Below are 54,939 nucleotides of genomic sequence, written 5' to 3'. Positions count from 1 at the left end.
TGACGCCGGGGAAGGCGATGAGCTCGCCAGCCCGCCGGCCCCGCCGATGAGCGCACGTCAGATCACCCATGAAGACGGCGACATCCTCTACGACGGTGAGCCGTCGAAGCTGCCGTTCATCGTGCTCGGTGTCGCCGGCATCGCAGCGCTCGCGCTCATCGTCTTCGCCCTCATACTCATCTTCTGAGGAAGCTCCGCAACGAAAGGACCTGCGTGACGGCTACCGACCACGCGATCACTCTGGCCCGCACCGCCGGCCAGGCTGCCGCCGACAAGCTGGGCACCGACATCGTCGCCCTCGACGTCAGCGAGCAGCTGTACCTCACCGACATCTTCCTCATCGCCTCCGTGTCCAATGAGCGGCAGGCCGGTGCTGTCATCGACGCTGTCGAAGAGGCGCTGCGCCGCACCCACAGCGTCAAGCCGACCCGGCGTGAGGGCAAAGGCTCCTCGGGCTGGTCGCTCATCGACTTCGGCGACCTCGTCGTCCACGTCTTCACCGCCGAGGACCGGCAGTTCTATGCACTCGAACGCCTGTGGAAGGACTGTCCGGTCGTCGAACTCCACATCGACGAGGCAGGGGAGCAGCACTGATGGTGGACGCACTGTACTTCGTCCGACACGGCGAAACCGACTTCAACCGTGAGGGCCGCTTCCAGGGGCACGCCGATATTCCGCTCAACGCCCTCGGCCGCGAGCAGGCCGCCGCGGTGGCGGCTGAACTCGCCGGCCACGACATCCGCATGGTCGTCTCCTCCGATCTGTCCCGGGCGCGTGAGACCGCAGACGCCATCGCCGGCAGGCTCGGCGTCGAAGTGCAGGAGAATCCGCTGCTGCGCGAGCTCAGCGTCGGCGAATGGGAGTCGAAGACCCGTGACGAGATCAGAGAGATCTGGCCCGAGCTGCTGGCAGCCTGGCTCGGCGGGCAGGACATGCGTCCACCCGGCGGCGAGAGCCGCAGCGAGTCAGCCAACCGGGTTGTGCAGGCGATCCGCGCCCTCGTCGCCGAGATCGGCGACTTCGACGGTGCCATCGCGATCGTCGCCCACGGCGCCGTGCTGCGCGGTGCGGCAGAGGAGCTGCTCGGGATGGGTGAGTCCAGCGGCAGCCTCGGCGTGCTCGGCAACTGCGCCTACGGTGTGCTCACCCCGCGCCGGGACTCCTGGGTGCTGCGCAACTGGGGGATGAGCGCAACCGATACGCCCGCCTGAGGCATCGGCACGCCAGCCTGCGGTCACCTCGGGAGCGGCAACCTCACCTCGGGGCCGGCAGTCCCATCTCGGGACCGGCCGCCCCTTCTCAGCGCCGCCGCAGCGGCCCCTGCGCGTGCAGCTCGCGCGCAAGATCGACCAGCTTTTGCGCGGAATGTTCCCAGCTGAACGTCAGTGCCTGCGCACGGCCAGCCGCGGCGGCCTGCTGCCATCGCTCGGCATGCGAGAGTTGCAGGATCGCTGCAGCCATCGCCTCGGGATCGTGCGGGTCGAAGAATTCCGCGACGCCTGCGGCGAGCTCGTGGAACACCGGGATGTCTGAGAGCGCCACCGGCACTCCGCGGCTCATCGCCTCGACGACCGGCAGCCCGAAGCCCTCCTCGAAGGAGGGCATGACGAGCGCAGTCGCGGAATCGAGCAGCTGCTCATAGTCCGCATCGCTGATCCCGCGGTGGAACACGACGCGGGCGCAGTCGGGAGTGATGCTGCGCAGCCGCGCCTCGAGCTGCGGGGTGATCCGGCTCGCCAGGTGCAGCGTCCACCCCGGCAGCCAGTGCAGCGACTGCACGAGAGTCTCGACGTTCTTGTACGGCAGGAACGAACCCATGTACACGAGCGTGCGCGCATCATGACCTGAGCTGCGCTCGGGCAGCGTCTCCGGGGCAGTGGCCGCATTGCGGATGACGGTCACCGGCCGGCGGGTGAAGCCGTGCTCGGCGAGCAGCCCCGCGGTCGTTTCGGAGACCGCCGCCACCGCATCGGCGCGGTCGAGCAGCAGCCGCTGCGGCCAGTGCGCCTGGTGATAGAGCCGCCAGATGCCGCGCACCGGCGCCGGCAGATCCTTGGGCGGCTGCGGATGCGAGTAGTAGATGAGGTCGTGGATCGTGAGGATGAGACGGTAGCGGCGCGGCCACGAACCCATCACCTGCATGGGGGAGAAGACGACATCGGCGCCGAGGCGGTTGAGCTTCGTGCCGATCCACGCCTCCGCCGGTGAGAGCGGGGAATTGAGCGTGACGGTGGGGACCTCGGGCAGCAGCGCAAGCTGCCGGTCGTCGTGATTGATCGCAGTGACCTCGACCTCGGTCCCGGCGGTGAGTTCAAGGAGCGCGCGCAGCAGTTCGGCACCGTAGCGGGAGATCCCATCATGGCGGGTCATCCGGGTGAAGCGGGCATCGAAGAAGAGTCTCATCGCCGTCCAGCCTAGAGGACGCCGCTGCCGGCAGTGGGGCCCACCTGGGGCGCTGGGCTGTCTCTCAGCGTTTTGGCCAGGTTCGTTCAGTGTCTATAGTATGTTGACCATGTTCCACGCGACCCCCGCCCTCGTGCCCGCCGGCGCTTGTGCCGCCCTCAAGTCCGAGGTCGCTGTCACGAGCGGGCGGACGGAACATCCATGACCGGACTTGCCACCCTCGTGCTGCTGGCAGCACTTGTCGCACTGACGCCACTCATCACCACGGTCTGCGGACGGGCCTCCGGCTGGCCGATCGGCGCCGGATACATCGCAGCCGCAGCCGCGTTCATGCCGGCCACCACCCAGGTGCTGGCAGGACAGACACCGCAGTGGGCGTTGCCGTGGCTGCCGGCATTCAACGTCGACCTGGCCTTCCGCATCGACGGCATCGGCGTCGTCTTCACCCACATCGCGCTGCTCATCGGCGCAGCCGTGCTGTTCTACTCCACGCGCTACCTCGACCCCGGGCGCAACCTCAGCTTCTACTGGCTGATGGTCTCCTTCACCTTCGCGATGGTCGTGCTCGTGCTGACGAACGATCTGCTCGTGCTGTTCATCGCCTGGGAGCTGACCTCGCTGGCATCCTTCATGCTCATCGCCCGCTCCGGGGAGACAGGCCACGCACCGGCCTTCCGCACGATGCTCATGACCTTCATCGGCGGTCTGCTGCTGCTCGTGGCCGTCGGACTCATCATCGCCGTCACCGGCACCACGAACATCGCCGAGGCGCTCACCGCCGGCTTCTGGGCCGAGAACCCGGCCGCCACCACCGCCGTGGCGCTGCTCGTGGCCGTCGCAGCGATGACGAAGTCCGCGCAGTTCCCATTCCACTCCTGGCTGCCCGATGCGATGGCCGCCGCCACCCCGGTGAGCGCGTATCTGCACGCGGCTGCGGTCGTCAAGGCCGGCATCTTCCTCGTCATCCGCTTCAGCCCCGCCTTCCACGCGACACCGGCCTGGAACGGCCTGCTCATCACCGCCGGCCTCATCACCACCGCGCTCGGCGGCTGGTTCGCACTCAACCAGGCGGACCTGAAGAAGCTCATGGCCTATTCGACGGTCAGCCAGCTCGGCCTCATCATCGCCGCGATCGGCGTCGGCAGCGAGCTCGCGCTGGCTGCAGCGATCCTCCACGTCATCGCCCATGCGCTGTTCAAGTCCGGACTCTTCATGATGGTCGGCGTCGTCGACCACATCGGCCACACCCGCATCTTCGGCCAGATCCCGCAGCTGCGCCGCATCGCGCCGCTGTCGTTCATCGTCACGATCATCGGCACCGCCTCGATGGCCGGCATCCCGCCGCTGCTGGGCTTCGCGTCGAAGGAGACGATCTTCATGGCCCTGCGCGAGACCCCCGGCGCGGCAGCGCTGGGCTGGCTCGCGCTCATAGCCGGAGCCGCCGCCTCGGTGCTCACCTTCGCCTACTGCGCCAAGATCGTCTTCGGCAGCTTCGTCGACGGGCCCGAGGCGAAGCCGGCTGATCTCGGACACGAAGATCCGATCATGCTCACCTTCGCCGCCGTGCCGATCCTCGCATCGGTGCCGCTGGCGTTCATGCTGCCGGTGCTGGAGAAGCTCGTCGTCCCCGCCGCCTCGGCCGCGCTGCCAGGCACCGCACCGGAACCGCACCTGGCGCTGTGGCACGGCATCACCCCAGAACTCATCGCCTCGGCGCTCATCATCACCGCCGGTGTCATCATCATCCTCAGCCGGCACCGCGCCTGGCGGTTCTTCACCGCCGCGACCCTGCCCTTCGACGGCGCAGCCGTCATCAGCGGCATCACCGCCGGACTCGAACGCCTCGGCGGCCGCGCCACCCGCATCATCGGCGAAGAGCGCGCCGCTCCGCACGTCGCCGCGATCATCGGCATGCTCTCGGTCGTCTCGCTCGGCGGCCTCGCCGTCGTCATGCGCGGCGACGGGCTGCCGGCAGCGCAGCCGAATCTCTCGCGGCCGATCGACTTCGTGCTGCTCGGGCTCATCAGCTTCTCCGTCATCGCCGTGTGCTTCTCCCGCTCCCGGATGACCGCCACCGTCGCGCTGTCGGCCGTCGGCATCCTGGCGACCGTGCAGATCATGGCGATCGGCGCACCGGATGTCACCCTCACCCAGCTGCTCGTCGAAGCGATGACGATCATCGTCATCATGCTCGTGCTGCAGAAGCTCCCGCGCACCTTCTGGAAGTACCCCAAGCGCATACAGATGCGCCGCGGCGCCCTGGCCGTCCTCGCCGGCCTGGCGATGGGCGGGATGACGTGGGCGATGAGCGGGCGGCGCGAACGCTCCGAGATCGCCATGTGGTACCTCAACGAAGCTCCCGAGGTGTCCGGCGGCAACAACATCGTCAACGTCATCCTCGTCGAGTTCCGTGCGCTCGATACGCTCGGCGAGCTCACCGTGCTCGGCATGGCCGGCATCGCGATCGTCGCAGTCATGTCGACGGTGCGCGACAAGTTCATCGACCCGCCCGCCTCCGAGGTCCCGGAGATGCCGCGCCGGCCGTGGATCGTGCTGCGCCCCCGCGGCTCGATGGCCCACCGTGCCGTCACCCTGTCATGGCCGAACGTCGTGGCCATGCAGCTGATGATCCGCTTCGTCGGCCCGATCCTGGCGATCACCTCGGCGCTCATCTTCTGGCGCGGGCACAATGAGCCCGGCGGCGGCTTCATCGCAGCCCTCGTCGGCTCGGCCATCGTCGGCCTGCTGTACATGTCGACCTCGTCCGACCGGGCGATCGGCCCGCCGCGAGCACCGCTGTTCCTCATCGGCGGCGGCATCGGCGTGGCCGTCCTCACCGGCATCTACGGCCTCGTCTTCGCCGGTTCCTTCCTCGAACCCATCCAGTTCGAGCTGCTCGGCGTGCACATGACGACTTCCCTCGTCTTCGACGTCGGCGTCTACCTCGCCGTCGTCGGACTCATCCTCGTGTCCTTCAACCTGCTCGGCACCTCGGACTCGGCCTTCACCCCAGCCGGTGACGACGTCCTCTACCTCGGCGAGATGCACCGCGATGTCGTCGACCACGAGCGCACCCGTGAGCGCACCGATGAGATGGTCTACGGCGAGCTGGCCGGACCGATGGAGAACATGCGAGGCGAGCCGCCCACAGCCGAGGACTACTTCCGAGAAGACAGCGACCATACCCGGTTGTCGAGATCATCGAGGCACATCGGCTCAGGCACCCAGATGAAGGAGCGTGGAGAATGATCCTGGCAGTCACAGTCGGCGTTCTCACCGCAGGCGGGGTGTACCTGCTGCTGCAGCGCTCCATGGTGCGCGCCGTCTTCGGCCTCACCCTCATCTCACATGCAGCGAACTTCGCACTGCTGGCCTCCGGGGTGTCCGCCTGGCGCGGTGAGCCGCTGGCTGACCGCACCGATGCGGCGCTGGCTGCCGATCCGCTGCCGCAGGCCTTCGTGCTCACGGCCATCGTCATCACCCTGGCGGTGACGATCTTCATGCTCGCGATGGCGGTCCTCGGCCACGATGACGACCAGTTCCGCACCCCGGAGACAGGGGAGGCTCACCAGTCGTGACCCCCGCCCTGCTGCTGCTCATCATCGCGATCCCGCTGTTCGGAGCGGCCATCACCACGATCATCCGCTCGCGCGCCTTCGAAGGCGCCGTGCTGCTGGCTGTGCCGGTCATCATCGGCAGCTTCGGCATCGGCCTGCTCATCTACCACCAGAGCGTGCCGGTCATCGCCCACTCCGTCGGCGGCTACGAAGACGGCCTGGCGATCCCGTTCGTCTCCGACACCTTCACCGCTCTCATGCTCACGGTGACCTCGCTGGCGGCGTTCGTCTGCTGCCTGTTCCTCATCACCACCGGTGAGGACCAGTACCGGTTCGTGCCCTCGCTCGTGCTCATGATGCTCACCGGCGTCTACGGTGCCTTCCTCACCGGCGATATGTTCAACCTCTTCGTCTTCATCGAGGTCATGGTGCTGCCGTCCTACGCCCTCATCGCCGTCACCGGCACCTGGCGACGGCTCGGCGTCGGACGCATGTTCGTCATCGTCAACCTGCTCATCTCCACGATCCTCGTCATCGGCGTCGGCTTCGTCTACGGTGCCGCCGGCACCGTCAACATCGCCGGGATCGCCGCGCTCGGGCACGTCTCCCCGCAGCTGTCGCTGGCGATCGGCTTCGTCCTCGTCGCCTTCCTCGCCAAGGCCGGCGCCGCCCCGATGCACGGCTGGCTCATCCGCTCCTACCCGAACACCTCGGCGGGCATGATGGCGCTGTTCTCCGCCCTGCACACCAAGGTCGGCCTCTACGCCGTCTACCGCGTCTACACCGCCGTCTACGGTCAGCCGGCCCCCTGGGCATGGGTGCTCGTCGCCCTCGTCGTCGTCACCATCCTGCTCTCGGCCGTGTCCGCCTTCGGCGAGCACCGCGCACGCAATGTGCTGGCATTCACGATGTCCAACGGCGTCGGCCACATCCTCATCGGTGTTGCGCTCATGACCGCCGCGGCGCTCTCGGCCGGCATGTACTACCTCGTCCACCACATCATCACGATGGCCGGGCTGCTGCTCGTCCTCGGTGCGGTCGAACAGACCTACGGCACCGGCGCCTTCAAGAAGCTCTCCGGCCTGGCCCGGCGCGAGAAGCTCGCGACCGTGCTCATGGTGCTCGGGCTCTTCAGCATCATCGGCCTGCCGCCCACCTCGGGACTGTGGGGCAAGGTCGGCCTCGTGCTCGCCACCGCGAACTCCGGCAGGCCCGGCGCATGGATCATCCTCACGACGATCGTCATCGGCTCGATCATCGCGCTGCTGGCGCTGCAGCGCATGTGGTCGAACACCTTCTGGGGCGCGGACATGACCACCTACCATCCGGACTCACAGCAGACCGGCAGGGCACCGGCGACGGAGCTCACCGCCGAGGTGCGGGTCCCGCTCGGACTGCTCATGCCCGGGGCGATCATGATCGCCGTATCGGTGTTCCTGTTCTTCGGCGCGCAGCTCGTCATCCCGCTCACCGACCGGGCAGCCGAGGGCCTGCTCAACATCACCCCCTATCTGGAGGCGGTGCTCGGACATGTTTAATCCGATCAACGCGCTCGGCTACACCGCTTGGATCCTCAAAGAGGTCGTCAGCGGCAGCATCGACGTCATCACCCACATCTTCAAACCCGGCACCTACGGTCATCCGATGATCGTCGAACTGCCGTTGCGCTGCGTGACCGATGTCGAGATCACGCTCATGGCCTCCTCGATCACCATCACCCCCGGCACGCTCGTCGTCGCCGTGGGCGCCGGTGACGACCACCGTCCGCCCACCCTGTTCGTCCACTCGCTGTTCTCCGACTCCGAGGACGAAGCACTCGAAGGGCTCCGAGATATGGAATCGCGGCTGCTGAAGGTTACCCGCGGCCGCGCGCCGGGCCAGATCCGCGAAGGCAGGAAGTCAGGTGATGTGCGGTGATCGCTGTGCTCTGGATCTGCATCCTCATCCTGTCTGCGAGCATCGTCATCGGTCTGGTGCGCGCACTCACCGCGATCGACATGGGCTCGCGGGCCATCATCGGCGACCTCGTGTACTTTTCGGCCATCGGCATCCTCACCTGCATCGCGATGCTCGTGGACCTGTCGATCATCCTCGATGTCATCTTCCTGTCCTCGCTGCTCGGCATCCTCGCGACCGTCGCACTGGCCCGCATTCAGACGAGGGGGCACCGATGATGTCCGATACTCTCGCCACTGTGCTCGTCGGTGTCCTCGGCATCACCGGCAGCCTGATCGTCCTCTTCACTGGCATCGCGATGTTCCGCGCCAAGGACGCGCTGTCGCGCATCAACGTCTTCTCACCGGCCACCGGCCTCGGCATGCCGATGATCCTGGCGGCCGCTTACATCTACACCCTGTGGGAGGACGGATTCAGCCTCATGCGCCTGTTCATGGCGTTCGTCGCCTTCGTCGCGCTGCTGCTCGTGTCCTCGGTCGCCTCGAACACGCTCTCGCGCGCGACGTTCATGGGCGGTTCGCCGGTGTGGCGCAAAACCCACCCCAACCGCCTGGCCGAACCGCGCAATCCCGAAGACGACGCCGACCTCGACTGAGCGGTCAGACCGCCCGCGGCTCAGTCTTCGGCGGCGTCGATGAGCGCAGCGATCTGCTCCGGGCGCTCATAGTGCGTCAGGTGCCCGACCCCATCGAACACGACGAGGCGCGCATCCGACAGTGCGCCGCCGAAGGCCTCGGTTGCGGGAAGCGGGGCGATCTCATCGTCCCGCCCGGCGACGATGGTGACAGGCATCGTCAGGGCGGCTGCCGCCTCGGCGACGGTGTGCCGGATCGACACGTCGAAGGCCTCAGCGAGCGAACGGCGGTCGGAGAACGTCGAGAAGTGCCGGCGATGCTGATCGTGGATGAACGCCCGCAGCCCCGGATCGCGGCTTGCGGCCATGACCTCGCTCATGAGCCGGACGATGATGCGGCTGCTCAGCAGCCCGGTGCCGGCGCGCTCGGGCAGCCGCTGCCCGGCCCAGTAGTAGGCCTGCGCGGCGCGCGTCAAGATCCTGTTCGTGCCCTCCAAAGCGGGGGAGACGATCGGGTTGAGCAGGATGAGCGGTGCCGCCGCCGAGGCGGTGGGCGTCTGGGCGCGATCGGTGCGGCTCATCGTGCGGGCGGCCCAGTTGGCTGTCAGGATCGAACCGAAGGAATGGCCGATGACCAGCGGGGGAGCACCCGCAGCAGAGGTCACCGCGGTGACGAGTCCGTCGAGGAGATCGAGATAGCCAGCCAAGGTCAGTCCGCCTGGCAGCGGCGGGGTCTGGCCGAAGCCGGGCAGATCCGGGATGTAGGCGTCGCGGGTGCGCAGGTGATGGGCGATGAACGACAGACCGTGGTGGTCGCCGCGGAAGCCGTGGATGAGCAACACCGGCCGGCGGTCTGCGCGGGCGGACCCGCTGCGCGCCGGGTAGTGCCATAGCGCCGTCGGATGTGCGCCGTCCCGGAAGGGCACGGAGAGATCGCTGCGGGAGCCGGTCACGAAGTCCATTGAGTGAGAGTCTAGCGGCCGGTGATCGGCGCACGTCCTGGGCTCAGGTGGGGCGGTGCGGCGCTGAGGCGCAGCGTTGCGCAGCTCACACCGGGCTGATTTTGCAATTCCGGCGCGGATGAGTAACATCGATACAGGCGTTCGGGAGAACACCTACCCACACGGGGGTATGGCGCAGTTGGTAGCGCGTCTCCATGGCATGGAGAAGGTCAGGGGTTCGAATCCCCTTACCTCCACTTTCTGAAATCTCGGACACTGCGTGCAGTGCCCGAGATTTTCGTTTCCACGGCCGCCCGTGCCGCGGCCGCGCTGCAGCCCACGGTCACCGACGACATCGCGTTGCTCCGCCTGTCTGCTGCAGTAGTCTGAGTCCGACAGACGGCGGTCGAATGAGGAAGAGGCAATGGCGCGAACCGGTCAGCGCGGACACGATCCCGCGGCAGCATTCACGATCGTGCGTCTTGACTCCGCTGACTGGTCAGCCCACCGCGCGCTCCGGCTCGAAATGCTCCTGGACTCCCCCGAGGCCTTCTGGGGGACCTATGCGGACGCCCTGCAGCTGACCCCGGACGACTGGCGGGCCCAGCTGAGTGACGACCGGATCGTGCTGCACGCGTCCTCTGCCGAAACCGACGAGCCGCTCGGATGCCTCGTGCTGCTGCTGACGGGCTACACCGAGGATATGCCGCTGGCCGCTGACGAGGCGATCCTCACCAAGATCTGGGTGCGCCCCGCCGCCCGGGGCAGGGGAGTGTCAGCTGCGCTCGTGCGCGAGGCCGCGCACCTCGCCGAAGGGATGGGCAGGCCGCGGCTGCTGCTCGACGTCGATGACAGCAACACCGCCGCTATCCGCTCCTATGAGCGGATGGGCTTCCGTCCCACCGGCAGCAGCTATCCCCGTGAGGGGACCGGCACCTGCTGGACCGAGTACAGCGCTCACGCTGCACAGCTGCGCTGAGCACATCGCCGCTGGACGATGCTCGCGCAGCCGCCGTCGAAGCCGCGGTCCGAGCATCGTCGTCCATGCATGGATGAGCGGCCCGGCACGGCGTCTGACAGGGGAGGATGAAACTTTTTTGACGACCGCCTGCTGCCTTACGCACATAAGGGAAAGAGCGGAATCGAAAACCGCTTCTCAGCCTGTGCTGATTCGAATCTCAGCGTTTGTTGTGCTTGTATCGAACATGTGCCGAAGCCAGGATCTGACTTCGGCACTGTTCTGCGCCGACACTGTCTGATGTGCTCGGAAGGCACCGGCGCGGACGCTCCTCTCGCCCCTATCGAAACGGAGAATCTGTGCCGTCGTCTTCTGACACTTCACACCTTGTCCAGCTCGGCATCCCCGGTATCGTGCTTCTGCTCCTGCTGTTCTACGGCGGAACCATGTGGATGTCGATGGCCATCTCGAAGAAGAAGGAGAACGCCGACGACTACATGACCGCCGGCAACCGGATCGGCTTCGGAATCTCCGCTGCCTCGATGACGGCAACCTGGATCTGGGCCTCGTCGATGTACGCCTCGGTCACCGCAGGCTACACCTACGGTGTCTCCGGCCCGATCCACTACGGTCTGTGGGGCGCGCTCATGATCCTGTTCATCTACCCCTTCGGGCGCCGCATCCGCGCTGTCGCTCCCCGCGCACACACCCTGGCTGAGGTGATGTACGCCCGCCACGGCCGGTCCTCGCAGCTCATGCTCGCAGGTTCGAATGTGCTCGGTTCGGTCATCTCCCTGACATCGAACTTCATCGCCGGCGGTGCGATCATCTCGCTGCTTTCCCCCATCAGCTTCGGCGGCGGCATCCTCATCGTGGCTTCCGGTGTGCTCCTCTACACCCTGTGGTCGGGCTTCCGCGCTTCGGTGCTGACTGACTTCGCTCAGGTGTGCGCGATGCTCGGCGCGACCGTCATCGTCATCCCCATCGTGTTCTTCGCCGCAGTCGGACCGGACATGTTCGAAGCCGGTCGGGCTGCCGGCACCGTCACCGCCGCCCAGGAGAGCTTCTTCTCCTCGGATGCCTTCATGAACCAGGGCGCTCCCTACATCGCGGCCGTCCTCGCCTACGCCATCGGCAACCAGACGATCGCCCAGCGGCTCTTCGCGGTACGGCAGGACCTCATCAAACCGACCTTCGTCACCGCCACCATCGGCTACGGCGCCTCGGTCATCGGCATCGGCATGATCGGTGTCATGGCCCTCTACCTCGGCGTGCAGCCGCTGGACGGCGACGTCAACAACCTGCTGCCGCAGATGGCTGCCACCTACCTGCCGGCCATCCTCGTCGCCGTCGCCTTCATCATGATCATCGGCTCGCTGTCCTCCACCGCCGACTCGGATCTGTCTGCGCTCAGCTCCATCGTCATGACCGATATCTACGGTCAGTCCGTCGGCCGCCGCAATGCCGATCCGCGCACTATGCTGCTCATCGGCCGCGTCACGATGATCGTCGCCACCGGCGCCGCCCTCTATTTCGCCACCGCCCGGTTCAACATCCTCGACCTGCTCGTCTTCGTCGGTGCGCTCTGGGGCTGCCTCGTCTTCCCGGTCATCGCGTCGTTCTACTGGAAGAAGGTCACCAACAGCGCCTTCACGGTCTCCGTGCTTGCCGCGCTGGCAGTCTTCATCCCGGTGCGCTTCGAACTCATCCCCGTCACCGGAGCCTGGGCGCTCATCGTCGAGGCGCTGGCCATCATCGGTGTCGGCGTCGTGCTCGGCATCATGGCCTTCGGATTCTTTGGTCTCCGCTCAGCGCTTATCGTCGGTGCCGTCACCACGGTCGCCACCGGCTTCGTCGGCTTCGGGTTCCTCCGCGACTACACGGTGCTCTCCGCATCGCTTGTCGCCTACGCAGTGTCGTTCCTCGTCTGCTGGGGCATGTCCGTGCGCTCGGATCAGGACTTCGACTTCGACGTCATCCAGCAGATCACCGGCGACTTCGACCCCACCGATGACGACGCTGCGGACACCGACTTCGATGCCGAACTCCGCACACTCGATGCAGCCGACGGCCCTGCGCGGCACGCTGATGAACCCGACCGCGCCGACAGTGCCGAGTCGGCTGACCACGCCGGCTCTCGGGCGACTCCGAACACCCCTGATGAGAGGAAGTGACATCTGATGTCCATCACCATCCTGACCCTGTACACCCTCATGTGGCCGGTGCTCGTCGCCGGCGTGCTGCTCTTCATCGTCACAGGCTTCATCGCCGACATCCGCGCCGCACGGCGCAACGACGACATGGTCATCTGAGATCTGATCGACGTCGTCATCTGAGACCCGATCCCGGCACCGCTGACAGGGCGGACGGCAGACAGCACAGACTGCTGCCGTCCGCCCTGCGTGCTTAGTCCTTGCGGACCAATCACAGTTCCGTCCTCAGCCAGACGCGGCGGTGTGCATGCCTGAACAAGCATGGAGTCATGAACACAGCACAGAAGAACTCAGCCACCGACGACAAGACTCCAGCCATCGACGTCCGCGACCTCGTCTACCGCCGCGCCGGGCGCACGATCCTCGACCACGTCAGCCTCCGCGCCGATCCCGGCGACGTACTCGCCCTCATCGGCCCCAACGGCTCCGGGAAGTCCTCCACCCTGCGCTGCCTGCTCGGACTCGCCCGCCCCGCCTCCGGCACCGTCGACATCAACGGCGCCCCCTACCGGCAGCACGGCAACGCATCCGGAATCGGCGTCGCCCTCGACAACTCCGGCTTCAACCCGCACCACCGCGGCCGCGACGCCCTGCGCATACGCGCCGCAGCCATGGGCCTGCGCGGTGAGCCTGCCCACAGCGCCATCAGCCAGACCCTGTCGATCGTCGGGATGACCGAGGCGGCAGGAAGGCGCATCGGCCGCTACTCCTATGGCATGCGCCAGCGCCTCGGTCTCGCCGGTGCACTGCTGGGCAGTCCGCGCACCCTCGTCCTCGACGAGCCGAGCAACGGACTCGACCCGGCAGGAATCCGCTGGCTGCGGGAATTCATCACCGACTTCGCGGCACTCGGCGGCACGGTGCTCGTCACCAGTCACAACCTCAGCGAGATGACCCGCAGCGCCACCCGGTTCGCCGTCATCGACAACGGCCGCATCACCTCGGCCCCGGCTGCCGGCGAGATCGACGACCTCGAAGCGCACTTCTTCGCCCATACGAGCCAGACCGCAGCGCACTGAAAGGCAGATCATGCTCAGCGAATTCCTCAAACTCCGATACAACCGATCAACCACGGTGCTGGCAGCCGCCGCGGCGGCCGCAGTGCTGCTCGCCGGCATCGTCATGCTGCTCATCGACCCTCTGCTCGACGCGCTCATCGGGCTGAATGACACCATCCCGAATGCGACCAACGCCGATTCCCTCGATCCCGCCGCACGCGCAGCGCTGCAGCCCGACAGCCCCGGCATCATCTGGCTGCTGGCCAACATCACCGCCAGCAGCGGAGGCGACCTGGGTGTGCCGATCTGGTGCGCACTCATCATCGGCGCCGTGGCAGCCACCTGGGAGTACCGGACCGGTGCGATCATCCCGACGATGCTCGCTGAGTCCCGCCCCTGGCGAGTCGTGGCCCACAAGACGGCAGCCGTCGGCGCGGCCGTCACCGCAGGCTCGCTCGTTCTCGTGACGATCTCGGCCGGCCTGCTGCTGACCGCCAGCCAGCTCCACGACGCCATCCTGCCGGGCTGGACGGAGCTCCTCGCCAACTGGCTGATCGGCGCCGTAGGACTCGGTCTGGTCGCCATGCTCGGCACGCTCATCGGCTTCCTCATCCGGTCGCAGCTGTGGACGATCATCGCCATCGTCGCCGCCGGGCTGCTCGAGACCGGTCTGCGCCAGCTGAGCACGCTGTTCTCCGGTGACATCACCGTCGCACAGCTGCTGCCCTTCGGCCTGCCGGCAGACGCGCTGCACAGCGAGGCGATCCTCGGGATCGAGGCCCAGGGGCTGGGCGCTGGTGCGGCTCTCATCGTGCTGGCCGGCTGGGTGCTCGTCGCCGCAGCAGCAGCGGTCCTGACTGTCAGCCGGCGCGAACCGGCGATTGGCTAGGATCGGGCCATGCGCGCAATGGACCGGAATCTCCTCGTCGATGCCGCCATAGCCGTGCTCTCTGCAGCGACGGTGCTCATCACCGTCGCTGTCGAACCGCTCGTGTTCAGCGCGGCCGGCCCGCGCCCTGCCGCGATCGCCGTGCTGCTCACGGCGACAGTCGCAGCGCTCAGCGGTTATCTGCTGCGCTTCCGGATCGGCATCGGCTGGTCCTTCGCCGCCGTTGCCGGCATCTACCTGCTCTACCTCGCACTCGCCGGGGAGGCGCCGGCAGGTGTGGTGCCTGTCCTCTTCGCCATCACGGTCAGTCTGTGCCGGCGCGTGACGCCGCGCGCTTCAGCACTGACAGTCGCTGTCTTCGTACTGGTCAACATCGTCCTGCAGCTCGCCCGCGGGGTGTGGCCGGCCGACGCTGAGCGCCTCGGAGTGGAGACTTCGGCGGCGGTTGTGCTGCCGCTGCTCGTCTTCAACCTCGTCGCCAACTCCGCTGTGCCGGCAGCCGCCGGCTGGTGGCTGCGGACGAACGATGCGCGCGTGCAGGCACAGGCTGAGCTCGTCGAGATGACGCGGCAGAGCCGCGATCTGGCCGTCGCTGAGGCGGTCCTCACCGAGCGCGGGCGCATGGCCCGAGAGCTGCACGATGTGGCCGCGCACCATCTCACCGCTGTTGCCGTCAGCGCTCGCGCGCTCGAGCGCGTCGATGATGCGACCATGGCAGCTCGGCTGCGCGCTCAGCTGCTGTCCGACGCTGATCAGGCGATGGAGAGCATCAACGACGTCATCACCGTGCTGCGGGAACCGGCACCGCCCGGTGGTGATGGCGAGAGAGCCCCGGTCGCATCAGTGCAGCACCTGACACAGCTGTTCGATCAGGTCAGGCAGCGCGGCGCCGTGACCGTGGGAGACGTGCACCTGGATGCTGTCGACGAGTCGCTGCCGCGCAGCACGTCCCATGCCGTCTTCCGCATCGTGCAGGAGGCGTTGACGAACGCCGAGCGCCACGCGCCCGGCTCCACGGTGACGGCGGCGGTCACCGCCGACGCCGCCGGCCAGCTTGAGATCCTCGTGCGCAGCACTGCCGGCACAGCGCAGACGGCAGGCATCGACGGCACCGGCACCGGCCTGCGCGGCATGCGCGAGCGCGCCGAACTGCTCGGTGGGGCGCTGAGCGCCCAGCCGAGCGGCAACGGCTTCACCGTGCGCGCCCGTCTGCCGCTGACCCGGAAGGAGCAGGCATGATCCGCGTCGTCATCGCCGATGATCAGCCTGTCATCCGCACCGGATTCTCCGTCATCGCAGAGTCCGCCGGGGACATCGAGGTCGTCGGGCAGGCCGGTTCCGGTCCCGAGGCGGTGGAGCTGGTGCGGACGCTGGCCCCTGACGTGGTGCTCATGGACGTGCGGATGCCTGACGGTGACGGGCTGACAGCCACCGCGCAACTGCAGGACACCGACACCGCGGTCGTCATCGTCACGACCTTCGATCTGGACGACTACGTCTTCGGAGCCCTCGACGCCGGTGCGGTCGGCTTCCTGCTTAAGAACGCCGACGCAGATGACCTCATCGAAGCGATCCGCGCCGCCGCCCGCGGCGAGGGGCTCGTCGGCCCTGAGGTGACGCGGCGCATCGCCGCCGAATTCGCCCGGCGCCGACCGCATCCGGCAAGCGGCGGCAGCGGCGACGGCCGGACACAGCTCCCCGGGCCCGAGGTGCTCTCAGAGCGGGAGCGCGAGATCGTCACCGCGCTGGCCGAAGGGCTGTCGAACGCGGAGATCGCCGCCCAGCTGCACATCGAGGTCTCAACGGTGAAGTCCCATCTCGCCCGGATATCCCCGCGGCTCGGGGTGCGCGATCGGGTGCAGCTGGTCGTGTGGGCCTACCGCAGCGGCCTAGTGCGCTGAGAGGTGCCCGAGGTCGGCGCGCCGGGGTCGATGTGCAGATTGTCGATCAGCCGAACACTGCCGACGTAGGCGGCGATGAGCGCGAGTGCCGGCAGCTCGGTCGTCGGCTCCAGCGTCGCCGGGTCGACGACCTCCAGGTAGTCGAGCGTGACATCCGGGGTGCTGTGCACCTGCCGTCTCAGCCCTTCGAGATCCCAGTCGCGGCCGGCGCGGGCGCGTTCCCGCAGCGCGAAGAGCGCATTCGACAGCGCCAGCGCCGCTTCCTCCTGCTCGTCGCTCAGCAGCAGGTTTCTGCTCGACATCGCCAGCCCGGCAGGCGTGCGCTGCGTGGGCACCGGCTCGATGGTGACCGGGAAATTCATGTCGGCGACCATCCGCTTGACGATCATCACCTGCTGGGCGTCCTTCTCACCGAAGTACGCGTGCAGACGGGCCGGTCCCGGCGGATCGAAGATGTTGAACAGCTTCGCCACCACGGTGGCCACCCCGTCGAAGTGGCTCGGCCGCGAGGCACCCTCCAAGGTGGTGCCCATCCGGCCGGAGGACACCCGGATGATCGGCGCGTCGGGATAGCCGGGGTACATCTCCTCGACCTCCGGGGCGAAGACGATATCGACACCGGCGTCCTGCATCGTCTGGCAGTCTCCGGCCAGGTCGCGCGGATACCGTTCGAGGTCGAGCGGCGACTCGAATTGCAGCGGGTTGATGAACAGCGAGGCGACCACCACCTCGTGCGCGGCCCGGGCGGCCTGCATGAGGGCGGAATGCCCGCCGTGCAGCGCGCCCATCGTGGGGATGAGCCCGACGGAGGTGGCGTCGCGGTCGCGGATGAGTTCGGCCATCTCCGAGCGCAGCTCGGCGACAGTGCGGGTGATGATGAGCTCGGCCATGTCAGGTCCCTGGGTTGAGCGAGGAGGTTCCGGCCAGCCTATCGTCTGCGAGCATCCCGAAGATGAGGGTGTCGGTCCATTCGCCTTTCGACCACCAGTCCTGGCGCAGGTGCGCCTCAGCGGCCATGCCGACCCGCCGCGCCAGCCTGGCCGAGGCGGTGTTGCGGGCGTCCATCTGCGCGCTCACCCGGTGCAGGCGGTAGTGATTGAACGCCACCGTGAGCACTGCGGCGACCGCCTCGCTGGCGTAGCCCCGGCCGCCGTGCGCGGGATCGAGAACCCAGCCGATCTCCGCCGTCGCCCCGGTCTCGCCGGTCCGCCACAGAATGACGTCGCCGATCACCGCAGTGTCGCGTTCGATGATGAGCGCCAGGCTCGCCGCCGAGGTCTCCAGGCCGGTGCAGGCCAGCCGTTCGGTCGTCTTCGCATCGGCCATCTCCGGGGTCCAGGCCTCGTCGAGCAGGTAGCGGGCGACAGTGGGCTGGGAGTAGATGCCCAGCAGCGCCTCGGCATCATCGCGGCGGTGGGCGCGCAGCCGCAGCCGAGGTGTGAGCACCGGCAGCTGCAGGGGTGGGCGCTCCGGAGGCGGGGGAGTCTCGGTCATCGCGGCGCTCCTTCGGGCGGTGAGGACATCAGCCCTAAACTAACACGCATCGGTTAAGCTGATTGCGTGAGCTACTGGGATGAGCCGCGGCCCGTGCAGCGCCGTCGCGCGATCGACGTGGAGGCGCTGGCGCGCACAGCTGCTGAGCTGCTGGATGAGGGCGGCTTCCCTGCCCTGACGATGCGTGCGGCTGCCGAGCGGCTCGGTGTCGCCGCGGCGAGCCTGTACTCACGTGTGCGCGGTGTCGATGATCTGCACGACCTCGCCCTTGATGCCGCTCTCGCTGACGACGACAGCATGCAGCAGGCGGTGGCCGAGGCTGCGATCGATGAGCTGATGCTGGCGTACTTCCGCCATCTGCGCCGCCATCGGTGGGCCGGTCAAGTGATCGCGCTGCGCACACCGCGCGGGCCGCACTATCTGGCGCTGTCGGAGCGGATGTGTGTGCTACTGCGCGATGCGGGTATGGCCGATCCTCTCGGCTGTGCCTATGCGCTGTCGAACCTCGTCATCGGCTCAGCACTGACGTCGGCGATGGCGGCAGGGGAGCAGGCAGCGCCGGTCGATCCCACCATCGCCCCGGTCTATGCACAGCTGCACGCCGGCCACACCGTCGACCCCGAACAGATCCTCACCGCCGCAGTCCGGGCGCTGCTCGCTGCCGTACCCACGCGCTGAGACGTCCACTGCGACGGTTCTCACCAGCATCGGCAGTCGAGGTGCGCCGCCGAGGAGTGAGACCTGCAGCCGGGAGACAGAAGACGCCGGGGTGGACGCGATCTGCATCCACCCCGGCGTTGTGTTCACAGCTCAGTGCTCGTGATCATCATGGTCATGGTTATGGTCATGGTTGTGCTCATGCTCGTGATCGTGGTCGTGCTCATGTTCATGGTCACCGTGATCGTGACCGTGGTCGTCGCCGTGTTCCTCGGCGCCTTCGGGTACCTCACCGGAGGCGGCAGCGATCTCATTCGGCACCTCGGGCAGGTCGACGCTGTCGGTCACGTCGCCGTCGGCAAGATCGACGATGTGGAGCTTCTTGGCCTCGGGCTCGGTGATGTAGACATGCTCACCGGAGACATGCACGGTCGGGCTCGGCTGCTGCCAGTCCTCCGGTTCCTCCCATTCATCGGTCACCGGGATCTCCTTGTCGATCTTCCCGGACTCCGGGTCGATGACGCGCAGCGTTCCATCGGTGCCGTGGACGAGAGCCTCACCATCAGCACCCCGCGCAATCGAGGTGTACGCATAGGACGCCGGCAGATCCACGAGCTGGAGCTCGCCATTCGTCGTATCGGTCAGCGTCACCCGCTGCGGACGCTCCATCTCCGCATCGGGATCGCTCTTGTAGTCCCCGAGCACCACAGGGGAGTCCTCATGGCCCTTCTGGTTGCCGATCCGGCCGAACTCGTCAGGGGAATCGACCTTGGTGATCTCATTGCCCTTGATGATGAGCAGACCGTTCTCACAGCCGACAGTGATGACGCCGTCCTTGGCAGCGGCCTCGCCGTGCACGCCCGGGCAGTCGCTGTTCTCAGCGATCTCCTCACCCTCGGCGTCGCGGATGACGACACCGGACCGCGTCTCCTCATTGCCGACGGTGTGAACCATCGAGCCGTCAGCGCGCATCACCGCGACACCGTGATGTGCCTCCTCAGCCTGGGTTTGCTCCGTCTTGATCGGCGCATCAGCAGAGAGCTCGGCAGGATCGAAGGAGTGGATCTCGCCGGTGCCGTCGAAGAATGCGACGGACATGCCGTCATGGTTGACGAGGTGGCCCGGGTGGCTGCCGTCGATGCGCTGCTCAGTCAGCATCGGATCGGTGGTGTACGAATGTGAGTGATCCCCGTGCGGCTCCGACCACGTGCCCATATCGAGCAGACGGAACGCATCGCCTTCGGTGAGGAACAGGTGCCGGTTGTCACCTGCACCGTTGAGGCGGGTGAAGCCCTCCGCCTCGAAAGTGTCGAGGACCTCATGGGATTCGCTGTCGAGGACCATGACGCCGCCGTCATAGGTGAGCGCGACGCGCTCGGCCGGGCCGGCGGCTTCGGTGGTCTCCCGGTCGGTGGGCTCCGGCGACTGGCCCGCAGCATCCGAGTCGGTGCTGCCGCAGCCGGCGAGCACAGCCAGCGACAGTGCCGCAGTCGACGCGGTGAGGATGGACGGGATTCGTGATGCGTGGAAAGTCATGCCGGTCATCGTGACAGCGGCCGACGGACATTGTCATAGCTTCATGCGCGCATGCGCCTCGGGGGCCTGAGCTTATGATGACAAGGGGACCTGTCCACCGCCGGCCCATGACCTGCCAGGCGCGGCCGGCACCGACGCGAACGGATGCAGACGCATGTGGGGTACCTATCCCGAATGGATCTCAGCAATCACGGCCATCGGTGCGCTCATCTTCGCGGCCACGGCATGGCTCGCGGCGAAGAGGATGCTGCAGCTAGAGCAGGAACGCGACGCCAAGGCCTTCGGCCGCGAGCGCGAACGTCAGGCACGATGCATCGCCGCCTGGGTGGTGGGGGTGCGCTGGATCCCCAAGGAGAAGGAGCGGGTCATGGAGAGGGATCGGAAGCATCGTGATGACAAGGACAGCGAACCATCCAGCATCGGCGTGATGATCGCGAACTCCTCCGACGCTCCTGTCTACGACGTCCGCGTAGAGTTCGGCAATCCGGAGAACTCCACGGTCAGGGCCGTGCGTGCGGACGTGCGGACATTGCCGCCGGGGCAGTGGATCAAGGTGCTGCGAGAGAACGCACGCTGGCGGATAGCCTCGAGCGCAGCCGATGAGCTCGAGGAGCTCGACCAGCAGCGCTCATGGGTGTTCCTGCAGGGGGAGCGGTCATTCGAGAGCACGATTCCGCTGGCCGACGCGCGCAAGTACGCTGTCGTCGGGATCGAGTTCACCGATTCGCGCGAAAACCGCTGGCGACGCGATGTGCGCGGCCGGCTCACGCTCACCGAACCGCGGCAGTGACGGGCAGACGGGGGAGGCCGCTGTGAGCGCCAAGGTCGACTTCAAGAAGACGATGGAGCGCTACCGTGCACGCTCCGGCCGATTCGACCGGCTCGACGTGCCGGCGACGACCTATCTCATGGTCGACGGTGCCGGAGACCCGAGCACGGCACCGGCGTTCACCGCCGCGATCGAGACCCTCTACCCGGTGGCCTACACACTGAAGTTCCATTCGAAGGACACGTATGGCCGCGACTATGTCGTCCCACCGCTGGAGAGTCTCTGGTGGGCTGAGGACATGACAGCCTTCACCACCGCCCGGGACAAGACGCAGTGGCAGTGGACGCTCATGCTCATGGTCCCCGGCTGGCTCACCGCAGACGATATCGATGTTGCAATCACTGCGGCACGCCGGAAAGCAGAGAAGAAGGGCCGGGCACTCCCGCTCATCGGCAGCTTGCGCGAAGGCGAGCTTGCGGAGGGCACATGCTTTCAGACCCTGCACATCGGCAGCTTCGATGACAATGCCGGCGTGCTGGCCGAACTGCATGAGTCGGTGATACCGGCCGCCGGGATGAAAACCCGGCGGCCGGCACCACGAGATCTACCTATCGGACTTCCGGCGCACGGCACCGCAGCACCGCCGGACCATCCTGCGCCAGCCGGTCAGCTGATCCTCGTCTCCACCGCCTCGGGCGCGGTGTCGGCAGCAGGCGGTCCGAAGGTCGGTTCGGGCAGGTAGACCTGCCCGCCGCGGGCAAGGAACTCCTGAGCCTTGGCCTGCATGCCGGCGATTGCTGCCTGCGCCTCGGCGCTTCCATAGGTGTCGCGGATGTCCTGGGAGATGCGCATCGAGCAGAACTTCGGCCCGCACATCGAACAGAAATGGGCAGTCTTGGCCGGTTCAGCCGGCAGCGTCTCGTCGTGGAACGCCTCAGCGGTCTCCGGATCGAGACCGAGGGCGAACTGGTCACGCCACCGGAACTCGAAGCGGGCCTTCGACAGGGCGTCATCGCGCTCATGCGCACCAGGGTGGCCCTTGGCCAGGTCGGCGGCGTGGGCGGCGATCTTGTAGGTGATGACACCGGTTTTGACGTCATCGCGGTTCGGCAGGCCCAGATGTTCCTTCGGGGTGACATAGCACAGCATCGCGGTGCCGTAGCGGGCGATCTCCGTCGCCCCGATCGCCGAGGTGATGTGATCATAACCAGGCGCGATGTCGGTCACGAGCGGGCCGAGGGTGTAGAAGGGCGCACCGTGGCACAGCTCCTGCTGACGCTCGACGTTCTCACGGATCCTGTGCAGCGGAATGTGGCCAGGTCCTTCGACCATGACCTGCACGTCGTGCTCCCACGCCCGCTGGGTCAGCTCAGCCAGCGTGTCGAGCTCAGCGAACTGCGCGGCATCGTTGGCATCGGCGATCGAACCCGGGCGCAGGCCATCGCCTAAGGAGAAGGCGACGTCGTACTGGGCGAAGATCTCGCACAGCTCATCGAAGTGGGTGTAGAGGAAGTTCTCCTCGTGATGCGCCAGGCACCATCCGGCCATGATCGATCCGCCGCGCGAGACGATCCCGGTGACCCGTTCGGCGGTCAGCGGCACGTAGCGCAGCAGCACACCGGCATGGACGGTCATGTAGTCGACGCCCTGTTCGCACTGTTCGATGACGGTGTCGCGGTAGATCTCCCACGTCAGCTTCTCCGCCTCACCATCGACCTTCTCCAGAGCTTGGTAGATCGGCACGGTGCCGATCGGGATGGGGGAGTTGCGCAGGATCCATTCGCGGGTGGTGTGGATGTCGTTGCCCGTCGAAAGATCCATGAGCGTATCGGCGCCCCACTTGGCCGCCCAGTTGAGCTTGGCGACCTCCTCGCTGATCGAGCTGGTGACAGCGGAGTTGCCGATGTTGGCGTTGATCTTGACGAGGAACTTCCGCCCGATGATCATGGGCTCGGACTCCGGGTGGTTGATGTTGGCCGGGATGATCGCCCGGCCGGCGGCGACTTCGCTTCTGACGAGTTCGACGTCGCATTGTTCGCGCAGTGCGACGAAGCGCATCTCGGGGGTGATGACACCGGTGCGTGCGTAGTGCATCTGCGTCACCCGCTTGCCGGGCTTGGCCCGCCGAGGTGTGGGCACCCGGCCCTGCCACTGCTGGGAGGGCCGGCCGCGGCGGACTGCCGCCCGGCCGTCATCGGCGAGCTTCCTGCCGCGGCCCGTGTGCTCTTCGGAGTCCCCACGGGCGGCGATCCACTCCGCACGCCACGGTGCCAGTCCCTCCTCGGGCACGCTGCCGGGTCCCATCGTCCGGTAGACCTGGACCGGGGGATTGGCCCGTTGGCCGGGCGAGTCGTCGAGGTGGATCTCAGTGACGGGCACGCGGATGCCGTGCGCAGCATCCTCAACCCACCCGAGGCGGTGCTTGTGGTGCTGCTCGGAGCGCGGCTGGTCAGCAGCGGTCTCGGAGGCGTGCGTGTTCTCAGGGGGGAATGCAGACAACGATGTCCCTCACTTCCTACGTCGGTATTAACCGAATCAGGTTCAGCGGTCCCGGACGCCGTGTCCGGTCTCAGCCTCACTGTGAGGCTCCCGCGTGGTCAGCTCAATCTATATCACATCTGATCAGAGAGGTGGAGCCGTCGTTCGCCTCCTGTTCACCTGTCTGTCGTTGAATGGCAGGCATGCTGCCTTCCGCCTCCTCGCCTGAGCGCCCGCCTGCCGCTGCACCCGCCAGCCGCGGCTCCGTTGCCGAGGTGTTCTGGATCTTCCTGCGGCTGGGGCTCACCTCCTTCGGCGGTCCGGTCGCCCACCTCGGGTACTTCCGTGAGGCCTTCGTCGAGCGCCGCAGCTGGCTCAGCGACCGCGCTTATGCCGATCTCGTCGCGCTGTGCCAGTTCCTGCCGGGCCCGGCCTCCAGCCAGGTCGGTATGGCGCTGGGCCTCAAGCGCGCCCGCTTCGCCGGCATGCTCGCCGCCTGGGTCGCGTTCACCCTGCCCTCGGCGCTTGCGCTGGCGGCCTTCGGCTTCGGCATCCATGCCCTCGGCGACCTCGGCGACGCCGGCTGGCTCACCGGACTCAAGGTCGCAGCCGTTGCCGTCGTCGCGCATGCGGTGCTCGGCATGGCGCGCTCGCTGACTCCCGACGCACCGCGGGCGAGCATCGCGGTCGCCGCCCTGGCCATCGCCCTGCTGGTGCCCACCGCATGGGCGCAGGTCGCTGCGATCGTGCTCGCCGGCATCATCGGGTTGGTGTGGCTGCGTCCGGCCGTGCCCGAGGCGGCAGACGCCTCAGACGGGCAGGGGCACCTGTTCCGGGTGCGTGTGCCGATGCCGGCGGCCGCCGGCAGCCTCATCCTCTTCGCCGTCCTGCTCATCGGGCTGCCAGTCATCGCGCGGCTCACCGGCAGCGATGCGCTGCAGCTGGCCGATGTGTTCTACCGTGCCGGCGCGCTCGTGTTCGGCGGCGGGCACGTCGTGCTGCCGCTGCTGCAGGCCGAGCTCGTGCCCACCGGGATCGTCTCGAACGACGCCTTCCTCGCCGGGTACGGTGCCGCCCAGGCAGTGCCCGGCCCGCTGTTCACCTTCGCCGCCTACCTCGGCACGGTGAGCACCACCTCGGCTACGGGAGCGGTGGGCGCGGCGATCGCGCTGGGCGCGGTATTCCTGCCGGCAGCGCTGCTCGTCATCGGCACCCTGCCGCTGTGGCAGAGGCTTGCCGCGCACCGGCTGGCTCGCCGGGCGCTGAGCGGCGTCAACGCCGGCGTGGTCGGGATCCTCGCTGCCGCGCTGTACCAGCCGGTCTTCACCACCGGCATCACCTCTGCGCTGACACTCGTCATCGGAGCTGCCGCCTTCGTCGCGCTGAGCGCGTGGAAGGCTCCGGCCTGGGCCGTTGTCATCGCCGCCGGACTGCTCGGCGTCTTCGTCCTCTGAACCGCCGGGCGCAGTGGGGGCTGAACCGCCGGGCTCCTCGGGGCTGCAGCGCCGGGCTCAGCGGCGGGGACGCACGAACGGGAAAGTCAGCACCTCTCGGATCGTGGTGTTCGTCATGAGCATGACGAGCCGATCCATGCCGATTCCGAGCCCGCCTGCCGGCGGCATCCCCGCCTCGAGCGCGGCGAGGAAGTCCTCATCGACCTCCATCGCCTCGGCGTCGCCGTGGGCGGCCTTCCACGACTGCTCGGTCAGCCGGCGCCGCTGCTCGATCGGATCGGCCAGCTCGGAGTAGGCGGTGCCGACCTCCATGCCGTTGATGACGAGATCCCAGCGCTCGACCAGTCCCGGTTTCGACCGGTGCGGGCCGGTCAGCGGCGAGGTCTCGGCGGGGAAATCGCAGTAGAAGGTCGGCGTGACGGTCTCCGCCTCGACGAGCTCGCCATAGAGCTCCTCGATGATCGCACCGGGCCCCATCGTCTGCGTCAGGGCGATGCCGTGATCGCGGGCGAGCTCCATGAGGATCTCCATGTCCGTGTCCAGTGAGATCGGTGCGGCCAGCCGCTGGGAGAGCGCTTCGCACACCGGCACCAGCGGCCAGTCCCCGGAGATGTCGGTCAGCTCCCGGGCCGGTGCTCCGGAGTCGTCGAGGTCGCCGGTGAGCAGCGGCAGCTGAGGGCTGCCGTGGATCGTCGTGGCCACAGTCTGGATGAGTTGCTGCGTCAGCCGCGCCATATCGACATAGTCGGAGAACGGCAGATACGCCTCCAGGGAGGTGAACTCCGGGTTGTGCGTGGCATCGGCGCCTTCGTTGCGGAAGTTGCGCGACAGTTCGAAGATCGGGCCCGAACCGGCCACGAGCAGCCGCTTGAGGTAGAGCTCCGGGGCGATGCGCAGCGTCAGCGGCGTCGAATAGGCGTTGATGTAGGTGTGGAACGGCCGGGCGGTCGCCCCGCCGTGGACCGTGTTGAGTACCGGGGTCTCGACCTCGGCGAAGCCGCGCTCGGTCAGCACCCGGCGGGTGGTCGCCATCACCTGCGACCGCGTTTCGAGCAGGCGCAGCGCTGCCGGGTTGACGAGCAGATCGAGAGATCGGTGCCGGGCCCGGAACTCCGCATTGCCGATGCCCCCGAACGGGATCGGCACAAGCGCCTTGGCCGCCGGCGTCAGCCCGGTGGCGAGGACCGACGGGGTGCCGGTGCGTGAGCGCCCCCGCCGGCCGGTGACCACGACGATGTCACCGGTGTCGAGAGCATCGGTGAGTGCCGCGAAGTCACCGTCGAGGCTGTCGCGCTCGAGCACCACCTGCACGTTCGCGTCACGGTCGATGAGGTCGGCGAAGACGACACCGCCGTGCCGGCGCAGATGCCGGATCCGGCCGCTGACCGGCACCTCGTCGGGCCACGCATCGATCCCGCCGATCTCGGCCAGCGACCGCTGTGCCCGCAGCCCGATCGGATACGGCGGCAGGCCGGCCGCCTGCAGCTGTTCGGCGTGGTCGATGCGGTGCTGCGTCACCGGTGCACGGCGGGCCTGCTGCGGCATCCGCTCAGCCCGCACCGCACTCAGCGCTGCGCTGAGCTCCTGCAGCTCGGAGTCGTTGAGCTCACCACCGGCTGCCGGCCGGCCGAACACCTCCGGCAGGAAGCCCTCCGCCATCGAGAAGGCCAGCGCGGCCGGGGCGAGGGCACCGGAGACCGGTACGCACAGATAGCGCGGACGCCAGTCGGGCAGGTACTTCTTGTTCGAGCGGTACAGCGATTCGAGCTGGAAGTAGCGGTCGAAGAAGCCGAGCAGCCGGGACTGGAAGCCAACGCTCGGCCTGCGTCCGACGCGTTCGGCTTCGGAGAACAAGCGGCGGAACATCACGAAGTTGAGCGACACCTCGTCGATGCCGTGCTCTTCGGCCCAGCCGACGAGTGCTGCGACCATCGCCTCGGTGATGCCGTTGGGGGCCAGCCGGCGGTCATGGCGCATGACATCGAGACTCAGCCCAGAGCCGACGGGAACGAAGCTCAGCAGCCCGACCGGCCCCTCGGCGCCGGCGGCGGTGACGATGACGGTGTCAGCGTCAGCGGGATCGCCCCAGCGATTCAGTGCCATCGTGAACCCGCGGTCGGCCTCCCCGCCACGCCACCTCTCAGCGCACCGGCCCCACTCCTGCAGCTCCGCGGTGGGCAGCTCGGAGAGCCGCCTCACCTGGATCGACACACCGGCCCGGGCGACGCGCTTGGCGGCGCGGGCGACCTCAGCCAGGCCGGAGAGGCGCAGATCGAACTGCTGCGGGCGGATGATCGCCTCATCGCCCATCGGGATGATCGAGAAGCCGCGGGCGGCGAAGGCCCGCGCGCCGGCTTCGGAGACCGAACAGGCCACCGGGACCTGCCCGAATGAGCGGGCGTGGGCGATCCAGCCATCAATCGCCTGCCCCCAATGCGCCGGATTGCCCAGCGGGTCACCGCCGGCGAGGCTGTGGGAGCCCTGCTGGCGGAAGGTCACCGCGGAGTCGTCACCGGGGGAGAAGATCGCATCCCGGTCGCGGCGGGTGGCGAAGTACGCCAGCGAGTCCTCACCCGGGAAGCGCTCGAGGAGGGTGCGCAGCCGGATCTCCTGCGCTGCATGCCAGGAGCCCGGAGTGCGGGTCGGCCGCAGCAGCACGTAGACGGTGAGGAAGATCGTCACCGCCGTCAGCGTCGAGATCGTCACCGGAACCCAGAACGGCAGATGCCTGACATCGAACTGGTCGGGATCACCCGCCGAGAAGGCCCGCAGCAGTGCAGCGGTCACCGCGTCGAAGCCGAACTCGGCGTCGTGGATCGTCAGCGCCGAGGCGATGACGGCGTAGGCAAGGGTGACGAGGCCGCCGATGATGAAGACGATGCTCGCGCGCAGCCCGGCGGTGAAGCCGACGCGGGCGGGGAACATCGGCAGCAGCCAGATGCCCAGGGCGATGATCGCCAGTGAGGCGATGAGGCTGAGGATGTGCAGACTGACGATCGCGACGAGCATCGCCGTGGTCTCGATGCCGAGGTGGTCGTTGGCGGCGGCGACGAGGACACCGCTGGCGGCGAGCAGGCCGAGGAGCTCGAAGGCGATGATGATGCCCAGTGCCAGCCGCATCCGCCGCATGAGCATCCACGCCAGGATGAACAGGGTGACGATCGATGCCGGGTTCGGTGCCAGCGGCGTGATGAAGGTGCCGAACACGATGCCCGGCCAGAAGCCCAGTCCCGGCGCCAGCCGATCGAGCAGCCAGATCGCCAGCGCGCAGAAAGCGGCAGCGAGAAAGACGCTTGTGAGGATGCGGGAGGCGCGCTCGCGGCGCGGGGAGGACGGTGCAGAGTGCATATGGAGGATTCGCTATCGGGTCAGCAGCGGGAGTGGACAGGGCGAGGCGGCGCGTCGGAGCGCGCTGCTTCACTGTAGCGAATCCCGCTGGGAGACCCGGTGGGCAGCAGCAGAGCCCGCCGGTGATCCGACGGGCTCTGCCCAGTGCTGCGATTCAGTGCCGCCAGGTGTCGACGGGTGGATCGGCTTCGGTCTTGCTGATGATGAGGTGGGTGCCGTCTTCCTGCAGAATTGCCTCGTCTCCGTGTGCTGCCGCAGCCGCGGCAGTGCGCGCCTCGGAATCGTCTTCGACATAGCCGACGCGTTCGCCCTTGCCGACCTGCGAGTCGCCAAGCACCTTCTCGGCGGCCTCTTCGATCTTGTCAAGACCCTTCGAGCCTGAGCTGCTCGATTCCTGTCCGCTCTTCGTCATGGTCATCGCCTCCTTTGTCCATCCAGCTTATGCCGACACTCGCGTGCTTGGAAACCTCAACGGGCGTGTCGGTGACCGTTCAGCTCAGGGTGTCGAAGAATCCCCGCGCTGCGTCGTCGAACGGTTCGGAGCGGCGGGTGCTTGTTCGGATCTGCACCATCACCGATTCGGCTCGCGCGCACACGGTCTCGTCGACGACGATCACCTGTTCGACCGTCAGCGAGGAGGTGCCGACCCGGCTGATCCGGCTGCCGATCGTCACGGTGCCCGGCCAGTGGACTTCCTGCAGATAGTCGATCGTGATCCGCGCGAGTACGAATTCGCGGTCGCTGACCTCGGCGTGCCGCTCGATCTGGGAGATGATCTCGACGCGACCGGTTTCGAAGAGCGTCGCGAAGACCGCGTTGTTGATGTGGCCTTGTCTGTCGGTGTCGGAATAGCGCAGTTTGTCCGTCGTGGTGAGCGGAAAATCCGCTGGAGAGAGATCGTCGTGCATACCCCCATGGTGGCACAGTGGAGAGTAGAATCGAGGCCATCCTCGTGCCGGGAGCGGTCCGCACGTCGGCTCATGTGTGCAGCGTTTGCAATCCGCTATATATTCAGGTCTGAATGTGACGTGCTGGCGTGGCAGAATGATTGAAGCCTGAACCAGTCATCCCGATCAATGGAAAGGTGGAGCCATGGCTGATCTGCGGATCTCCGATGCTGCTTTGTTCATGGGGGTCAGTGATGACACCCTTCGCCGGTGGATCCACGCCGGAAAGCTCTCCCATCGCCTCGACAGCAGCGGGCGCGCCGTCGTCGATGGAGCTGAGCTCGCCGAGCTGGCCCGCGCGACCGCGGCCCTGCCGAAGGATCCGGCCGCTGTGCAGTCCTCGGCCCGCAACCGGTTCGTTGGTCTCGTCACCGCCGTGAAGAAGGACGGCGTCATGGCCCAGGTCGATGTTCAGTGCGGTCCCTACCGGGTCGTCTCTCTCATGTCGGCTGAGGCTGCCGAGGAGCTTGAGCTCACCGTCGGCGACGTCACAACCGTCGTCGTCAAGGCCACCCAGGTGCTGTTGGAGATGCCGAAGCGCTGACTCGGGTGCGGCGCGTGTGTGCAGGCGCGCCCGCCCAGACCTCTATAGATCCGCATCTGCGGGTCGAGGTGGAAAGAGCCTCGTAATCATCGTGTGGAATCCCGCGCATCGAACGCACATGCAGTGCTACGGTGTGCTCAAGCTGGCGGGGACTGCTGCCAGCATGGACACGCAGCAAGGGAGCCACACTCATGAAATCGAAGCTCATCACCACCGGTGCGCTCACGGCGGCCGCCGCCCTCACGCTCACCGCCTGCTCCGGCGGGTCCGGCAACAGCGCCGGGTCAGACAACGGCGCCGAGTCCGGCGGCGGCTCCATCACCGTCTTCGCTGCCGCCTCTCTCAACCAGGTCTTCGCCGATCTCGGCGAGTCCTTCGAGGAGGAGACCGGCACCTCCGTCGACTTCTCCTTCGGCGGCTCCTCCGACCTCGTCGCCCAGATGCAGGCCGGGGCTCCTGCCGACGTGTTCGCCTCAGCCAATGAAAAGAACATGGACAAGATGACCGACGAGGACCTGATGGAGGGCCAGCCGCAGATGTTCGCCACCAACACCCTCACCATCGTCACCGCCCCAGACAACCCCAAGGGCGTCAAAGACCTGCACAGCCTGAGCGCCGATGACATCTCACTGGTCATCTGCGCACCCGAGGTGCCCTGCGGTGCCGCCACCCAGGAGGTCGCCGAGCTCGCCGGTGTCGAACTCTCACCTGTGAGCGAGGAGAACGCAGTGACCGATGTGCTCGGCAAGGTCACCTCCGGCCAGGCTGACGCCGGACTCGTGTACGTCACCGACGCCACCGGTGCCGGAGATGACGTCACCGCCGTGGACTTCCCCGAAGCCGCCGATGTCATCAACAACTACCCGATCGGCGTGCTGAAGTCCTCGGAGAACGTCGAGGCCGCCCAGCAGTGGGTCGACTACGTGCTCTCCGACACCGGCCGGGAAGCGCTGGCTGACGCCGGCTTCGGCTCACCGTGAGTCACGCTGGTCTGCCGCGCTGGCTCTGGCTGCCCGCAGCCTGCGGGGCGGCCATCGTCATCGTGCCCATCATCGGGCTGCTGACCCAGGTGCCCTACGCCTCCCTATGGGACCTCATCAGCTCGGACTCGGCGCTGACCGCTCTGCGACTGTCGCTGCAGACCTCGCTGGCAGCTACCGGACTGTGCCTGCTCGGCGGAGTGCCGCTGGCCTTCGTTCTCGCCCGCGCCCGGTTCCCCGGCCGGCGAGTGCTGCGCTCGCTGGGCCTGCTGCCCTTGGTGCTGCCGCCGGTCGTCGGCGGCATCGCACTGCTGTACACCTTTGGGCGCATGGGCCTCATCGGCAGCTACCTCGAAGCAGGCGGCATCTCGATCGCCTTCACCGCCATCGCGGTCGTCCTGGCGCAGACCTTCGTGTCGCTGCCCTTCATGGTCATGACGCTCGAAGGCGCGCTGCGCAGCACCGACCCGCGCTATGAGCGCATCGCCGCAGGTCTGGGCGCCAGCCCCACCCGCACCCTGCTGACGGTGACGATTCCGGTGCTCGCCCCAGCCCTCGCCTCGGGCACGGTGCTGTGCTTCGCCCGGGCACTGGGCGAGTTCGGCGCCACCCTCACCTTCGCCGGCTCCCTGCGGGGCCGCACCCGCACGATGCCGCTGGAGATCTACCTGGCCCGCGAAACCGACCCGGCCCAGGCGATCGCGCTGTCGGTCGTGCTCATGGTCATCGCCTTCACCATCGTCGTAGCCACCTACCGCACCCCGAAGCAGGCCCGCGGATGAGCGAACTGCATGCCGCGATCACCCTGCCGGCCCGCGGACTCGACATCGACATCGCAGTCCCGGCCGGTTCGACGACCGCCCTCATCGGGCCCAATGGGGCCGGGAAGTCAACGACCTTCGATGTGCTCTCCGGGCTGCTGACCCCGCCTGAGGCGGAGATCACCCTGGGGGATCGCCCGATCGTGCGCACCACCGGCCGGAAGGTGCGGGTGCCCTCCCATAAGCGCGGGATCGTGCAGCTGGCACAGGCGCCGCTGCTGTTTCCCACCATGACGGTTGCCGACAACGTCGCCTTCGCGCTGCGCTGCCGCGGAGTGGCCCGGCGGGACGCCCACGCCCGGGCGGTCGAGATGCTCGAGCGCGTCGATCTGGCCGGGATGGACGACAGGCGGCCCCACCAGCTCTCCGGCGGTCAGGCGCAGCGGGCGGCGATCGCCCGGGCTGCGATCGCTGACCCGGATCTGCTGCTGCTCGATGAGCCGATGTCAGCCCTCGACCGCGACAGCGTCCCGCACATCCGCGCGCTGCTGGCCGAGCTGCTCGGTGATGCCACCGCGCTGCTCATCAGTCATGATCGTGCCGATGTCGAGGCACTGGCCGACCGGGTCATCGTCCTCGATAACGGAGCTGTCGTCCAGACCGGCACCGCAGCAGACGTGGCCGCTGACTCGGTGCCCGGGTTCGCCACCCGCTTCTTCAGCTGATGAGGTGAGTGCCGTTCGCCGAACGGCGGTGCACGGATGCAGCGCTTCGATACGATATGCAGCACGTTCCGTGCACAGGAAGGCAGTCGTGGTCTCAGATGGTTCGGGATCTCGGAGATGAATGGCAGATGGGTGGAGACTTCAGTCTCCCAGGCCGGCGCAGCACGTCCGCGCGGCCGCTTCCGGAACTGGGCACCGATGAATTGCGCAGTGAGTGGCGATTTCGGAGGGATCGTCGTGCCGACGAGCGTCGACGCCGCGTCTTCGGTCTTCTCATAGCGACTCTGCTTGCTGCGCTGATGCTGGGCCTGGCATTCGTCTCATACAGGTCGTTGGGCGCCAACCCGCTCGCCGTCATCTGCGGACTCTTTGCCGTTGTGGGTCTTGCTGTCTCCGCGATTCTCTTCGGCAAACCTAACGAGCGCGAGCCTAGACACATGACTGCACTGCAGGAGATCGAGTGGCTGCTCCGGCAGCGAGGGGAGTCGCTGCGTCCGAAAGAGTGAGAGCTCAGCGACAGCGTCCTGCACATGCGAAGCGGGCGGCGAACCCGGTGCCCGGATTTGCTGCCCGCTTCTTCAGCTGAGCCTCAGTAGGCCTTGATGCGCTGTTCGACGATGAGGTGGATGAGCGCGAACTGCCCGTCGGCGACGGCCGCGAAGGCGGTGTCGAGAGCGGCCGGGATGTCCTTGTCTTGCTCGACGCGGATTCCGACACCCCCGAAGGCCTGCGCGTACATCGCGAAGTCCGGGTTCTCCAGTTGCGTGCCGGAGATCCGCTTCGGGTATGCCCGCTCCTGGTGGGTCCGGATCGTGCCGTACTCCTGGTTGTCCATCACGATGACGAGCGGCGTCGCACCGTACTGCTTGGCGGTGGCCAGCTCCTGCGCATTCATGAGGAACTCACCATCACCGGCGATCGAGATGATCTGGCGCTCGGGATGCATGAGGCTGGCCGCCACCGCCGAGGGCACCGAATAGCCCATCGAGCCGTTGCGTGCAGAGATCATCGAGGCGTAGCCATTGGTGGGGAAGTAGCGGTGCGCCCAGTTCGTGTGCTCACCGGCACCGAAGGTCACCATCGCATCCTCGTCGAGCCGAGGGACGAGATTGGCCATCAGCGTCGCCATCTTCGCCTGCCCGTCACCAGGCTCGGCCGGCGGCAGCGTGGAGAACTCCACCTGCGTGGCGCGCAGCTCATTCGTCCACGTCCGCCACTCATCGCGCACCGGCAGATCCATGCGGACAAGGTCGCGGACGAACACATCGGGCTTGGCGACGATCTGATGCGTCACCGGGCCGGAGCGGCCGCGCAGCGAGGGGTCGATGGTGACGATGAAGTTCTTGCGTCCCCAGTTCTGCCGGGCGGTGAAGCCATCGGTGATGACATCGCCGGGCACAGTGCCGACGAACACGAGCAGATCGGAGTTGTCGAGCACCTCGTGGGTGTGCTGCGGGCGGCCGTATCCCAGCGGTCCCACGTAGCTCGGCGAGCCGAAGGGCACCGTGCCCTCACAGCGCCATTCGGCTGCGGCCGGCAGATTGTGTGCCTCCAGCCAGCGGGTGAACACCTCGGCGCCCTCATGGGTCCAGTCATTGCCGCCGTAGACGAACAGCGGCCGCTCCGACTCCAGCAGCGCAGACTTCAGCGCCTTCCAGTCGGTGACTGTCATACCGCCCTGGGCGACCGGGATCTGCGGGTGCAGGATGCCGTTGTTCGGCTGCGTGATGATGTCCTCGGGCAGGCCCACGACCACCGGACCAGGGCGCCCGGACACGGCTGCGAACATCGCCTCGGCGACGACCTCGGAGGCGCGCTCCGGGTGGTCGAGGATCATGACCCGCTTCGCACCGGTGTCGAACCAGGCCTTCGCATCGAACTCCTGGAAGGCCTCCTTCTCACGATGCTCGAAGGGGATGAGACCGACGAACAGCACCATCGCCGTCGAGTCCTGCCAGGCGGTGTGCAGGCCGACATGCGCATTCGCCGCACCCGGCCCACGGGTGACCATCGCGATGCCGGGCAGCTCGCCGAGCTTGCCGTCGGCTTCGGCCATATACGCAGCACCGCCCTCATGGCGGCAGACGATGGTCTCGATCGCCGAATCGTGCAGACCGTCGAGCACATCGAGGAAGCTCTCGCCGGGAACAACATGGACACGCTTGACTCCATGGGCGGCAAGCGATTTGACGATCACATGACCGGCGGAGGTTCCGGTCGCTGACGATGCTGCTGACATGCGGCTCACATCCTGTGGGTGATGCGGAATCTATCTGGTTAGGCAGAGACTGTAGCAACCGGCATCTGTCGGCGCCTGGCTTCTCACAGTCTGGTGACCGGGGTGCTGGACATCACGCCGAGGTGCCCGACCCCTCCCGAGGCGCCAGTCGGGCTATGCTGGGACGGGGCCGCCGCTCGGGGGCCGGAGACAGGGCAGTGAACCGGAGACAGGGCAGTGAAAGCGGGGGAGCAGCCATGGCCACTCGCAGACGCACCGCCTGGGTGCTCACGGGTCTGCTCGCCGCTGCCGTTGCGGCCGTGCTCGTCATCATCGCGGTGATGAATCCGCAGCTGGGCTCCTCACCGCTCGATGCCGCCAAGCGGGCGGCGCAGTCCTTCGTCGATGACGCGGTAGAGGCCGGACCGTGGACCGCGCCCGAGGCGGCAGCCCGGTCCCATGCCGAGCTGCAGGCCCAGCTGCGTCCGGCCGGGCTGCAGGCCCCGGTGTCCGTCACCGTCATCGACCTCGAGGACATCGACGCCGCCAGGAAGCGGGCGACCCTGTCGTGGGCATGGCAGACGAATCCTCGCTCCCGCACCCAGGTGCCGGACTGGAGCTACACCTCGCAGCTGGACGTCGTCAAGGCGGACCTGTCGTGGAAGGCCGAGTACCAGCCAGCCGTCGTGCACCCGCAGCTGCACACCGATGCCGCTGTCGAGGTGACAGTCGAAGCCCCGGAGCGGGCGAAGATCCTCGGTGCCGGCGATGAGGTGCTCACCAGCGTCGAACCGGTCGTCAGCATCGGCATCGAACCTGCCCGCACCGATGACCCGCGCACCACCGCCGCCGATACCGCCGCAGCCCTGTCCGAGCTCGCTGAGATCGACGCAGAGGCGCTCACCGGCCGGATCGAGAAGGCCGGCGCGCACGCCTTCGTTCCCGTCATCACGATCCGGGCCGATGACTACCGGCGGCTCGCCGAGGATCTGCGTCCGATCCCCGGCACCGTGTTCCGCACCCTCGACATGTCGATCCCCGTCCACCAGGGCTTGGCGCCGCTGCTGCTCGGCCGCGTCGATGAGGCCACCGCTGAGGACCTCGATGAGGATCCGCTGCTGCGCGAGGGCGACCTCGTCGGCCAGTCGGGTCTGCAGAAGCTCTACCAGGCTGAGCTTTCCGGCCGCACCGGCGTCAACCTGCAGATCGATGAGGAGACGGTCCTCACCGTCGATGCGGTGCCGGCACCGCCGGTGAAGACGACGATCGACCGCGAACTCCAGCGCAGCGCCGACGCCGCTGCACAGGCGACCGGTGCGGCCACCGGCATCGTCGTCATCGACGCGAAATCAGGTCAGGTGCGCGCTGTCGCCAACGCCGGCGGAGATGGCGGCTTCGACCGTGCGCTCAGCGGACACTACCCGGACTCGCCAGCCCATGCTCTCGCCACGGCGCTGCAGGACTCCCGCGGTTCCGACGCCGAGGTGCTCGCCGCCCTCGGCCTGGAGCGCATCGACCTCGGCATGCCGGCGTCCGCCTCTGCCGAGGGACAGCCCACCGGCAGCCCGCTGAGCGTTGCAGTCTCCGCCGCCCGCGCGCTCACCGGTGAGCGCCCGCCGGTCCGCCTCGTGACCTCGGTCGCCGGTGAGGATTTCGACCCGCCAGCAGATGATGCGGCATTGAGCGGGGACGAACAGCAGGAGCTCAGCGCCCTGCTGGACCCGTTCTTCATCGACATCGACAGCACCCCGAGTACCTCAGCCGGCAGCGGTGCCGCCGCGACAGCGCCGATATGGTCCATCACTGCACATGACGGGCTCATCGCCGCGGCGGTCGTTGAAGCTCCCAAGGCCGGAGCCTCAGGCGCCGACACCTCGAACGCGGAGAGCTCGGACAGCGATGCCGCGCATGCCGATGCTGAGGCAGTGCTGCGCCTGCTGTTCGACGCCAGCTGAGCCGCACACCTACGATTGCTTCCCGCGCAACGGCACTCCGCTCAACGGCACTCCGGCCGCGAGCACCCCTGTCGCTGTGATCGGCAGGGCGCGTGTTGAGAGGCGCTGCACCGGCAGACCGCACAGTAGGCTGAGACCATGTCGAACTGCGTCATCGTCGTCTACACGCCCATCGAAACCGCCGATGCTGTCCGCGCTGCGCTGGCACAGGCGGGCGCAGGCGCCATCGGTGACTACACCGGATGCTCGTTCTCCAGTCGCGGCATCGGACGCTTCACGCCGCGAGCAGGCGCGAACCCGACCATCGGCGCCGTCGATCGTGCCGAAGAGGTCCCCGAAGAGCGCATCGAAGTCATCTGCCCACGCGAGCGCGTCGCTGCCGCACTTGATGCGATGATCGCCGCACATCCCTATGAGGAGCCGGCCTACCATGTGCTGCCGGTGATGACCCGTGCCGACTTCTGAGCCGTCGATTCCTGTGCTGCTGACTTCCGAGCCGCAGAATCCTGCGCTGCCGACGGGTCGCCGCAGCCCCGGCGGCCGCCGGATGCAGGCAAGCACGCGCACTGGCCTCATCGCACTGCTCGGCACCGCCGCACTCGTGCTGAGCGGCTGCGGCCTCGGTGAGGACACCTCGGGAGAGCCCGAGCCGGCCAGCGACTATACCGTCGACGCCGAGGCGTCCGTCGCCGAGAGCCCGATCTGGTCGGCTGCCGATGAGCAGTCGATGCTGCGCATCGCTGTTCCCTTTGACCATGCGGGAATCGGCTACCTGGAGACGAACCAGAGCGTGCCGACCGGTTTCGCTGTCGAGATCGGCAGCCTCGTCGCCGGCCGCCTCGGTTTCGCTGCACACCAGATCACCTGGGTCGACGCCGGTGACGATCCCGCAGCAGTCCTCGATGGGGATGAACCTGCTGCCGATCTGCTCATCGACACCCCCGACCAGCCGATCCCCGATATCGGACCGGCTGCCGAGCCCGACAGCGACGACACCGATGCGGACGAACCACAGGAGACCCCGGCCGATCTGGCCGGGCCCTACCACCTCGGCGGCCAGGCGCTGCTGAGCGCAGCCTCCCATAGCCTCGACACCGTCGCCGAACTCAGCGATGAAACCGTCTGCGCCGTCCCGGACTCACCTGGCCGGACGGTGCTGGAAGAGCAGACCGATGCGGAGGTCGTCGAACGCGATGCCCTGGCCGAGTGCGTGACAGCACTGGCAGCCGGGGAGGTCGACGCGGTCATCGGCGCTGATCTCGACCTGCATGCGCTGGCAGCGCAGGACCAGCAGGCGCTCACCGTCACCGCCGATCGGTTCGATCCGGCCGGCTACTGGATCCGCATGCGCGAGGAGGACCCCGCGCTGGCCGAGGCGATCGCCGGCGGCATCGCAGCAGCCGCTGAGGACGGCGAATGGGATATTGCAGTCGAATCGGCCTTCGGCAGAGAGATCGAGCTGAGCCCACCGCCTGCAGACTGAGGTGCCGGTGCTGGGGACGGTGCGGGGATGAGCTGTGGCAGGTGCCTGCATTAGGGTTGGATCATGAGCCAGATCACGCTGCGCAATGCGCGCCTGTTCGCCGAGGACCATTTCACTGAGCCGACATCGCTGAACATCAGCAAGGGCCGCATCGCCGCCACCGGCGAGGACGCCGCACATGCTGCCGGTGAGGCATCAGCAGAGAGCATCGACATCGACGGCGGCTTCGTCATGCCCGGCTTCATCGAAAGCCACGGCCACCCGAGCATGTACGGGCGCACGCTGCTGCAGGTCGATGTGCGTCCAGCAGTCGTCACGAGCATCGCCGAGATCCAGGAGGCGATCGCTGCCGCTGCACGCGAGACCGAGGCTGGCGGCTGGATCCGCGGAGCCGGCTGGGACGAGACCTATCTGGCTGAGGACCGCGTGCCCACCCGCGCAGACCTCGACGCCGTGGCACCGGACCATCCTGTGGTGCTCACGCGCACCTGCCGGCACATGCTGCTCGTCAACTCCAAGGCTCTCGAACTCAGCGGCGTCGACGAGAACACCCCGGACCCCACCGGCGGGCGCCTCGTCAAGGACAGCTCCGGGCAGCTGACCGGTCTGTGCCAGGAGAAGGCGATGGACCTCATCGCCGTGCCCGACTACGAGCCGGCGGAGCTGGCTGGCGGCTTCGCCCGCGCCGAGCAGCAGTTCCTCGACTGGGGCATCACCACCGTGCACGATATGTCGACCAGCCGCGCTGACCTGCGCCTGTACACCGAACTGGCTGCCGAGGGCAGACTCGGCGTCCGCCTGCGCCCATGGCTGTGGGCGCTCACTCAGATGGGCTACGACGGCATCCTCGACGGCGCGCTCGAAGCCGGCGTCACGAGCGGCCTCGGCGATGACTGGATGCGCATCCAGGGTGCGAAGTTCGTCCTCGATGGGGGAGTGGGCGGTAAGACCGCAGCCCTGTGCTGCCCCTATGAGAACAGTGACGAGACCGGCATCCTCTACATTGATGACGAGACCCTGACCGAACACCTGCGGGCAGCCACCGCCGGCGGCCTGCGGCTGGCGATCCACAGCATCGGCGACGCTGCGATCGCTCAGGCCCGCCGGGCACTGCAGAACATCGGCGACGATGAGGCGATCCGCAGTCGGCGGACCCGCATTGAGCACTGCACACTGCCGACGGATGAGGACCTTGACTTCCTCGCCGACTGGAACATCATCGCCGCCTCCTCGGTCGGCTTCATCTACCACCTCGGCGACTCCTACCTCAAGGTCCTCGGCCGCGAGCGGATGCCGCGGGTCTACCCGCACCGCTCCTTCATCGACCGCGGGATCATCGCCCCGGGCAACTCCGATGTGCCGGTGACCAACGGCAACCCTTGGGAGGGCATCTTCGGTGCGGTGACGCGGACGACGAAGACCGGCCAGGTCCTCGACAGCGAACAGAACATCACCCTGCCCGAGGCGATCCGCGCCTACACCTCGGACGCGGCCTACACCTCGTTCGAGGAGGCTGCGCTCGGCACTCTGGCACCCGGCGCCCACGCCGATCTGCAGGTCTACGACCGCGACCCCTTCGCCTGCAGCCCGGAGGAGTGGCTGGAGCTCAGGCCGCAGGCCGTCTATGTCGCAGGCACCGCACGCCAGCTCAGCGCTCAGCGCTGAGACCTTCTCAGTTCAGGCTCAGTTCAGGAGGCACCCCGATGGAAGACCCGGTACTCGTCACCAAGCCCGTCGAAGTCGTCGACAATCTCTCCCGCGACCGATTCGAGCTGTGGCTCTCGGGACCCAGTCGCACCTTCGTCGGGTTCCTCGGCTACACGACGCGCGAACCCGGGGTCTACGAACTCCAGCACACGATCATCGACGAGGCCTTCGGCCGGCAGGGCTACGCACGCACGCTCGTGACCAAGGTGCTGCAGCAGCTTGAGGAGCGCGAGGAGAAGATCATCCCCGTCTGCTCCTATGTCCAGCGCTACCTTGAGCGCTTCCCACAGTTCGGCTCACTCGTCGCCGAACAGTGAGCCGCGGCCGCTTCCGAGCATTCACCCCTTACCCCGCATTCACCGGCAGTGTGGGGCCGCGCCTGGCCGCCGGGCCGGGAATGAGAAAACCCCGCTCGCACGGAGCGGGGTGGTGGCTCCCCCGGCTGGGCTCGAACCAGCGACCCTTCGATTAACAGTCGAATGCTCTGCCAACTGAGCTACGGAGGAAAAGCGTGACCGTGATGATCACGCGAGAAACCACTTTAGCATCGGGATCGGCGACATCTCAAATCACTGTGCTGGTGAGGTGTCTCACCGCCGCGATAAGCGTGGATGCCCGCTGGCAGCAGGGCCGCGCGGAGTATGTGTCCGGCGTGAGAATCACCACCTAGCCAGGTGTGAGAGGGGCCGGTGAGCCGCGGGCTACACTTAGCCGGGTGACGACACTTGTGGCGATCCTCCTTGCGTTCTTCGCAGCCATCGCGCTGGCCTATGCCGCGCTGCTGCAGCACACTGGCGTCAACGACCGCGAGGAGGATTCGACCCGTTTCCAGCTGAGCGAGTTCATCCGCATCCTCCGCAACCGCCGCTGGATGCTCGGCCTCCTCATTCTCATCCTCGGCAATGCTGCCAATATCATCGGCCTCACCATCGCCCCGGTCATGGTGGTCCAGCCGATCGGCGCCGTCGCGCTCATCACTGCCGTCATTCTCGCCGTCACCCATCGCGGGCTGGCTCTCAGCCGCACGATCGTGATCGCCGTCGGCACCTGCGGTCTGTCGGTGGCGGCATTCGTCGCGATCGCCGCGGTCATCGGCCGCTACGAAGTCCACTACGGCGCCAGCGCCCACCGCGTCGCCTGGATCGCTGTCGCGCTGACCGTTGTCTTCGGCCTCATCATCCTCATCCGCCGACACCCGCCCCAGCTGCTGCTCATCACCGCCTCGGGGCTGCTGTTCGCCACCGTCGCCACGAACGTGCACATCCTGACGAACCAGTTCTTCGACACCGGCCTGAGCGGCGTCACGTGGTTTAACGTGCTCAGCCTCGTGCTGGCCGGCGCGATCGGCAGCTGGTTCGTCCAAGCCGCCTACGCCGCCGGCCCACCGGAGATGGTCATCGCAGGTCTGACCGTCATCGACCCGATCTTCGCGGTGCTGCTCGGCTCGATCGTGCTCGGTGAGGCGATGGGCGCCTCCGTGCTGCAGCTTGTGCTCATGGCCGTCACCGGCGTCATCGCCTGCTGCGCAGTCATCGCACTGTCCCGGTATCATCCAGACGTAGTAGCCAAGGAGCGCCAACGCATGACCGCCAAGTACGGCGCACCGCACTCGCACCCGCGCCATCGACCAGCCGACTGATACCAAGAGGACCATCGTTGACCCAGACCGAGCAGAGCACTGCTGTGGATGACACTGCCCCGCTGCGGATCTGCATCCCCACCGAGACCTACTCTCCGGAGGTCAACGGCGCGGCCACCTTCGCACAGACCCTGGCCACCGGCCTGGCCTCCCGCGGCCATGAGGTCCATGTCATCTGCCCGTCGGCCACCGGCACCCCATCGACGCGCTGGGAGGACGGCGTCCTCGTCCACCGGGTGCGGTCGCATCGCTGGTTCCCGCACCCCACCTGGACGATCTGCATGCCCTGGGAGACCAAGCCCGAGGTGTCCCGGCTGCTCGACGACATCGCACCTGATGTCGTGCACACCCAGGCGCACTTCGTCGTCGGCCGCTACGCACTGAGCGAATCCCGCAGACGCGGGATCCCCGTCGTCGCGACGAACCACTTCATGCCCGACAACGTCCGCCCCTATGTCGACGCCCCCGAGCGGCTGCTGCGCTACGGCAGCGCGGCAGCCTGGTGGGATCTGCGCCGCTCCTTCGAGAAGGCCGACTATCTCACCGTGCCGACCCAGCTCTCAGCCGACCTGCTGACGGAGAACGGCTTCACCAGCCCGATCGAGGCGGTGTCCTGCGGCATCGACCTCTCCCATTTCTTCGCCGCCGATGACGTCGCACCGGATGTCCAGCGGGTGCTGTTCGTCGGCCGGCTGTCGCTGGAGAAGAACATCGGCGATATCATCGCCGCCCTCGCGCAGACCGACCCGGATCTCAATCTGCACGCCGATATCATCGGCGCCGGCTCCGAGGCCGAGGCGCTGCGCACCCAGGCAGCGCGGCTCGGGGTCGCCGACCGCGTCCGACTGCGCGGCAAGGTCAGCGATGAAGAGCTCGTGCGCGCCTATCAGGAGGCGACGTTCTTCTGCATGCCGAGCACTGCCGAACTGCAGAGCATCGCCACCCTGGAGGCGATGGCCTCCGGCAAGCCCGTGGTGCTCGCCGATGCGGTCGCCCTGCCGCACCTGTGCCGGCACGGCGAGAACGGATACCTGTTCGAACCGCGCAATGTCGACGAGCTCACCGCAGTCTTCACCCGGCTGCTGCAGATGGATGAGGCTGAGCGCCAGCAGCTGGGGGAAGCCTCCCGGTCCCTCGTGGCGCGCCACGATGTGCGTCACACTCTCGATACCTTCGAAGCGATCTACCGCCGCGTCATCGCCGAACGCACCCAGGCCTGAGCCCGCGTCGGCCTGGGCTCAGAGGTCAGTCCGGGCACGGAGCCCAGCCCGGGCTCCGAGGCCAGCCCGGCGTCAGCTGTCGGCCGGTGTTACCCAGTCGGCAGGGTCGAAGGTGCTCGGCTGCCGGTTCATCGCCTTAAGGTCGAAGCTGCGCTCGGCCTCCTGCAGATCAGCCCACGGCCCGAAGCCCAGCGAGGTGCCGAGCCAGGCGAAGAAGTCGAAGCCGGAGCCCTCCAGCTCCGCCGGGGTGACCGCCCCATCGCGCTTGGCCAGCCGCTGACCACCCGGACCCAGCACGAGCGGCGCATGGATCCACTCGATCGCATCGGCTGCGATACTGTGGTCGCCGGCGCTCACGAGCTCCGGGCAGATCTGCTGGAGCAGTCGCGCGAAGAAGAGCTGCCGCGGTGTCGAGGAGGCCAGATCATCAGCCCGGACCACCTGGTCGATGCCCATCGCCAGATCATCGACGACGACGGCCAGATGATAGGAGTGGACGCTATCGCCGCGGCGCAGCACGAAATCATCGATGAACCCGCGCACGGCGCCGAGCAGCACATCCTCGGCCACCACCTCGGGCCCGGCCGGTGCCAACGGCACCTGGAGGAGACCCGCGGCTGCCTGCGCATTCAGACGGATCGCCGGCTGTCGTCCCGCAGCTGCGAGCCGCTGCCGCTCAGCCTCGCGCGTGCCGGCCGGCAGGCTGCGGCAGGTGCCCGGATAGGCGCCCGGGGGGGTGTGCGGGGCAGAAGGCGCGGCCTGGATGTCCTTGCGTGAGCAATAGCATTCGTAGACGAGGCCCGCTGTGGCGAGCGCCTCGATGACGTTGGTGTAGAGCGCGGTGCGTGCGGACTGCACGACGAGGGGGCCATCGGGGATGAGGCCCACAGCAGCGCAGTCGGCCAGCTGCTGCTCAGCGGCTCCGGGCTGCACCCGGTCGAGGTCTTCGATCCGCCAGCGCAGCGCCCGCCCGCTCGAATGCGCGCACAGCCAGGCGATGATCCCGGTGCGCAGGTTGCCGATGTGCAGTCGGCCGCTCGGACTCGGCGCATAGCGGCCGGCGCCGCCCAGCTCAGGCTCTGCACCGCGCAGCTCAGGCGTGGCGCTGGGCTGTCCGGGCACGTCGCCCGGCTGTCCAGACACAGCGGCAGGTGCTGCAGGGGAGCTGTCCATGCGCTCCATCGTAGTCCTCGTCACAGCTGCGCCCGCAGAATCCCGACCGTATTGCCGCGCCGGAAGGAGAGGTGTAGGAATAGTGAAATGGCAGACAAACGGCACGCTGAAGGAACGGGCGGCTCCGAGAGGAATCCGCAGATGGGCGACGAACAGCGTCGCATCCTCCTCATCGCGCTGGTGCCGCTGTTCATGTCGCTGCTCTCAGTCTCGATCGTCAACGTCGTGCTGCCGGCGATCGGCACCTCACTGGAGGCCTCGAACACCGCACTGCAGTGGGCGCTCACCGGCTACGCCCTGACCTTCGGCGTGTTCCTCGTGCCGGCCGGGCGCGCCGGCGACCTGTTCGGCCGCGGCAAGCTGTTCATCGCCGGTCTGGCGGTGTTCGGCCTGTCCTCGCTGCTCTCCGGCATCGCGCCGAACCCCTTCGTGCTCAACACCGCCCGGCTGCTCATGGGCGTCGGCTCCGGCCTGCTCAACCCGCAGGTCATCGGGCTCATCCAGCAGTACTTCTCCGGCGCCTCCCGCGGTCGCGCCTTCGGACTCATGGGCTCCGTTGTCGGTGTGTCCGTGGCCCTCGGCCCGACGCTCGGCGGTGTGCTCATCCGCGTCTTCGGCGATGATCTGGGCTGGCGGATGTCCTTCCTCATCAATGTGCCGATCGCGATCCTCGCCGTGGTCCTGGCCGTCACGAGCTTCCCGCGCTCAGCATGGGAGCCGCCGGTCGTCCCGGCCGCCCCGAGCCCGCCGCCGACAGCAGACGACGCCGCGACCGCAGGAAACGCATCCGCGACTGCCTCAGCGGGTACAGCCCCGCGGCGCGCCGGCATCGACCTCGACCTCATCGGCGTGGCGCTGCTGGGCCTGGGCACCCTGTGCATCCTCGTGCCGCTGCTGCTCGGCAGGGCGACACTCGGCACCGGCGCCCTCGGCCTGCTCGGCATCGTCCTCATCATCGGCTGGGTGCTGTGGGAGGCCGGCTACAAGCGCCGCGGCCGCAGCCCGATGGTCGATATGGACCTCTTCCGCACCCGCAGCTTCGCCAACGGCTCGCTGCTCATCTCGATGTACTTCTTCGGCACCACGAGCGTGTGGGTGGTGCTGGCCGTCTACGCCCAGAACGGACTCGGCTTCACTGCCCTGCAGGCCGGACTCATCGGCCTGCCGGCTGCGATCCTCTCTGCGATCTCCTCTTCGGTCGCCGGCCGCTACATTGTGCGCATCGGCCGGCCACTCGTGCTCTTCGGCATGGCGATGGCGATTTTCGGCCTGCTCGCCGGCATCGGGGCGGTCATCATGCACGACTCCGCCGGCTGGCCCTTCGCACTCGTCGTCACCGCTGTGAGCTTCATCGGCCTCGCCCAGGGCCTGGTCATCAGCCCCAACCAGACCCTGTCGCTCACCGATGTGCCGCTCAACTACGCCGGAGCTGCCGGCGGTGTCCTGCAGACCGGGCAGCGGATCGGCACCGCCATGGGCCTGGCCGTCGTGACATCGGTGTTCTTCGCCGTGCAGGCCGCAGCCGGCTGGACGACGGCCTTCTCCGCCTCCTTCGCCGTCATCGCCTTCGTCGTCACCGCCTCGGCGGTTGTCGGCATCATCGACTGGATCCAAGGCCGGGCGAGCGCCGCAGCCGATCCCAGCTGACGCCTCGGGCGCGGCACCCACCCGGCAGCGCGCTCAGACGCTGGCCGGATCTCAGCTACCAGACGTTCACTTCAGCGCGCGTGCCAGCTGCACGAGTTCTCGCTAGGCTGGACGCATGCCGGTGTCTGCAGCCGATGCAGGCCGTGTCCCCGCACTCCAGCGAGCAGGAGACCATGAACTCGATCGTCACAACCCCGTGGTCGGCAGTCATCTTCGACATGGACGGGGTGGTCACCGACACTGCCTCCCTCCACGCAGTCGCCTGGAAGCGACTCTTCGACGACGTCCTCGCCAGTCCCGAGGTGAACAGCGGCGACCTGCCGCTCAGTCACCACATCGACACCACCCCCTTCGACCAGGTTGAGGACTATCGGCGCTACGTCGACGGCCGGCCGCGCGAGGACGGTGTGCGCACCGTCCTCAACGCCCGCAACATCTTCCTGCCCGAAGGCGATGACGACGATCCCACCTCGGCGCACACCATCCACGGGCTCGCGCGCCGGAAGAACGACTACTTCTCCGCCCTGCTCGACCGCGAGGGCATCGAGGTGTTCTCCGGCACCGTCCGGCTCATCGAGCGGCTGCGCCGCGGCGGCACCCCGATCGGGCTCGTGACCGCCAGCCGCAACGCCCCACAGCTGCTGGAGACGGCCGGCATCGCCGAACTGTTCGATGTCGTCATCGACGGTCAGGTCGCCCGCGACCGCGGTCTGCCCGGCAAACCCGCCCCCGACACCTTCATCGCCGCAGCCCAGGAGCTCGGCTGCGAACCGCGCCAGTGCGCCGTCCTCGAAGACGCCGTGTCCGGCGTGCAGGCCGCCCGCACCGGCGAGTTCGGCCTCGTCGTCGGCATCGCCCGTGACCGCAACCGCACAGACCTCGAAGCCGCCGGCGCCGATGTGGTCGTCACCGACGCCAATGAGCTCGACCTCGGCACCGTGCCGATGGATCCGTGGGAGCTGAGCTTCTCCGGCTTCGAACCGGAGCATGAGGGCCGCAGGGAGACGCTGACGACGCTCGCGAACGGCTATGTCTCGCTGCGCGGAGCCGCTCCCGAGGCGCGGGCCGGGCACTCCCATTACCCCGGTTCGTACATGGCTGGGATCTTCAACCGGCTGTGGAGCCACGTCAACGGCCGGGACCTCGAACACGAATCGCTTGTCAACCTGCCCAACTGGAACGTCTGCGATATCCGCTTTGCCGATGGCGACTGGTTGTCCGCCGGCGGCCTGCAGATCAAGTCCGATCAGCACACCCTGTCATTCGCCAACGGCGTGCTCACCCGCGAACTGACGCTTATCGATGCGCAGGAGCGGGAGCTGGCGGTCCGCCAGCAGCGGCTCGTGTCGATGGACCGCAAGCATGTTGCGGCGATGCTGACGGAGATCACCGCGGTCAACACCGCCGCTCCGATCGTCGTGCGCACCGGCATCGACATGAACGTCATCAACGACAATGTCCGCGAATACGACGCCCTGTCGAAGAAGCACCTCATGACGACCCACCAGGAGTACGCTGCCGACGGTACGCTGCTCGCTGAGGTCGAGACGAGCCAGAGCAAGCTGCGCATCGCGATCGCGCAGCGCACCCAGATCCACATCGGCGGGCAGACGGTGCGGAAGTCGAGGGCGGATGAGACGGTGGTGGTGCGGCCGGTCGAGTACCCGGCCGGCCTGTTCCAGGACACCACGCTGACCGCCGAGGTGGGGGAGACCGTCGGCATCGACACGACGACAGCTCTGGTCAACTCCCGCGACAATGCGCTCACCTCCGTGCGCGAGGGTGCCGTCGATGAGCTCAACTGGCTGCCGGCGATCGGCTACGAGAACCTGCTGCCCGGGCATACGGCGGCACTGCAGCGGCTGTGGGAGCGCTTCGACGTCGAGGTCGAAGCCGACTCCAACACCCAGCTGCTGCTGCACCTGCACACCTTCCACCTGCTGCAGACGCTCTCGCCGCATACGGTGTTCGCCGACACCGGCACGCCGGCCCGCGGTCTGCACGGCGAAGGCTACCGCGGCCACATCTTCTGGGATGAGCTGTATGTGCTCCCGCTCATCAACCTCCGGCTGCCGGAGATCTCCAAGTCGATGCTGCTCTACCGCTGGCGCCGGCTCAACGCCGCCCGCCACCTGGCACGCGAAGCCGGGTTGGAAGGCGCGCTGTTCCCGTGGCAGTCCGGCTCCGATGGCCGCGAGGAGACCCCGGTCGAGCTGTTCAACCACCGCGCCGGACGCTGGATGCCGGACAATTCGTGGCGGCAGAAGCACGTGGGCCTGGCGATCGCCTACAACGCCTGGCAGCACTATCGGGCGACCTCGGACATCGGCTGGCTGGCCGAGCAGGGCGGCGAGCTCGTCATCGAGATCACCCGCCTGTTCGCCTCCCTGGCCACATACGACGCCGAGACCGACCGCTTCCACATCAACGACGTCATGGGCCCTGATGAGTACCACGACGGCTATCCGGGAATGCCGGGATCGGGGCTGCGCGACAACGCCTACACCAACATCATGACCGCCTGGGTGTGCCGGCACGCCGTCGAGATCTTCCGGCTGCTGCCCTCCTACGCTGCCGAGGACCTCATCTTCCGGCTCAACATCCAGCCGGCCGAGATCACCCTGTGGGGTCGGCTCGCCGCCCGCCTGGCGGTGCCGTTCAACGCCGACGGCCTCATCAGCCAGTTCGACGGCTACGACGATCTGCAGGAGCTCGACTGGGCCGCCTACCGCAAGAAGTACGGCAACATCGGGCGGATGGACCTCATCATGGAGGCCGAAGACGACTCGACGAACAACTACAAGCTGTCGAAGCAGGCCGATGTCACGATGCTCATCTACCTGCTCGGCGCCAACGGCCTCATCCGCGAACTCGGGCGGATGGGATACCGGTACACGATGCAGCAGGTCGAGCAGACCGTCGACTACTACACCGCCCGCTCGACGGACGGCTCCAGCCTGTCCAATGTCGCCAATGCCGCCGTGCTCGCCTCGATCGGCCGGCCCGAGGCGTGGGATGTCTGGCAGGAATCGCTGGTCATCGACCTGCACGACACCCAGTGGGGCACCACCCGGGAGGGCATCCACCTCGGCGCGATGGCCGGCACCGTCGACGTCGTCGTCCGGGCCTTCGCCGGTGTGCTCATCCGCTACGACCGCATCGAGTTCCGGCCGCGGCTGCCGGAGAAGCTCCCCGGTGTGCGCTTCCGGGTGATGTTCCAGGGCCACGTCATCGAGGTGCGCTGCTCGCAGACCGAACTCGTGCTCACCAGCCGGTCCCATGAGACCTCAACGGTCAAGGTGCGGGTCTGGGACGATGAGCGGCTGCTCGACGGCGGCGAGACCCTGCACTTCACGCTGCCCGACTCCCATCACGATGGCGTCGCGCTCACCGGTGCGATCGAGATCGTCGGCGAAGACGAGCAGTCCTGAGGCCCGCGGCGGCTGGGTATCGATTCACAGCTGCCGTGTATCAGTCTTGTCATAAACCGTCTTTCGGCCTCGGGTCCGTCTGCGCTCTGTGAGACACTGGACTCGCTCCACCGCATCCCGCCCGCAACGTAAGGATCTCTCGTGCTGTCGACTCCTGCCGATACCTCGGCGTCGAGCGAGATCGAAGGACTCATCCGCCACGGCCTCATCAACAGCTATTTCGCTCCGGTCGCCGATGTCTCCAGCCATGAGACCGTCGGCTACACCGTGATCCCGGCCCGCGCCGACGGCGACGCAGAGACGCATGAGCAGCGGGCAGCGGACTTCGAGCGGCTGCGTGCCGAGGTGCGCGCGACCGGAATGCTCGGAGACTTCGACTCCTCCCTGCGGCTCATCGGCATCCGCGATGCCGAAGCGGCCGGCCTGGGCTCGGCCACCCGCCTGTTCATGGGCGCTGAACCCGAATCCCTCGTCACCCTCGAAGACCGCACCGATGAGCCGCCGCGCTCAGTCGTCCTGCAGCTCGACCCGGCACGGATCGCCGCCTCACCGGCGACAGTGCTGCGCTCGGTGCGGCAGGCTCGCCAGCTCGGCTGGGGGATCGGCATGAGCTCGATCGGCCCGGACCTGCGCACGGCAGCGTTCCTACCCCTGGTGAATCCCTCGGTCGTCAGCCTGCATCCGGACGTCCTGCATATGGAGGATGAAGCCGAGCTCGCCGAGCTCATCCGGCTGCTGCGCGCCCACGTCGAACGCACCGACGCCGTCGTCATCGCCGAAGGCGTGACGACCGAGGCGGATATGCGCCGGGTGCGCGCGATCGGCGCCCGCTATGTCACCGGTCCGCTCATCGGCGAGCCCACCCGCGAACCGGCCCCGATCGAGAAGCTCTACGACGATCCGCTCGCCGAGCACTTCACCCGCAATCGGCTGGTCCAGGGCACGCCCTACTCCATCTGCCAGAGCCTCAAATGCGATCCGCTCGTCATGGACGAATCGCTCGTCGGCGCTGAACTGGCATCCCTGCAGCGCCGCGCGCTCAGCGGATCCCGTTCGATCGTCATCATCGGCATCTACGGCGAACAGGAAGAGGTGTGGGAGGACACTGCTGAGCGGTTCGCTGCGATCCAGCGGGCGTGCGGGTTCTCCGCGATGCTCTCCGGCGGCTTCGACACCGCACCGGTGCCGGGCGTGCGCAGCGGACGGATCGACCAGTCGGATCCGCTGCGCAACGAATACGGCCTCATCGTCGTCGGACCGGACTGGTCGGGCATGGTTGCCGCTTCCCGGAAGAACGATCCGGGACCTGAGGGGCGCGTCGAGTTCGACGTCTACATCACCACCGACCGCTACGCCTGCGTCGACGCCGCCCGTGCGGTGCTGACCCGTGTCAACAGCGAACGCTGAGCGCGATCACCGCATCCGGGGATCCGGCGCTCCGGGCGCCGTGCCGGCAGCGAAGATGTCGCGCATCGAGTTGAACTCGTCGGCAGAGCGCCTGCCCGATATGCGCGCTTTGGCAGCAGCATAGACGCGCCGCAGCCGCAGAAACAGCCACAGGCCGAACACCAGCAGACTCAGACCGGCCAGCGCAGCCAGCGGCGGCAGCACGAGCACCCCGATGAGCACGACGACGGTGGCCAGGTCCTCGCCCAGACTCGTGAGGAAGTTCGTCACCGGCTCCGGCAGCAGATTCACCAGTCCGCGCAGGGTCGTCTTGCCCAGACTCACGCCGGTTGCCGTCGCGCCGCCGAACACCGCGCCGGTCACCATCGCGGTCGTGCCGTAGTCCTCACCGAGCTGCAGGCCGATGAGGACACCGAAGACCGGACGCAGCACGCTGTGGATGACATCCCAGATCTGGTCGAAGAACTGGAACTTGTCGACGAGGAACTCGCCGACTGCCATGACGCCGGCGATGCCGAGCACCCAGGGGTCGGCGAGGATGTCCGGAATCTGCGCCACCACCGTGCTGATGGCACCGGGAGCGTCTGCCGGGATGAGCAGCTTGGCCATGCCGAGGAAGAACACAGTGAGATACGGCCGCAGTCCAGCTGCTGAGCCGGTACCGATAGCGACAAGTGCCGTGGTGGCAAGCCCTTCCATCGACCGACCTTCGAGTGAGGCGGGCACTGATGAGCAGATTCTACCGGTCTAGGTGTTTTAGGCCACTGACGTGAGCACCGCAGTGTTTGACACCGACATCCGCACCCCATACTTTTATCAGTAACAGTGAACTTTAGCCAGTAAAGCCAGGAGGGGAGTCACAGTGCGATACGACGACAGATCAGCTCAGTCACCGGACTCGGCAACTCGCACGCATGCCCCAGCAGGAATCGGGTCTGAGGATCTGACCGCGCGGGCACGGATCCGCCAGGCGGCGATCCGCCGCTTCGCTGCGGAGGGAATCGACAAGGCGCGCCTCAAAGACATCGCCGCGGATGCCGGTGTCACAACACCGCTCATCACCCACCACTTCGGCACGAAGGACGGGCTTCGCGCCGCCTGCGATGAGTACCTCGCTGCACAGATCAGAGAGCAGAAGGAGCGCGGGCTCAGCCAGCCGGGACAGGATGCCCTGCAGGCGATCCGCGAGCACTTCACGGGCTCGCCGCTGCTGTCCTATCTCGTGCAGACGCTGTCGACCGGCGGCGCGCACGTCGACGAGCTCGTCGACCGGATGGTCGATGACGCACTCGAGTACATGCGCCTCGGGGTCGACAGCGGCGTGCTGCGCGATACGCCCAAGCTGCCGCAGTACATCACGGTGCTCACCATGTGGCAGCTCGGTGCCATGGTCATGCACCGTCACGTCAAACGCCGCCTCGACATCGACCTGCTCGACGACGCTACGGACTCGGCCTTCGAATGGGCGCAGCTGGCCGGTGAGATCCTCACCGAGCCCGTCATGCTCATCAGCGCCACCGACCTCATGGGCGAAGACCCGCCCCACACCGCCGGTGAGAAGCCGGCGGATCACACGACAGACGGAACCGGCGCCTCGGGCGCGGACCCACGGAAGGACCAGACATGATACCGGCAATCCAGACCCGCGGGCTGACCAAGCGCTTCGGATCATTCACTGCCCTCGACGGACTCGACCTCACCGTCGAACCCGGCCAGGTGCACGGCTTCCTCGGCCCCAACGGTGCTGGTAAGTCCACGACGATCCGCGTGCTGCTCGGCATGCTGCGCGCAGACGGCGGCACCGCCGAGGTGCTCGGCGGAGATCCGTGGCACGACGCCGTCGCGCTGCACCGGCGCATGGCCTACGTGCCCGGCGACGTGGCCCTGTGGCCGAACCTCAGCGGGGGAGAGGCGCTCGACGTCCTCGGCCGCCTGCACGGCTCCGGCTCTGCCAAACGTCGCAGCGAGCTCATCGAGGCCTTCGACCTCGATCCGCGCAAGAAGTGCCGTACGTACTCGAAGGGCAACCGGCAGAAGGTCGCCATCATCGCAGCACTGGCCTCGGATGCCGAGCTGGTGCTGCTCGATGAGCCGACCTCAGGCCTCGATCCGCTCATGGAGGCGACGTTCGACGCTGTCGTCGGCGAGCTGCGCAGTGAGGGGCGCACCTTTCTGCTGTCGAGCCACATCCTCGCCCAGGTCGAGAAGCTCGCCGATGAGATCTCGATCATCCGGCAGGGTATCGTCGTTGAAACCGGCAGCCTCGTGCAGATGCGGCACCTGAGCCGCACCCACATCGAAGCGCACACCCGCACCCCGGCGGCCGGCATCGCAGATCTGCCGGGCGTCCACGACCTGCGGCAGGACGGCACCGAGGTGTCGCTCACCGTTGACGGCGAACACCTCAACGGCGTGCTGCAGCATCTGGGTGCGCACGGCTTCGACACGCTCACCTGCCACCCGCCGACTCTCGAAGAGCTCATGCTGCGCCACTACGGCGATGCTCCGGATGCCGGTTCCGGCCGGGCGTACAAGGCGGCGCACTGATGACGCCGGCCACCGCTCCCGGTCACGTGCTGACACCGCTTCAGCCGCCGACCGCGGTCCATGGGCCGAGCCACTCACTCGTGGGCACCGGTGCACTGCTCCGGACTGCTCTCAGACGCGATCTCGTGCGCAATATGTGCTGGATCATCGGCATCGTCGGCGGCACGCTGGGCGTCGGGATGGCATTTCCGGCCCTGTATGAGACGCAGGCCGACCGCCAGGTCGTCGCCCAGACCATGGGCACCCCCGCCGGACTGGCCTTCACTGATACCTGCGCGATTACACACTCGGTTCGATCCTCTCCCACCAGATGATCGGCTTCACCGGTGTCTTGGTCGGCATCATGTCCGTCCTCCTCATCATCCGCCACACCCGGACCGAAGAGGAGACCGGCCGAGGACGGGCTGCTTGGCCTTCTTCTTCGACAGCGGCACCTTGCGGCCGCGTTCGAGGATGACGGACTTGCCCGGTGCCTCCTGGATGATTTCCTTGGTGGTCTGCTCGGGCACCATGGCGTCGGTGACAGCCGCGGTGCCGATGATGTTGTCGTATGCCATGTTGGCTCCTCATTTACTTTCGCTGCAGTTGGTCCCGGAGCCAGTCTCCGGAACCGGTGGGCTTGCTCTCACGGCCCAGGCGCGGGTCGGGAGAGGTCGATGGGACACGGCTGGCTTTCAGCCGGGCGGCGAGCTTCTCTGCCTTCGCGTTGATCTCGTCAGGGCTACCGCCGCCGATGAGCTCAAAGTCATCAGCGGACAGGCCATGATCGAGTGCGGCCTTGGCGAGGGCGGCTTGGGTGATCGCTGAGTCCCGTTCCTTCTGCAGGGCGGCGAGCGCGTCGTCGGCCTTCTGCTGTTCGGTCTTCTGCGATTCCTGCCACTTGTCGAACTGCTTGGCCTTGTCGGCATTAGCCTTCGACTGTGCCTCGTGCTTGCGGGCCATGGCCTACCACTTCTCCACCTCCGAAGCAAGGTCTGGCTGCTCGGCAGGCTTCGCAGAGTCCTTGTCAGCACCCTGCTTCTGCTCAGCCTGCGCGGTCTCCTCGCTCGTGGTGTCGGCGCGGCCGGTGTCAGCCGGTTCACTCGTCGAATCGGACATCGTGTTCCTTCCCATGTCGGGGCATACAAAAACCCCCGCCATGTCGGCGAGGGTTCATGAAAACTAGAGTGCTGCGCGGGTCAGGTCGCGGCGGGGGTCCGTTCGTGCATCTCGATGAACGGCTGCAGATGCTGTTCGACCCACCACGGAATGTAGTCGTCACCTTCAGCGGTCGTCTCAGCGATGAGCTGCCGGGCAACATCAACCGCCCGCTCATACAGGGCCAGGTCCTCCACCCGGATACCCTCATCCACCAGCCACTCGAACGGCGCAGAGAACTCAAAGTCTGGTTCCTGAGCGAAATAGAACAGCTCTGTAGCGCGCGAGGTGCCTATCGCATCATCGTAGATGCGGGCCAACCCCACGTAGACCTCTTCCATATCGTCAATCGTCAGCATGCTTCAATTCTACCGCTTTACGACTGCGACGCTCCACTGTCTCCGGCAACCGGCGCAGAGACCCATCCCGGTTCACACGCCAGCCGTCACCGGCAACCGGGTATGCGGAAGTGACCTTGAAGGGTTTACGCGTCCGGTCCTTCTTCCCCGTCGGAGCGATCTGTACGACGATCGTCATGCCGTCGAACTCGCGACGCATCTGGTAAGTCCCTCGATACCGACCCGGTTCGATCATCGTCGGATCACCGAGCGTCTTTCGCACATGCTCGCTGAACTGCTTGGCGTCATAGCCTTCCGGAAAGAGCGTCTTCGGCCGCATTCTCACACCTGATTGAGCAGCTTTCCGATAATCCCCCGCGTGGGAGAACAAGTGACCGCCGCGTTGACGCGTCGGATTGAACGACGAAATGTGTTCTTCCCACACGCCGTTGTTGCGCAGGTGCACGTAGATGTCATCGCGGGTGAAGCCGACCGGGTCGCCGTTGACCATGTTCTGGTAGCGTCCCTTCGAATCCCGGCCCGGGCGCGGCCTGTCTCCCAGCCCACCGTCCTCAACGAAATCGAAGAATTGTCTGACCTGACTTCCACAACTGTAGTTACCCTGGCGGTGTGATTGCGACGCGGATGTGAGCGACGTCTTCGCTGACTGGGTCGGCGGCAGCGACGGTATGGCCGACCGCTGCGGAGTCGACAGCACCGAAGTCCGAAACACCTTGGCCGGGATTGAGGAACTCACGCGCTTCTTCCATCATCACAGCCAGTTCCGCTTCGGTTCGAGCCGAACCAATATGCTTAACGATCTTGTACTGCCCGCCAGACTTGTCCACGATCTGCACAAGCGTGACTCCCGGTCTTCCAGGAACACGACGGACAGACGGGCTCATAACCCCATTCCAGACACCCATGTAGTTACCCAAGAGCGAACCGCACAAC

At 67.2% G+C, this 54,939-nt stretch carries 55 protein-coding genes, 2 tRNA genes, 1 pseudogene and 1 riboswitch (1 of these 59 only partly in view); of the genes and pseudogenes, 39 read left to right on the top strand and 19 right to left on the bottom strand.

Annotated elements, in window-relative coordinates; all coding sequences use genetic code 11:
- The 3 genes in view from ACFFN1_RS04425 to ACFFN1_RS04415 are tightly spaced (at most 26 nt apart) and all read left to right on the top strand, a layout consistent with a single transcriptional unit that may run on beyond the window.
- On the top strand, positions 1-187 hold the 3' end of the coding sequence (locus ACFFN1_RS04425) for a hypothetical protein (protein ID WP_376838978.1). 1,535 nt of this gene lie to the left of the window's left edge; only the last 187 of its 1,722 coding nucleotides appear in the window; the start codon falls outside the window, past its left edge; it ends in the stop codon at positions 185-187.
- A 26-nt stretch (positions 188-213) separates the two neighbouring features.
- Positions 214-594: a ribosome silencing factor gene (gene rsfS, locus ACFFN1_RS04420; protein WP_376838975.1), complete on the top strand. Its 381-nt coding sequence runs from the start codon at positions 214-216 to the stop codon at positions 592-594.
- Positions 594-1,211, top strand: coding sequence for a histidine phosphatase family protein (locus ACFFN1_RS04415; RefSeq protein ID WP_376838974.1), 618 nt, complete (start codon positions 594-596; stop codon positions 1,209-1,211). Before rsfS ends, ACFFN1_RS04415 begins: the two co-directional genes overlap by 1 nt.
- An 88-nt stretch (positions 1,212-1,299) precedes the next feature.
- Here the strand turns inward: ACFFN1_RS04415 and ACFFN1_RS04410 are convergent, their stop codons facing one another.
- Entirely contained in the window at positions 1,300-2,403 is a 1,104-nt protein-coding gene (locus tag ACFFN1_RS04410) for a glycosyltransferase family 4 protein (RefSeq protein WP_376838972.1), read from the bottom strand.
- A gap of 201 nt (positions 2,404-2,604) precedes the next feature.
- On the opposite strand from ACFFN1_RS04410, the gene ACFFN1_RS04405 reads away from it, so the two are divergent.
- From ACFFN1_RS04405 to ACFFN1_RS04380, 6 genes are read left to right on the top strand one after another with little or no spacing between them, the layout of a single operon-like run.
- Positions 2,605-5,652, top strand: coding sequence for a DUF4040 family protein (locus ACFFN1_RS04405; protein WP_376838970.1), 3,048 nt, complete (start codon positions 2,605-2,607; stop codon positions 5,650-5,652).
- Positions 5,649-5,981 carry a sodium:proton antiporter gene (locus ACFFN1_RS04400; protein WP_376838967.1) on the top strand — a complete coding sequence of 111 codons (333 nt, stop codon included), beginning with the start codon at positions 5,649-5,651 and terminating at the stop codon, positions 5,979-5,981. The genes ACFFN1_RS04405 and ACFFN1_RS04400 overlap by 4 nt, the downstream gene beginning before the upstream one ends.
- Entirely contained in the window at positions 5,978-7,498 is a 1,521-nt protein-coding gene (locus ACFFN1_RS04395; protein ID WP_376838965.1) for a proton-conducting transporter transmembrane domain-containing protein, read from the top strand. The genes ACFFN1_RS04400 and ACFFN1_RS04395 overlap by 4 nt, the downstream gene beginning before the upstream one ends.
- The gene (locus tag ACFFN1_RS04390) at positions 7,491-7,877 is read left to right on the top strand and encodes a Na+/H+ antiporter subunit E (RefSeq protein ID WP_376838963.1); all 387 of its coding nucleotides are present in this window, start codon (positions 7,491-7,493) and stop codon (positions 7,875-7,877) included. The genes ACFFN1_RS04395 and ACFFN1_RS04390 overlap by 8 nt, the downstream gene beginning before the upstream one ends.
- Positions 7,874-8,134 (top strand): transporter, encoded by a 261-nt coding sequence (locus ACFFN1_RS04385; protein ID WP_376838961.1) that lies wholly within the window; start codon positions 7,874-7,876, stop codon positions 8,132-8,134. The genes ACFFN1_RS04390 and ACFFN1_RS04385 overlap by 4 nt, the downstream gene beginning before the upstream one ends.
- Complete coding sequence (locus ACFFN1_RS04380) at positions 8,131-8,511, top strand: cation:proton antiporter (protein ID WP_376838959.1); 381 nt, start codon at positions 8,131-8,133, stop codon at positions 8,509-8,511. Before ACFFN1_RS04385 ends, ACFFN1_RS04380 begins: the two co-directional genes overlap by 4 nt.
- 20 nt (positions 8,512-8,531) lie before the next feature.
- On the opposite strand, the gene ACFFN1_RS04375 is transcribed toward ACFFN1_RS04380, so the two are convergent.
- On the bottom strand, positions 8,532-9,452 hold the full coding sequence (locus ACFFN1_RS04375) for an alpha/beta fold hydrolase (RefSeq protein WP_376838958.1): 921 nt from the start codon (positions 9,450-9,452) through the stop codon (positions 8,532-8,534).
- Between the two features lie 163 nt (positions 9,453-9,615).
- Here ACFFN1_RS04375 and ACFFN1_RS04370 point away from each other — a divergent pair.
- The 8 genes from ACFFN1_RS04370 (at position 9,616) to ACFFN1_RS04335 (ending at position 16,390) form a co-directional block, all read left to right on the top strand.
- Positions 9,616-9,688, top strand: a tRNA-Ala gene (locus ACFFN1_RS04370).
- A gap of 167 nt (positions 9,689-9,855) precedes the next feature.
- The gene (locus tag ACFFN1_RS04365) at positions 9,856-10,410 is read left to right on the top strand and encodes a GNAT family N-acetyltransferase (RefSeq protein WP_376838957.1); all 555 of its coding nucleotides are present in this window, start codon (positions 9,856-9,858) and stop codon (positions 10,408-10,410) included.
- A gap of 425 nt (positions 10,411-10,835) precedes the next feature.
- Positions 10,836-12,563: a sodium:solute symporter family protein gene (locus tag ACFFN1_RS04360; protein ID WP_376839011.1), complete on the top strand. Its 1,728-nt coding sequence runs from the start codon at positions 10,836-10,838 to the stop codon at positions 12,561-12,563.
- Between the two features lie 6 nt (positions 12,564-12,569).
- A complete protein-coding gene (locus ACFFN1_RS04355) occupies positions 12,570-12,701 on the top strand; it encodes a putative transporter small subunit (protein ID WP_217497276.1) in 132 nt (43 codons plus the stop codon).
- 170 nt (positions 12,702-12,871) lie between these two features.
- Positions 12,872-13,621: an ABC transporter ATP-binding protein gene (locus ACFFN1_RS04350; protein ID WP_376838955.1), complete on the top strand. Its 750-nt coding sequence runs from the start codon at positions 12,872-12,874 to the stop codon at positions 13,619-13,621.
- A 10-nt stretch (positions 13,622-13,631) separates the two neighbouring features.
- Positions 13,632-14,489 (top strand): hypothetical protein, encoded by an 858-nt coding sequence (locus ACFFN1_RS04345; RefSeq protein ID WP_376838953.1) that lies wholly within the window; start codon positions 13,632-13,634, stop codon positions 14,487-14,489.
- Between the two features lie 9 nt (positions 14,490-14,498).
- The gene (locus ACFFN1_RS04340; RefSeq protein WP_376838951.1) at positions 14,499-15,728 is read left to right on the top strand and encodes a sensor histidine kinase; all 1,230 of its coding nucleotides are present in this window, start codon (positions 14,499-14,501) and stop codon (positions 15,726-15,728) included.
- Positions 15,725-16,390, top strand: coding sequence for a response regulator (locus ACFFN1_RS04335; RefSeq protein ID WP_376838949.1), 666 nt, complete (start codon positions 15,725-15,727; stop codon positions 16,388-16,390). Before ACFFN1_RS04340 ends, ACFFN1_RS04335 begins: the two co-directional genes overlap by 4 nt.
- On the opposite strand, the gene panC is transcribed toward ACFFN1_RS04335, so the two are convergent.
- Positions 16,366-17,280, bottom strand: coding sequence for a pantoate--beta-alanine ligase (panC, locus tag ACFFN1_RS04330; RefSeq protein ID WP_376838948.1), 915 nt, complete (start codon positions 17,278-17,280; stop codon positions 16,366-16,368). The genes ACFFN1_RS04335 and panC overlap by 25 nt on opposite strands.
- Before the next feature lies 1 nt (position 17,281).
- The gene (locus ACFFN1_RS04325; protein ID WP_376838947.1) at positions 17,282-17,884 is read right to left on the bottom strand and encodes a GNAT family N-acetyltransferase; all 603 of its coding nucleotides are present in this window, start codon (positions 17,882-17,884) and stop codon (positions 17,282-17,284) included.
- Between the two features lie 66 nt (positions 17,885-17,950).
- Between ACFFN1_RS04325 and ACFFN1_RS04320 the strand changes: the two genes are divergently transcribed.
- Positions 17,951-18,562, top strand: coding sequence for a TetR/AcrR family transcriptional regulator (locus ACFFN1_RS04320; protein WP_376838945.1), 612 nt, complete (start codon positions 17,951-17,953; stop codon positions 18,560-18,562).
- Positions 18,563-18,694: 132 nt separating this feature from the next.
- Here the strand turns inward: ACFFN1_RS04320 and aztD are convergent, their stop codons facing one another.
- Positions 18,695-20,077, bottom strand: coding sequence for a zinc metallochaperone AztD (aztD, locus tag ACFFN1_RS04315; RefSeq protein ID WP_376838944.1), 1,383 nt, complete (start codon positions 20,075-20,077; stop codon positions 18,695-18,697).
- 154 nt (positions 20,078-20,231) lie between these two features.
- Here aztD and ACFFN1_RS04310 point away from each other — a divergent pair, with 154 nt between their 5' ends.
- Together ACFFN1_RS04310 and ACFFN1_RS04305 are read left to right on the top strand one after the other, a co-directional pair.
- Positions 20,232-20,867 (top strand): hypothetical protein, encoded by a 636-nt coding sequence (locus tag ACFFN1_RS04310; RefSeq protein WP_376838942.1) that lies wholly within the window; start codon positions 20,232-20,234, stop codon positions 20,865-20,867.
- 22 nt (positions 20,868-20,889) lie between these two features.
- The gene (locus ACFFN1_RS04305; RefSeq protein WP_376838941.1) at positions 20,890-21,588 is read left to right on the top strand and encodes a GyrI-like domain-containing protein; all 699 of its coding nucleotides are present in this window, start codon (positions 20,890-20,892) and stop codon (positions 21,586-21,588) included.
- On the opposite strand, the gene thiC is transcribed toward ACFFN1_RS04305, so the two are convergent.
- Positions 21,513-23,345 (bottom strand): phosphomethylpyrimidine synthase ThiC, encoded by a 1,833-nt coding sequence (gene thiC / locus ACFFN1_RS04300; protein WP_376838938.1) that lies wholly within the window; start codon positions 23,343-23,345, stop codon positions 21,513-21,515. The two genes, ACFFN1_RS04305 and thiC, sit on opposite strands and share 76 nt — an antisense overlap.
- A riboswitch (TPP riboswitch) is annotated at positions 23,342-23,449 on the bottom strand. Its footprint overlaps the gene before it by 4 nt.
- Before the next feature lie 78 nt (positions 23,450-23,527).
- On the opposite strand from thiC, the gene chrA reads away from it, so the two are divergent.
- Positions 23,528-24,778: a chromate efflux transporter gene (gene chrA, locus ACFFN1_RS04295; protein ID WP_376838936.1), complete on the top strand. Its 1,251-nt coding sequence runs from the start codon at positions 23,528-23,530 to the stop codon at positions 24,776-24,778.
- 57 nt (positions 24,779-24,835) lie between these two features.
- Here the strand turns inward: chrA and lysX are convergent, their stop codons facing one another.
- The 3 genes from lysX to ACFFN1_RS04280 form a co-directional block, all read right to left on the bottom strand.
- On the bottom strand, positions 24,836-28,126 hold the full coding sequence (gene lysX / locus ACFFN1_RS04290) for a bifunctional lysylphosphatidylglycerol synthetase/lysine--tRNA ligase LysX (protein ID WP_376838934.1): 3,291 nt from the start codon (positions 28,124-28,126) through the stop codon (positions 24,836-24,838).
- Positions 28,127-28,280: 154 nt separating this feature from the next.
- Positions 28,281-28,544 (bottom strand): hypothetical protein, encoded by a 264-nt coding sequence (locus ACFFN1_RS04285; protein ID WP_376838932.1) that lies wholly within the window; start codon positions 28,542-28,544, stop codon positions 28,281-28,283.
- A gap of 73 nt (positions 28,545-28,617) precedes the next feature.
- Complete coding sequence (locus tag ACFFN1_RS04280; RefSeq protein ID WP_376838930.1) at positions 28,618-29,034, bottom strand: acyl-CoA thioesterase; 417 nt, start codon at positions 29,032-29,034, stop codon at positions 28,618-28,620.
- 184 nt (positions 29,035-29,218) lie between these two features.
- On the opposite strand from ACFFN1_RS04280, the gene ACFFN1_RS04275 reads away from it, so the two are divergent.
- From ACFFN1_RS04275 to ACFFN1_RS04255, 5 genes are all read left to right on the top strand, one after another.
- On the top strand, positions 29,219-29,617 hold the full coding sequence (locus tag ACFFN1_RS04275; protein ID WP_376838927.1) for a TOBE domain-containing protein: 399 nt from the start codon (positions 29,219-29,221) through the stop codon (positions 29,615-29,617).
- Between the two features lie 191 nt (positions 29,618-29,808).
- On the top strand, positions 29,809-30,597 hold the full coding sequence (modA, locus tag ACFFN1_RS04270) for a molybdate ABC transporter substrate-binding protein (protein WP_376838924.1): 789 nt from the start codon (positions 29,809-29,811) through the stop codon (positions 30,595-30,597).
- Positions 30,594-31,379 (top strand): ABC transporter permease, encoded by a 786-nt coding sequence (locus tag ACFFN1_RS04265; RefSeq protein WP_376838921.1) that lies wholly within the window; start codon positions 30,594-30,596, stop codon positions 31,377-31,379. The genes modA and ACFFN1_RS04265 overlap by 4 nt, the downstream gene beginning before the upstream one ends.
- Entirely contained in the window at positions 31,376-32,083 is a 708-nt protein-coding gene (locus ACFFN1_RS04260; protein ID WP_376838919.1) for an ABC transporter ATP-binding protein, read from the top strand. Before ACFFN1_RS04265 ends, ACFFN1_RS04260 begins: the two co-directional genes overlap by 4 nt.
- Before the next feature lie 128 nt (positions 32,084-32,211).
- Positions 32,212-32,589, top strand: a complete 378-nt coding sequence (locus tag ACFFN1_RS04255) for a hypothetical protein (RefSeq protein WP_376838917.1) — start codon at positions 32,212-32,214, stop codon at positions 32,587-32,589.
- 83 nt (positions 32,590-32,672) lie between these two features.
- Here ACFFN1_RS04255 and ACFFN1_RS04250 read toward each other — a convergent pair whose 3' ends face one another.
- Positions 32,673-34,322, bottom strand: a complete 1,650-nt coding sequence (locus ACFFN1_RS04250; protein ID WP_376838915.1) for a thiamine pyrophosphate-dependent enzyme — start codon at positions 34,320-34,322, stop codon at positions 32,673-32,675.
- A 236-nt stretch (positions 34,323-34,558) separates the two neighbouring features.
- Here ACFFN1_RS04250 and ACFFN1_RS04245 point away from each other — a divergent pair, with 236 nt between their 5' ends.
- The 5 genes from ACFFN1_RS04245 to ACFFN1_RS04225 all read left to right on the top strand — a co-directional run bounded on the left by ACFFN1_RS04245 (position 34,559) and on the right by ACFFN1_RS04225 (position 39,763).
- A complete protein-coding gene (locus ACFFN1_RS04245; protein ID WP_376838913.1) occupies positions 34,559-36,256 on the top strand; it encodes a penicillin-binding transpeptidase domain-containing protein in 1,698 nt (565 codons plus the stop codon).
- A 138-nt stretch (positions 36,257-36,394) separates the two neighbouring features.
- On the top strand, positions 36,395-36,721 hold the full coding sequence (locus ACFFN1_RS04240) for a YqfO family protein (protein WP_376838911.1): 327 nt from the start codon (positions 36,395-36,397) through the stop codon (positions 36,719-36,721).
- Entirely contained in the window at positions 36,708-37,739 is a 1,032-nt protein-coding gene (locus tag ACFFN1_RS04235; RefSeq protein WP_376838909.1) for a type 2 periplasmic-binding domain-containing protein, read from the top strand. The genes ACFFN1_RS04240 and ACFFN1_RS04235 overlap by 14 nt, the downstream gene beginning before the upstream one ends.
- 63 nt (positions 37,740-37,802) lie before the next feature.
- The gene (locus ACFFN1_RS04230; RefSeq protein ID WP_376838907.1) at positions 37,803-39,404 is read left to right on the top strand and encodes an amidohydrolase; all 1,602 of its coding nucleotides are present in this window, start codon (positions 37,803-37,805) and stop codon (positions 39,402-39,404) included.
- Positions 39,405-39,442: 38 nt separating this feature from the next.
- On the top strand, positions 39,443-39,763 hold the full coding sequence (locus ACFFN1_RS04225) for a GNAT family N-acetyltransferase (protein WP_376838905.1): 321 nt from the start codon (positions 39,443-39,445) through the stop codon (positions 39,761-39,763).
- Between the two features lie 113 nt (positions 39,764-39,876).
- On the opposite strand, the gene ACFFN1_RS04220 is transcribed toward ACFFN1_RS04225, so the two are convergent.
- A tRNA-Asn gene (locus ACFFN1_RS04220) sits at positions 39,877-39,952 on the bottom strand.
- A 209-nt stretch (positions 39,953-40,161) separates the two neighbouring features.
- Here ACFFN1_RS04220 and ACFFN1_RS04215 point away from each other — a divergent pair.
- Together ACFFN1_RS04215 and ACFFN1_RS04210 are read left to right on the top strand one after the other, a co-directional pair.
- Positions 40,162-41,085, top strand: a complete 924-nt coding sequence (locus ACFFN1_RS04215) for a DMT family protein (RefSeq protein ID WP_376838902.1) — start codon at positions 40,162-40,164, stop codon at positions 41,083-41,085.
- 44 nt (positions 41,086-41,129) lie between these two features.
- On the top strand, positions 41,130-42,305 hold the full coding sequence (locus ACFFN1_RS04210) for a glycosyltransferase (protein WP_376838900.1): 1,176 nt from the start codon (positions 41,130-41,132) through the stop codon (positions 42,303-42,305).
- Between the two features lie 72 nt (positions 42,306-42,377).
- Here the strand turns inward: ACFFN1_RS04210 and ACFFN1_RS04205 are convergent, their stop codons facing one another.
- On the bottom strand, positions 42,378-43,478 hold the full coding sequence (locus ACFFN1_RS04205; RefSeq protein WP_376838898.1) for a glutamate--tRNA ligase family protein: 1,101 nt from the start codon (positions 43,476-43,478) through the stop codon (positions 42,378-42,380).
- 87 nt (positions 43,479-43,565) lie between these two features.
- Between ACFFN1_RS04205 and ACFFN1_RS04200 the strand changes: the two genes are divergently transcribed.
- From ACFFN1_RS04200 to ACFFN1_RS04190, 3 genes are all read left to right on the top strand, one after another.
- Positions 43,566-45,125, top strand: coding sequence for an MFS transporter (locus tag ACFFN1_RS04200; protein ID WP_376838896.1), 1,560 nt, complete (start codon positions 43,566-43,568; stop codon positions 45,123-45,125).
- A 173-nt stretch (positions 45,126-45,298) separates the two neighbouring features.
- Positions 45,299-48,556: a beta-phosphoglucomutase family hydrolase gene (locus ACFFN1_RS04195; RefSeq protein WP_376838895.1), complete on the top strand. Its 3,258-nt coding sequence runs from the start codon at positions 45,299-45,301 to the stop codon at positions 48,554-48,556.
- Positions 48,557-48,697: 141 nt separating this feature from the next.
- Positions 48,698-49,963, top strand: a complete 1,266-nt coding sequence (locus tag ACFFN1_RS04190; RefSeq protein WP_376838892.1) for an EAL domain-containing protein — start codon at positions 48,698-48,700, stop codon at positions 49,961-49,963.
- Between the two features lie 6 nt (positions 49,964-49,969).
- Here ACFFN1_RS04190 and ACFFN1_RS04185 read toward each other — a convergent pair whose 3' ends face one another.
- Positions 49,970-50,662, bottom strand: coding sequence for a DUF4126 domain-containing protein (locus ACFFN1_RS04185; protein WP_376838890.1), 693 nt, complete (start codon positions 50,660-50,662; stop codon positions 49,970-49,972).
- Positions 50,663-50,825: 163 nt separating this feature from the next.
- Here ACFFN1_RS04185 and ACFFN1_RS04180 point away from each other — a divergent pair, with 163 nt between their 5' ends.
- The 3 genes from ACFFN1_RS04180 to ACFFN1_RS04170 all read left to right on the top strand — a co-directional run bounded on the left by ACFFN1_RS04180 (position 50,826) and on the right by ACFFN1_RS04170 (position 52,824).
- Positions 50,826-51,590: a TetR/AcrR family transcriptional regulator gene (locus ACFFN1_RS04180; RefSeq protein WP_376838888.1), complete on the top strand. Its 765-nt coding sequence runs from the start codon at positions 50,826-50,828 to the stop codon at positions 51,588-51,590.
- Positions 51,587-52,510, top strand: coding sequence for an ABC transporter ATP-binding protein (locus ACFFN1_RS04175; protein WP_376838886.1), 924 nt, complete (start codon positions 51,587-51,589; stop codon positions 52,508-52,510). The genes ACFFN1_RS04180 and ACFFN1_RS04175 overlap by 4 nt, the downstream gene beginning before the upstream one ends.
- A gap of 134 nt (positions 52,511-52,644) precedes the next feature.
- Complete coding sequence (locus ACFFN1_RS04170) at positions 52,645-52,824, top strand: hypothetical protein (protein WP_376838884.1); 180 nt, start codon at positions 52,645-52,647, stop codon at positions 52,822-52,824.
- A 45-nt stretch (positions 52,825-52,869) separates the two neighbouring features.
- Here ACFFN1_RS04170 and ACFFN1_RS04165 read toward each other — a convergent pair whose 3' ends face one another.
- From ACFFN1_RS04165 to ACFFN1_RS04140, 6 genes and pseudogenes are all read right to left on the bottom strand, one after another.
- Positions 52,870-53,067, bottom strand: a complete 198-nt coding sequence (locus ACFFN1_RS04165; protein ID WP_376838882.1) for a hypothetical protein — start codon at positions 53,065-53,067, stop codon at positions 52,870-52,872.
- Between the two features lie 13 nt (positions 53,068-53,080).
- Entirely contained in the window at positions 53,081-53,452 is a 372-nt protein-coding gene (locus ACFFN1_RS04160; RefSeq protein ID WP_376838881.1) for a hypothetical protein, read from the bottom strand.
- Between the two features lie 3 nt (positions 53,453-53,455).
- On the bottom strand, positions 53,456-53,608 hold the full coding sequence (locus ACFFN1_RS04155) for a hypothetical protein (protein ID WP_376838879.1): 153 nt from the start codon (positions 53,606-53,608) through the stop codon (positions 53,456-53,458).
- Positions 53,609-53,688: 80 nt separating this feature from the next.
- Complete coding sequence (locus tag ACFFN1_RS04150) at positions 53,689-54,006, bottom strand: hypothetical protein (RefSeq protein ID WP_376838877.1); 318 nt, start codon at positions 54,004-54,006, stop codon at positions 53,689-53,691.
- A complete protein-coding gene (locus tag ACFFN1_RS04145; RefSeq protein WP_376838876.1) occupies positions 53,993-54,496 on the bottom strand; it encodes a hypothetical protein in 504 nt (167 codons plus the stop codon). Before ACFFN1_RS04145 ends, ACFFN1_RS04150 begins: the two co-directional genes overlap by 14 nt.
- A gap of 106 nt (positions 54,497-54,602) precedes the next feature.
- Positions 54,603-54,939: pseudogene (locus tag ACFFN1_RS04140) on the bottom strand (hypothetical protein); the annotation flags it as partial.

Source organism: Brevibacterium otitidis, from assembly GCF_042429315.1.
Lineage (GTDB): Bacteria > Actinomycetota > Actinomycetes > Actinomycetales > Brevibacteriaceae > Brevibacterium > Brevibacterium otitidis.
The sequence above is the reverse complement of the archived record's forward strand: the minus strand, read 5'-3'. Positions and strand labels throughout refer to the sequence as shown.

What these genes read in the sequence shown, in the direction of transcription:
- ACFFN1_RS04415 (WP_376838974.1), top strand. Translation starts at nt 594, where the DNA reads ATGGTGGACGCACTGTACTTCGTCCGACACGGCGAAACCGACTTCAAC.
- ACFFN1_RS04410 (WP_376838972.1), bottom strand. Translation starts at nt 2,403, where the DNA reads ATGAGACTCTTCTTCGATGCCCGCTTCACCCGGATGACCCGCCATGAT.
- ACFFN1_RS04405 (WP_376838970.1), top strand. Translation starts at nt 2,605, where the DNA reads ATGACCGGACTTGCCACCCTCGTGCTGCTGGCAGCACTTGTCGCACTG.
- ACFFN1_RS04400 (WP_376838967.1), top strand. Translation starts at nt 5,649, where the DNA reads ATGATCCTGGCAGTCACAGTCGGCGTTCTCACCGCAGGCGGGGTGTAC.
- ACFFN1_RS04390 (WP_376838963.1), top strand. Translation starts at nt 7,491, where the DNA reads ATGTTTAATCCGATCAACGCGCTCGGCTACACCGCTTGGATCCTCAAA.
- ACFFN1_RS04380 (WP_376838959.1), top strand. Translation starts at nt 8,131, where the DNA reads ATGATGTCCGATACTCTCGCCACTGTGCTCGTCGGTGTCCTCGGCATC.
- ACFFN1_RS04375 (WP_376838958.1), bottom strand. Translation starts at nt 9,452, where the DNA reads ATGGACTTCGTGACCGGCTCCCGCAGCGATCTCTCCGTGCCCTTCCGG.
- ACFFN1_RS04365 (WP_376838957.1), top strand. Translation starts at nt 9,856, where the DNA reads ATGGCGCGAACCGGTCAGCGCGGACACGATCCCGCGGCAGCATTCACG.
- ACFFN1_RS04360 (WP_376839011.1), top strand. Translation starts at nt 10,836, where the DNA reads ATGTGGATGTCGATGGCCATCTCGAAGAAGAAGGAGAACGCCGACGAC.
- ACFFN1_RS04355 (WP_217497276.1), top strand. Translation starts at nt 12,570, where the DNA reads ATGTCCATCACCATCCTGACCCTGTACACCCTCATGTGGCCGGTGCTC.
- ACFFN1_RS04350 (WP_376838955.1), top strand. Translation starts at nt 12,872, where the DNA reads ATGAACACAGCACAGAAGAACTCAGCCACCGACGACAAGACTCCAGCC.
- ACFFN1_RS04345 (WP_376838953.1), top strand. Translation starts at nt 13,632, where the DNA reads ATGCTCAGCGAATTCCTCAAACTCCGATACAACCGATCAACCACGGTG.
- ACFFN1_RS04340 (WP_376838951.1), top strand. Translation starts at nt 14,499, where the DNA reads ATGCGCGCAATGGACCGGAATCTCCTCGTCGATGCCGCCATAGCCGTG.
- ACFFN1_RS04335 (WP_376838949.1), top strand. Translation starts at nt 15,725, where the DNA reads ATGATCCGCGTCGTCATCGCCGATGATCAGCCTGTCATCCGCACCGGA.
- panC (WP_376838948.1), bottom strand. Translation starts at nt 17,280, where the DNA reads ATGGCCGAGCTCATCATCACCCGCACTGTCGCCGAGCTGCGCTCGGAG.
- ACFFN1_RS04325 (WP_376838947.1), bottom strand. Translation starts at nt 17,884, where the DNA reads ATGACCGAGACTCCCCCGCCTCCGGAGCGCCCACCCCTGCAGCTGCCG.
- aztD (WP_376838944.1), bottom strand. Translation starts at nt 20,077, where the DNA reads ATGACTTTCCACGCATCACGAATCCCGTCCATCCTCACCGCGTCGACT.
- ACFFN1_RS04310 (WP_376838942.1), top strand. Translation starts at nt 20,232, where the DNA reads ATGTGGGGTACCTATCCCGAATGGATCTCAGCAATCACGGCCATCGGT.
- chrA (WP_376838936.1), top strand. Translation starts at nt 23,528, where the DNA reads ATGCTGCCTTCCGCCTCCTCGCCTGAGCGCCCGCCTGCCGCTGCACCC.
- lysX (WP_376838934.1), bottom strand. Translation starts at nt 28,126, where the DNA reads ATGCACTCTGCACCGTCCTCCCCGCGCCGCGAGCGCGCCTCCCGCATC.
- ACFFN1_RS04285 (WP_376838932.1), bottom strand. Translation starts at nt 28,544, where the DNA reads ATGACCATGACGAAGAGCGGACAGGAATCGAGCAGCTCAGGCTCGAAG.
- ACFFN1_RS04280 (WP_376838930.1), bottom strand. Translation starts at nt 29,034, where the DNA reads ATGCACGACGATCTCTCTCCAGCGGATTTTCCGCTCACCACGACGGAC.
- ACFFN1_RS04275 (WP_376838927.1), top strand. Translation starts at nt 29,219, where the DNA reads ATGGCTGATCTGCGGATCTCCGATGCTGCTTTGTTCATGGGGGTCAGT.
- modA (WP_376838924.1), top strand. Translation starts at nt 29,809, where the DNA reads ATGAAATCGAAGCTCATCACCACCGGTGCGCTCACGGCGGCCGCCGCC.
- ACFFN1_RS04260 (WP_376838919.1), top strand. Translation starts at nt 31,376, where the DNA reads ATGAGCGAACTGCATGCCGCGATCACCCTGCCGGCCCGCGGACTCGAC.
- ACFFN1_RS04255 (WP_376838917.1), top strand. Translation starts at nt 32,212, where the DNA reads ATGGGTGGAGACTTCAGTCTCCCAGGCCGGCGCAGCACGTCCGCGCGG.
- ACFFN1_RS04250 (WP_376838915.1), bottom strand. Translation starts at nt 34,322, where the DNA reads ATGTCAGCAGCATCGTCAGCGACCGGAACCTCCGCCGGTCATGTGATC.
- ACFFN1_RS04245 (WP_376838913.1), top strand. Translation starts at nt 34,559, where the DNA reads ATGGCCACTCGCAGACGCACCGCCTGGGTGCTCACGGGTCTGCTCGCC.
- ACFFN1_RS04240 (WP_376838911.1), top strand. Translation starts at nt 36,395, where the DNA reads ATGTCGAACTGCGTCATCGTCGTCTACACGCCCATCGAAACCGCCGAT.
- ACFFN1_RS04230 (WP_376838907.1), top strand. Translation starts at nt 37,803, where the DNA reads ATGAGCCAGATCACGCTGCGCAATGCGCGCCTGTTCGCCGAGGACCAT.
- ACFFN1_RS04225 (WP_376838905.1), top strand. Translation starts at nt 39,443, where the DNA reads ATGGAAGACCCGGTACTCGTCACCAAGCCCGTCGAAGTCGTCGACAAT.
- ACFFN1_RS04205 (WP_376838898.1), bottom strand. Translation starts at nt 43,478, where the DNA reads ATGGACAGCTCCCCTGCAGCACCTGCCGCTGTGTCTGGACAGCCGGGC.
- ACFFN1_RS04200 (WP_376838896.1), top strand. Translation starts at nt 43,566, where the DNA reads ATGGCAGACAAACGGCACGCTGAAGGAACGGGCGGCTCCGAGAGGAAT.
- ACFFN1_RS04195 (WP_376838895.1), top strand. Translation starts at nt 45,299, where the DNA reads ATGAACTCGATCGTCACAACCCCGTGGTCGGCAGTCATCTTCGACATG.
- ACFFN1_RS04185 (WP_376838890.1), bottom strand. Translation starts at nt 50,662, where the DNA reads ATGGAAGGGCTTGCCACCACGGCACTTGTCGCTATCGGTACCGGCTCA.
- ACFFN1_RS04175 (WP_376838886.1), top strand. Translation starts at nt 51,587, where the DNA reads ATGATACCGGCAATCCAGACCCGCGGGCTGACCAAGCGCTTCGGATCA.
- ACFFN1_RS04170 (WP_376838884.1), top strand. Translation starts at nt 52,645, where the DNA reads ATGTGCTGGATCATCGGCATCGTCGGCGGCACGCTGGGCGTCGGGATG.
- ACFFN1_RS04165 (WP_376838882.1), bottom strand. Translation starts at nt 53,067, where the DNA reads ATGGCATACGACAACATCATCGGCACCGCGGCTGTCACCGACGCCATG.
- ACFFN1_RS04160 (WP_376838881.1), bottom strand. Translation starts at nt 53,452, where the DNA reads ATGGCCCGCAAGCACGAGGCACAGTCGAAGGCTAATGCCGACAAGGCC.
- ACFFN1_RS04155 (WP_376838879.1), bottom strand. Translation starts at nt 53,608, where the DNA reads ATGTCCGATTCGACGAGTGAACCGGCTGACACCGGCCGCGCCGACACC.
- ACFFN1_RS04150 (WP_376838877.1), bottom strand. Translation starts at nt 54,006, where the DNA reads ATGCTGACGATTGACGATATGGAAGAGGTCTACGTGGGGTTGGCCCGC.
- ACFFN1_RS04145 (WP_376838876.1), bottom strand. Translation starts at nt 54,496, where the DNA reads ATGGTCAACGGCGACCCGGTCGGCTTCACCCGCGATGACATCTACGTG.